The 57,671-nt window shown below is 61.8% G+C and carries 43 protein-coding genes and 2 riboswitches (2 of these 45 only partly in view); of the genes, 20 read left to right on the top strand and 23 right to left on the bottom strand.

Annotation, left to right across the window (positions count from 1 at the left end; all coding sequences use genetic code 11):
• From AB4Z20_RS05955 to AB4Z20_RS05990, 8 genes are all read left to right on the top strand, one after another.
• On the top strand, positions 1–957 hold the 3' portion of the coding sequence (locus tag AB4Z20_RS05955; RefSeq protein ID WP_253473468.1) for an extracellular solute-binding protein. It extends 912 nt beyond the left edge of the window; only the last 957 of its 1,869 coding nucleotides appear in the window; its start codon lies off the left edge, out of view; its stop codon occupies positions 955–957.
• On the top strand, positions 957–2,015 hold the full coding sequence (locus AB4Z20_RS05960; RefSeq protein ID WP_253473465.1) for a microcin C ABC transporter permease YejB: 1,059 nt from the start codon (positions 957–959) through the stop codon (positions 2,013–2,015). The genes AB4Z20_RS05955 and AB4Z20_RS05960 overlap by 1 nt, the downstream gene beginning before the upstream one ends.
• Complete coding sequence (locus tag AB4Z20_RS05965; protein ID WP_442089520.1) at positions 2,015–3,037, top strand: ABC transporter permease; 1,023 nt, start codon at positions 2,015–2,017, stop codon at positions 3,035–3,037. The genes AB4Z20_RS05960 and AB4Z20_RS05965 overlap by 1 nt, the downstream gene beginning before the upstream one ends.
• A 25-nt stretch (positions 3,038–3,062) precedes the next feature.
• Complete coding sequence (locus AB4Z20_RS05970) at positions 3,063–4,643, top strand: ABC transporter ATP-binding protein (RefSeq protein ID WP_442089579.1); 1,581 nt, start codon at positions 3,063–3,065, stop codon at positions 4,641–4,643.
• Positions 4,644–4,787: 144 nt separating this feature from the next.
• Complete coding sequence (locus tag AB4Z20_RS05975; protein WP_253473459.1) at positions 4,788–6,203, top strand: sigma-54 interaction domain-containing protein; 1,416 nt, start codon at positions 4,788–4,790, stop codon at positions 6,201–6,203.
• 301 nt (positions 6,204–6,504) lie between these two features.
• Entirely contained in the window at positions 6,505–7,896 is a 1,392-nt protein-coding gene (locus tag AB4Z20_RS05980) for a GntP family permease (protein WP_253473456.1), read from the top strand.
• A gap of 7 nt (positions 7,897–7,903) precedes the next feature.
• Positions 7,904–8,680 carry a 3-hydroxybutyrate dehydrogenase gene (gene hbdH, locus AB4Z20_RS05985; RefSeq protein ID WP_063321984.1) on the top strand — a complete coding sequence of 259 codons (777 nt, stop codon included), beginning with the start codon at positions 7,904–7,906 and terminating at the stop codon, positions 8,678–8,680.
• Positions 8,681–8,883: 203 nt separating this feature from the next.
• Positions 8,884–10,839 carry an acetoacetate--CoA ligase gene (locus AB4Z20_RS05990; RefSeq protein WP_442089521.1) on the top strand — a complete coding sequence of 652 codons (1,956 nt, stop codon included), beginning with the start codon at positions 8,884–8,886 and terminating at the stop codon, positions 10,837–10,839.
• Between the two features lie 178 nt (positions 10,840–11,017).
• Here the strand turns inward: AB4Z20_RS05990 and AB4Z20_RS05995 are convergent, their stop codons facing one another.
• Positions 11,018–12,133, bottom strand: a complete 1,116-nt coding sequence (locus tag AB4Z20_RS05995) for a PilT/PilU family type 4a pilus ATPase (RefSeq protein WP_442089522.1) — start codon at positions 12,131–12,133, stop codon at positions 11,018–11,020.
• A gap of 132 nt (positions 12,134–12,265) precedes the next feature.
• Here AB4Z20_RS05995 and AB4Z20_RS06000 point away from each other — a divergent pair, with 132 nt between their 5' ends.
• Complete coding sequence (locus tag AB4Z20_RS06000) at positions 12,266–14,803, top strand: hybrid sensor histidine kinase/response regulator (RefSeq protein WP_253473447.1); 2,538 nt, start codon at positions 12,266–12,268, stop codon at positions 14,801–14,803.
• Between the two features lie 48 nt (positions 14,804–14,851).
• Positions 14,852–15,127 carry a peptidylprolyl isomerase gene (locus AB4Z20_RS06005; RefSeq protein WP_003182808.1) on the top strand — a complete coding sequence of 92 codons (276 nt, stop codon included), beginning with the start codon at positions 14,852–14,854 and terminating at the stop codon, positions 15,125–15,127.
• A gap of 147 nt (positions 15,128–15,274) precedes the next feature.
• Here AB4Z20_RS06005 and AB4Z20_RS06010 read toward each other — a convergent pair whose 3' ends face one another.
• From AB4Z20_RS06010 to cobW, 16 genes are all read right to left on the bottom strand, one after another.
• Positions 15,275–16,192, bottom strand: a complete 918-nt coding sequence (locus tag AB4Z20_RS06010; protein WP_253473443.1) for a sugar kinase — start codon at positions 16,190–16,192, stop codon at positions 15,275–15,277.
• A gap of 152 nt (positions 16,193–16,344) precedes the next feature.
• Entirely contained in the window at positions 16,345–17,562 is a 1,218-nt protein-coding gene (locus AB4Z20_RS06015) for an amino acid deaminase (RefSeq protein ID WP_442089523.1), read from the bottom strand.
• 40 nt (positions 17,563–17,602) lie between these two features.
• Positions 17,603–18,367 carry an IclR family transcriptional regulator gene (locus AB4Z20_RS06020; RefSeq protein WP_253473437.1) on the bottom strand — a complete coding sequence of 255 codons (765 nt, stop codon included), beginning with the start codon at positions 18,365–18,367 and terminating at the stop codon, positions 17,603–17,605.
• Between the two features lie 165 nt (positions 18,368–18,532).
• Complete coding sequence (locus tag AB4Z20_RS06025; RefSeq protein WP_024616640.1) at positions 18,533–18,922, bottom strand: RidA family protein; 390 nt, start codon at positions 18,920–18,922, stop codon at positions 18,533–18,535.
• A gap of 40 nt (positions 18,923–18,962) precedes the next feature.
• Positions 18,963–19,769 (bottom strand): amino acid ABC transporter ATP-binding protein, encoded by an 807-nt coding sequence (locus AB4Z20_RS06030; RefSeq protein ID WP_077506311.1) that lies wholly within the window; start codon positions 19,767–19,769, stop codon positions 18,963–18,965.
• Complete coding sequence (locus tag AB4Z20_RS06035) at positions 19,766–20,428, bottom strand: amino acid ABC transporter permease (protein WP_014338686.1); 663 nt, start codon at positions 20,426–20,428, stop codon at positions 19,766–19,768. The genes AB4Z20_RS06030 and AB4Z20_RS06035 overlap by 4 nt, the downstream gene beginning before the upstream one ends.
• 8 nt (positions 20,429–20,436) lie before the next feature.
• Positions 20,437–21,099, bottom strand: coding sequence for an amino acid ABC transporter permease (locus AB4Z20_RS06040; RefSeq protein WP_014338685.1), 663 nt, complete (start codon positions 21,097–21,099; stop codon positions 20,437–20,439).
• 54 nt (positions 21,100–21,153) lie between these two features.
• Positions 21,154–22,002 carry a transporter substrate-binding domain-containing protein gene (locus tag AB4Z20_RS06045; RefSeq protein ID WP_442089524.1) on the bottom strand — a complete coding sequence of 283 codons (849 nt, stop codon included), beginning with the start codon at positions 22,000–22,002 and terminating at the stop codon, positions 21,154–21,156.
• A 389-nt stretch (positions 22,003–22,391) separates the two neighbouring features.
• Positions 22,392–22,733 (bottom strand): hypothetical protein, encoded by a 342-nt coding sequence (locus AB4Z20_RS06050; protein WP_442089525.1) that lies wholly within the window; start codon positions 22,731–22,733, stop codon positions 22,392–22,394.
• A gap of 114 nt (positions 22,734–22,847) precedes the next feature.
• Positions 22,848–23,129 (bottom strand): type II toxin-antitoxin system RelE family toxin, encoded by a 282-nt coding sequence (locus AB4Z20_RS06055; protein WP_186650661.1) that lies wholly within the window; start codon positions 23,127–23,129, stop codon positions 22,848–22,850.
• Positions 23,119–23,367, bottom strand: a complete 249-nt coding sequence (locus AB4Z20_RS06060; RefSeq protein ID WP_024616638.1) for a type II toxin-antitoxin system Phd/YefM family antitoxin — start codon at positions 23,365–23,367, stop codon at positions 23,119–23,121. The genes AB4Z20_RS06055 and AB4Z20_RS06060 overlap by 11 nt, the downstream gene beginning before the upstream one ends.
• A 66-nt stretch (positions 23,368–23,433) precedes the next feature.
• Entirely contained in the window at positions 23,434–25,080 is a 1,647-nt protein-coding gene (locus tag AB4Z20_RS06065) for a phospholipase D-like domain-containing protein (RefSeq protein ID WP_442089526.1), read from the bottom strand.
• A 201-nt stretch (positions 25,081–25,281) separates the two neighbouring features.
• Positions 25,282–25,839 (bottom strand): vWA domain-containing protein, encoded by a 558-nt coding sequence (locus tag AB4Z20_RS06070; protein ID WP_442089527.1) that lies wholly within the window; start codon positions 25,837–25,839, stop codon positions 25,282–25,284.
• Between the two features lie 101 nt (positions 25,840–25,940).
• The gene (locus AB4Z20_RS06075) at positions 25,941–26,945 is read right to left on the bottom strand and encodes an ATP-binding protein (RefSeq protein ID WP_442089528.1); all 1,005 of its coding nucleotides are present in this window, start codon (positions 26,943–26,945) and stop codon (positions 25,941–25,943) included.
• Positions 26,946–27,154: 209 nt separating this feature from the next.
• Entirely contained in the window at positions 27,155–30,928 is a 3,774-nt protein-coding gene (gene cobN / locus AB4Z20_RS06080; RefSeq protein WP_442089529.1) for a cobaltochelatase subunit CobN, read from the bottom strand.
• 3 nt (positions 30,929–30,931) lie between these two features.
• Entirely contained in the window at positions 30,932–31,996 is a 1,065-nt protein-coding gene (gene cobW, locus AB4Z20_RS06085) for a cobalamin biosynthesis protein CobW (protein WP_442089530.1), read from the bottom strand.
• A 98-nt stretch (positions 31,997–32,094) separates the two neighbouring features.
• A riboswitch (cobalamin riboswitch) is annotated at positions 32,095–32,309 on the bottom strand.
• Between the two features lie 205 nt (positions 32,310–32,514).
• Positions 32,515–32,752: riboswitch (cobalamin riboswitch) on the top strand.
• Between the two features lie 100 nt (positions 32,753–32,852).
• On the opposite strand from cobW, the gene AB4Z20_RS06090 reads away from it, so the two are divergent.
• From AB4Z20_RS06090 to cobM, 4 genes are all read left to right on the top strand, one after another.
• Positions 32,853–33,041 (top strand): CbtB domain-containing protein, encoded by a 189-nt coding sequence (locus AB4Z20_RS06090; RefSeq protein WP_014338677.1) that lies wholly within the window; start codon positions 32,853–32,855, stop codon positions 33,039–33,041.
• 11 nt (positions 33,042–33,052) lie between these two features.
• A complete protein-coding gene (locus tag AB4Z20_RS06095) occupies positions 33,053–33,748 on the top strand; it encodes a CbtA family protein (protein ID WP_024616632.1) in 696 nt (231 codons plus the stop codon).
• Positions 33,745–34,149 (top strand): cobalamin biosynthesis protein, encoded by a 405-nt coding sequence (locus AB4Z20_RS06100; protein WP_442089531.1) that lies wholly within the window; start codon positions 33,745–33,747, stop codon positions 34,147–34,149. Before AB4Z20_RS06095 ends, AB4Z20_RS06100 begins: the two co-directional genes overlap by 4 nt.
• A 77-nt stretch (positions 34,150–34,226) precedes the next feature.
• Positions 34,227–34,973 (top strand): precorrin-4 C(11)-methyltransferase, encoded by a 747-nt coding sequence (gene cobM / locus AB4Z20_RS06105; protein ID WP_253473413.1) that lies wholly within the window; start codon positions 34,227–34,229, stop codon positions 34,971–34,973.
• A 357-nt stretch (positions 34,974–35,330) separates the two neighbouring features.
• Here cobM and nfuA read toward each other — a convergent pair whose 3' ends face one another.
• Both nfuA and AB4Z20_RS06115 read right to left on the bottom strand, forming a co-directional pair.
• Positions 35,331–35,915 carry a Fe-S biogenesis protein NfuA gene (gene nfuA, locus AB4Z20_RS06110; RefSeq protein WP_003182850.1) on the bottom strand — a complete coding sequence of 195 codons (585 nt, stop codon included), beginning with the start codon at positions 35,913–35,915 and terminating at the stop codon, positions 35,331–35,333.
• A 115-nt stretch (positions 35,916–36,030) separates the two neighbouring features.
• A complete protein-coding gene (locus AB4Z20_RS06115) occupies positions 36,031–38,322 on the bottom strand; it encodes a fatty acid cis/trans isomerase (protein WP_253473410.1) in 2,292 nt (763 codons plus the stop codon).
• A 156-nt stretch (positions 38,323–38,478) separates the two neighbouring features.
• Here AB4Z20_RS06115 and metH point away from each other — a divergent pair, with 156 nt between their 5' ends.
• Complete coding sequence (metH, locus tag AB4Z20_RS06120; protein ID WP_258690821.1) at positions 38,479–42,189, top strand: methionine synthase; 3,711 nt, start codon at positions 38,479–38,481, stop codon at positions 42,187–42,189.
• Between the two features lie 90 nt (positions 42,190–42,279).
• On the opposite strand, the gene AB4Z20_RS06125 is transcribed toward metH, so the two are convergent.
• Positions 42,280–43,743 carry a hypothetical protein gene (locus AB4Z20_RS06125; protein ID WP_442089532.1) on the bottom strand — a complete coding sequence of 488 codons (1,464 nt, stop codon included), beginning with the start codon at positions 43,741–43,743 and terminating at the stop codon, positions 42,280–42,282.
• Between the two features lie 171 nt (positions 43,744–43,914).
• Positions 43,915–50,802, bottom strand: coding sequence for an NEL-type E3 ubiquitin ligase domain-containing protein (locus tag AB4Z20_RS06130; protein WP_442089533.1), 6,888 nt, complete (start codon positions 50,800–50,802; stop codon positions 43,915–43,917).
• Between the two features lie 155 nt (positions 50,803–50,957).
• Here AB4Z20_RS06130 and AB4Z20_RS06135 point away from each other — a divergent pair, with 155 nt between their 5' ends.
• The gene (locus AB4Z20_RS06135) at positions 50,958–51,176 is read left to right on the top strand and encodes a DUF2970 domain-containing protein (RefSeq protein ID WP_253473397.1); all 219 of its coding nucleotides are present in this window, start codon (positions 50,958–50,960) and stop codon (positions 51,174–51,176) included.
• 76 nt (positions 51,177–51,252) lie between these two features.
• On the opposite strand, the gene AB4Z20_RS06140 is transcribed toward AB4Z20_RS06135, so the two are convergent.
• The gene (locus AB4Z20_RS06140) at positions 51,253–52,389 is read right to left on the bottom strand and encodes an ABC transporter substrate-binding protein (RefSeq protein ID WP_253473394.1); all 1,137 of its coding nucleotides are present in this window, start codon (positions 52,387–52,389) and stop codon (positions 51,253–51,255) included.
• A 503-nt stretch (positions 52,390–52,892) separates the two neighbouring features.
• On the opposite strand from AB4Z20_RS06140, the gene AB4Z20_RS06145 reads away from it, so the two are divergent.
• Positions 52,893–54,551 carry a nitrite/sulfite reductase gene (locus AB4Z20_RS06145; protein ID WP_214509085.1) on the top strand — a complete coding sequence of 553 codons (1,659 nt, stop codon included), beginning with the start codon at positions 52,893–52,895 and terminating at the stop codon, positions 54,549–54,551.
• A complete protein-coding gene (locus tag AB4Z20_RS06150; protein ID WP_018604779.1) occupies positions 54,535–55,029 on the top strand; it encodes a DUF934 domain-containing protein in 495 nt (164 codons plus the stop codon). The genes AB4Z20_RS06145 and AB4Z20_RS06150 overlap by 17 nt, the downstream gene beginning before the upstream one ends.
• A 365-nt stretch (positions 55,030–55,394) precedes the next feature.
• On the opposite strand, the gene sohB is transcribed toward AB4Z20_RS06150, so the two are convergent.
• Positions 55,395–56,426, bottom strand: a complete 1,032-nt coding sequence (gene sohB, locus AB4Z20_RS06155) for a protease SohB (RefSeq protein ID WP_063322009.1) — start codon at positions 56,424–56,426, stop codon at positions 55,395–55,397.
• A 226-nt stretch (positions 56,427–56,652) separates the two neighbouring features.
• Between sohB and AB4Z20_RS06160 the strand changes: the two genes are divergently transcribed.
• A complete protein-coding gene (locus AB4Z20_RS06160; RefSeq protein WP_046062063.1) occupies positions 56,653–57,363 on the top strand; it encodes a histidine phosphatase family protein in 711 nt (236 codons plus the stop codon).
• Between the two features lie 51 nt (positions 57,364–57,414).
• Positions 57,415–57,671, top strand: the 5' portion of a protein-coding gene (locus AB4Z20_RS06165) for an SCP2 sterol-binding domain-containing protein (RefSeq protein WP_442089534.1). 58 nt of this gene lie beyond the right edge of the window; the window shows 257 of its 315 coding nt (coding positions 1–257); it begins with the start codon at positions 57,415–57,417; its stop codon lies off the right edge, out of view.

Raw genomic sequence — 57,671 nt, forward strand, 5'->3', positions numbered from 1 at the left:
AAGGCTCACCTGGCCACCGAGGCTCCCCAGACCGCCCAGGGTTTCGTCTTCAACCTGCAAAAACCGCAGTTCCAGGATCGTCGTGTGCGCCAGGCCCTGGCGATGCTCTGGGATTTCGAATGGAGCAATCGCCAGATGATGCGCAACGTCTATGTGCGTCAGCAGAGTTACTTTTCCAACACTGAACTCGCTGCTCGAGAACTGCCCGATGCCGGCGAACGGGCGATCCTCGAGCCGTTGCGCGGACAGATTCCCGACGAAGTCTTCACCCAAGTCTTCCAGGCCCCGAAAACCGACGGCAGCGGCGTGATCCGCGACAAACAATTGCAAGCCCTGGCGCTGCTCGAACAGGCCGGCTGGAAACCCGACGGCGATCGTTTGGTGAATGCCGAGGGCGAGCCGCTGAGCTTCACCTTCCTGAACAGCCAGAACGGCCTGGATCGTCTGTTGCTGCCCTACAAGCGCACCCTGGCGCAGATTGGCATCGACATGAGCATCCGGCGCATCGACGCGTCCCAATACGTCAATCGCCTGATGAGCCGTGACTACGACATGATCATCACCGGCTACCCGGTCAGCACCTCGCCGGGTCTGGAACTCTACAACTACTTTGGCTCGGCGGCGGCCAACGACCCGGGGGCCAACAACTACATGGCCCTGCAGAACCCGGCGGTGGATGCCCTGATCGACGGCCTGGTCAAGGCCACGACCAAAGCCGACATGCTCCACCACGCCCGTGCACTGGACCGGGTGCTGCAATGGAATTACTACTGGATTCCCAACTATTACCCGCCGGGCAGCTCGACCGTGTGGTGGAACCGCTTCGGCATCCCGAAAGTTCAGGCCAGTAATGACGAAGCCATCGAAAGCTGGTGGGAAGTGAGCACCACACCATTGACCAACGAGCAGATGCGCGCCGAACGCATCAAGCGCGGCACACCCGGAGGGCCGCATTGATGTGGGCTTATATCGCGCGGCGCCTGCTGCTGATCATCCCCACGCTGGTGATTATCCTGCTGGTGAACTTCGTTATCGTGCAGGCCGCACCCGGCGGCCCGGTGGAACAGGCCATCGCCCACCTGCAAGGCATCGGCGGCACCAGTGTCGGCGGTTCAGGCAACACCATGACCAACAGCTCCCGCGCCAGTCGCGGCCTGGATCCGCAACTGATCAAGGACATCGAGAAACAATACGGCTTCGATAAACCGGCTCACGAACGCCTGTGGCTGATGCTCAGCAGCTACGCTCGCCTGGACTTCGGCAAGAGTTTCTTCCGCGGCGCGACGGTCACCGACCTGATCCTGGAAAAGATGCCGGTGACCATTTCCCTCGGGCTCTGGGCGACGCTGATCACGTACCTGGTGTCGATCCCCCTGGGCATCCGCAAGGCGGTGCGTCACGGCTCGGCATTCGATGTGTGGAGCAGCACGGCGATCATCATTGGCTATGCGATGCCGGCGTTCCTCTTCGCGATGTTCCTGATCGTGGTGTTCGCCGGCGGCACCTCGCTGAACTGGTTTCCGGTACGCGGGCTGGTGTCGGATAACTTCGAGTCACTGTCGACGCTGGGCAAGATCGCCGATTACTTCTGGCACCTGGTGCTGCCGGTCACGTCGCTGGTGATCGGCGGCTTCGCCACCCTGACGATCCTGACCAAGAACTCGTTCCTCAATGAAATCACCCGTCAGTACGTGGTCACCGCGCGAGCCAAGGGCATGAGCGAACAGCGGGTGCTCTACGGTCACGTGTTCCGCAATGCGATGCTGCTGGTGGTATCCGGCATTCCCCAGGCGTTCATCAGCGTGTTCTTTGCCGGCTCCTTGCTGATCGAGGTGATCTTCTCCCTCGACGGCCTGGGCCGCATGAGCTACGAGGCCGCAGTGTCTCGCGACTACCCGGTGGTGTTCGGCTCGTTGTTCATCTTTACGCTGTTCGGCCTGCTGATCAAACTCGTCGGCGACCTCTGCTACACCCTGGTGGACCCGCGCATCGACTTCGCCGCGAGGAACGCCTGATGTTCAAGTTTTCCCCCTTGGGCCGTCGGCGCTTCGAACGTTTCAAGAAAAATCGTCGGGGCTGGTGGTCGCTGTGGTTGTTCATCGGCCTGTTCATCCTGAGCCTGGGCGGCGAATTGATCGCCAATGACAAGCCGCTGGTGGTCAGCTACCAGGGTTCGCTGTATTTCCCGGTGTTCAAGCGCCATACCGAACAGGAATTTGGTGGGCAGCTGCCGTTCCAGGCCGACTACCGCAGCAGCTATGTGCAGAACCTGATCCACAAGGACGGCGGCTGGCTGTGGTTCCCACCGATCCCGTTCAGCGACGACACACCCAATTACGACCTCAACCAGCCGGCCCCTAGCCCACCCTCGACCGTGAACTGGCTGGGCACCGATGACCAGTCCCGGGACGTGCTGGCCCGGGTGATCTTCGGTGCGCGAGTGTCGATCCTGTTCGCCCTGGCCCTGACCGCCATCAGCACGCTGATCGGTATCGCCACCGGTGCGTTGCAGGGGTATTACGGTGGCTGGGTGGATCTGCTCGGGCAACGCTTGCTGGAAGTCTGGTCCGGGCTGCCGGTGCTCTACTTGCTGATCATCTTGTCCGGCTTCGTGGAGCCGAACTTCTGGTGGCTGCTGGGGATCATGGCGCTGTTTTCCTGGCTGGCCCTGGTGGACGTGGTCCGCGCCGAGTTCCTGCGCGGGCGCAACCTGGAATACGTGAAAGCCGCCCGGGCCCTGGGCTTGTCGGACCGCAAGGTGATCGTGCGGCATATCCTGCCCAACGCGATGAACGCCACCCTGAGCTATCTGCCCTTCATCCTCACCGGGGCGATCTCCACCCTCACCGCCCTGGATTTCCTCGGCTTCGGCATGCCGGCCGGCAGCGCGTCGCTGGGGGAACTGATCGCCCAGGGCAAGCAAAACCTGCAAGCGCCGTGGCTGGGGCTGACGGCGTTTTTCACCCTGGCGCTGATTCTTTCTCTACTGGTGTTTATCGGCGAGGCGTTGCGAGACGCGTTCGACCCACGATCATGAAACGGCCATGAAGCAGAACCTTGAGATGAGCGACAACCTGATCGAAATCCGCGACCTGAGCGTGGCCTTCAACGACCAGACGGTGGTGCGCAACCTGTGCCTGGACATCCGCCCCGGCGAGTGCCTGGCCCTGGTCGGCGAGTCCGGCTCCGGCAAGTCGGTGACGGCCCACTCGATCCTGCAATTGCTGCCCGAGACAGAGGCCCGCACCACCGGCAGCATTCGCTATCGCGGCCAGGAACTGCTGGGCGCCGAGGCCAAGACCCTGCGGGAGTTGCGCGGCAACCGGATTGCGATGATCTTCCAGGAGCCGATGACCTCGCTGAACCCGCTGCACAGCGTCGAGAAGCAGATCGGTGAAACCCTGATGCTGCACCGGGGCCTGGGCGGCAAAGCGGCGCGCCAGCGCATCCTGGAACTGCTGGCCCTGGTGGGTATCCAGAAACCTGCCGAACGACTCAAGGCCTATCCCCACCAACTGTCCGGCGGCCAGCGACAACGGGTGATGATCGCCATGGCCCTGGCCTGCGAGCCGGAGCTGTTGATCGCCGACGAACCGACCACCGCGCTGGACGTGACCGTGCAGCGCAAGATCCTGCTGCTGCTCAAGTCGTTGCAGCAACGGCTCGGCATGTCCTTGCTGCTGATCAGCCACGACCTCAACCTGGTGCGCAGCATCGCCCAACGGGTGTGCGTGATGAAGGCGGGAGAAATCGTCGAACAGGCGCCTTGCGAAACCCTGTTCAGCGCACCGAAACATCCCTACAGCTGCGAACTGCTGCACGCCGAACCGGAAGGCGAAGCCCTGCCCCGGGACGAGCGCGAAAACGTGTTGCAGGTACAGGACCTGCGCGTGAGCTTTCCCTTGGGCGGCGGGCTGTTCCGGCGCAAGGAATACTTGCGCGCCGTGGACGGTATCAGCCTGAGCATCCAGCGCGGCAAGACCCTGGGTATCGTCGGCGAGTCCGGTTCCGGCAAGTCCACGCTCGGCCAGGCGATCCTGCGGCTGATCGACTCCGAAGGCAGCATCCACTTCCAGGGCCAGGCCCTCGATCAGCTGTCGCAAAAGGCGCTGCGGCCATGGCGCAAGCAGATGCAGGTGGTGTTCCAGGACCCGTTCGGCAGCCTCAGCCCGCGCATGTCGGTGCAGCAGATCATCAGCGAGGGCCTGGAGGTCCACCAGCCTTCCAGCCCCGAACAGTGTGAAGCCCGAGTGATCCAGGCCCTCAAGGAGGTCGGCCTCGACCCTTCGACCCGTCATCGCTACCCCCACGAGTTCTCCGGCGGCCAGCGCCAGCGCATCGCCATTGCCCGGGCCTTGGTGCTCAAGCCAGCGTTGATTCTGCTGGACGAACCCACCTCGGCACTGGACCGCACCGTGCAGAAACAAGTCGTCGCCCTGCTCCGTCAGCTCCAGGAGAAGTACGACTTGACCTACCTGTTCATCAGCCACGACCTGGCGGTGGTCCGTGCCTTGGCCCACGACATGATCGTGATCAAGGACGGCAAAGTGGTCGAACAAGGCGCCAGTCATGACGTGTTCGACTCGCCCCAGCATCCTTATACGAAGGAGCTGTTGGCGGCGGCGCATCCGGGGTGGGCATAATGCGGCGCATGGCATAGCTTCGTGTCGCACCCATCGCGAGCAAGCTCGCTCCCACAGTGGTCTGCGTCGCACTGAAGATCAACTGTGGGAGCGAGCTTGCTCGCGATGAGGACCTGACAAGCAACACACAATCCGGACCCGACCATGAACCCCACCGAAAGCCTCAAGGATTACAAGCGCGTCCGCACGCTGGCGATCCGTTCGTTGTTCGAAATCATCGAGCAGTCCAGCGAAGGCACGGTGATTGTCGATCGTGACGCGAATATCGTCTGGATGAACGAACGCTACGCCCGCCGCTTCGGCCTGAACTCGGCGCAGGAGGCGATTGGCCGGGCGTGCGAAAGCGTGATTCCCGGCAGCCTGTTGCGCGAGGTTGTGCGCACCGGGCGCCCGATCCTGCTGGACATGCAGGACACGCCCAAGGAACCCCTGGTGGTGATGCGCCTGCCGATCCACGACAGCGCGGGTGCGGTGATCGGCGCCATCGGCTTTGCCTTGTTCGATGAGTTGCGCAGCCTGTCCCCGATGCTCAAGCGCTACCTGAGCATGCAGGAAGAACTGGCCTCCACCCGCTCGCTGCTGCGGGCGCGGCAGACCAAGTACAACTTTGCCCATTTCATTGGCACCAGCAACGCCGGCCTTGAGGTCAAGCGCCGTGCCCGGCGCAGCGCCAGCGCCGATTCGCCGGTGCTGCTGCTCGGCGAAACCGGCACCGGCAAGGAACTGCTGGCCCAGGCCATCCACAGTGCTTCGCCGCGCGCCCACAAGGCGTTCGTCAGCATCAACAGCGCAGCGATTCCTGAATCGCTACTGGAAGCCGAATTCTTCGGCACCGCGCCAGGGGCGTTTACCGGGGCCGACCGCAAGGGCCGCGCCGGCAAACTGCAGATCGCCCAGGGCGGTACGCTGTTCCTCGACGAGATCGGTGACATGCCGCTGCCGCTGCAAAGCAAACTGCTGCGCGTGCTCCAGGAAAAGGAATACGAACCGGTGGGCTCCAACGAGGTGCTGCAAAGCGACGTGCGCATAATCGCCGCCACCTCCATGGACCTGGAAGCGGCGATCAAGCGCGGAGAGTTCCGCGCCGACCTGTATTACCGCCTCAACGTGCTGCCGATCCAGGTCCCGCCGTTGCGCGAACGCCTGGAGGACTTGCCGGCCCTGAGCGAAGCGATCCTTGAAGAACTGCGCAGCCAGCATGAACTGAACCACGCCGCCCTCGACCTGCTGCGGCAACATGCCTGGCCGGGCAACATCCGCGAACTGCGCAACGTGCTGGAACGGGCCGCGCTGCTCAGTGATGACCTGGTGCTCACGGCGCCAGACATCCGCGCTGCCATCGGCACGTTCATACCGGTAACCCACACGGCAAGCCCGAGCCTGGAACCGTTGCCGCAAGAAACTTTCAGCCAGGCCCGGGCGCGCTTCGACCGACAGTTGATCGAAACCACCCTTGCGCAATGCGGGGGCAAAGTGGTTGAAGCGGCCGAGCGGTTGGGGTTGGGACGGTCGACGTTGTACAAGAAGATGGTGGCGTTGGGGATTGCCGAGTCTCAATAGAGAGACTCAATTCTCAAAATATAGACTTGTGCTTTTGGAGCGCTTTGCGCTCATCGCGAGCAAGCTCGCTCCCACAAAGTATTGGGGTTCTTCTGAAGTACGCGGTCAACTGTGGGAGCGAGCTTGCTCGCGATGAGGCCTGCACACCCAAAAAAATCTCAAAACAGAGACAAACAGTCCCTCCTCATCCTAAAACAGCAAATAAAGTCTTTATATTTCAGCCAGTTACACACCTGGCACAAAACTCGCTAAAGCCCCCTCCACAGCTTCACCACAACAATAACAATCCAGGAGACACACCATGAGTGTGATCATTGCCTTGGCAGCCCTCACGCTGCTGATGGTCGCCGCCTACCGTGGCTACAGCGTTATCCTCTTTGCCCCCATCGCCGCTCTCGGCGCCGTCCTGCTCACCGACCCGTCCGCCGTAGCTCCCGCCTTCACCGGGGTGTTCATGGAAAAAATGGTCGGCTTCATCAAACTGTATTTCCCGGTGTTCCTGCTCGGCGCAGTGTTCGGCAAGTTGATCGAGCTGTCGGGCTTCTCCCGCTCCATCGTCGCCGCGGCGATTCGCTTGCTGGGGACGCGCCAGGCCATGCTGGTGATCGTGCTGGTCTGTGCCTTGCTGACCTATGGCGGCGTGTCGCTGTTCGTTGTAGTGTTCGCGGTGTACCCGTTCGCCGCCGAGATGTTCCGCCAGAGTAATATCCCCAAGCGCCTGATCCCGGCCACCATCGCCCTCGGCGCGTTCTCGTTCACCATGGACGCCCTGCCCGGCACGCCGCAGATCCAGAACATCATCCCCAGCACGTTCTTCAACACCACGGCCTGGGCCGCACCGTGGCTGGGTGTGATCGGCACGATCTTCGTGTTCAGCCTCGGCATGCTGTTCCTGCAACGCCAGCGCAACAAGGCCCAGCGCGTGGGCGAAGGCTATGGCACCGAGTTGCGCAACGAGCCGGAAACCGCTGAAGACATCAAGCTGCCGAACCCCTGGATCGCCGTTTCGCCACTGCTGGCGGTAGGGCTCATGAACCTGTTGTTCACCCAGTGGATTCCCCAGTGGTATGGCAAGACCCACAGCCTCGCGCTGCCGGGCATGGCGACGCCAGTGACCAGCGACATCGCCAAGCTCACCGCGATCTGGGCGGTGCAAGCGGCGTTGCTGGTGGGCATCATCATGGTCCTGCTGTTCGGTTTCCGGGCCATTCGCAGCAAGCTGGCCGAAGGCAGCAAGAGCGCCGTGGGCGGCGCGTTGCTGGCGGCGATGAACACTGCGTCGGAATATGGCTTCGGCGCGGTCATCGCATCCTTGCCGGGTTTCCTGGTGCTGGCCGACTGGCTCAAGAGCATTCCCAACCCACTGGTCAACGAAGCAGTGACCGTCACGCTGCTGGCGGGCATCACCGGCTCCGCCTCGGGAGGCATGAGCATCGCTTTGGCAGCGATGTCCGAAACCTTTATCAACGCTGCCCACGCCGCCAACATTCCCCTGGAGGTATTGCACCGGGTGGCGGCCATGGCCAGCGGCGGCATGGACACCCTGCCGCACAACGGCGCGGTGATTACCCTGCTGGCGGTGACCGGGCTGACCCACCGCGAAGCCTATAAAGACATTTTCTGCATTACGCTGATCAAGACCCTCGCGGTCTTCGTGGTGATCGGTGTGTTCTACGCCACTGGCATTGTGTGAGGTTCCCATGACAACCACTCTTTCGGGCAAGACCGCCCTGGTCACCGGCTCTACCAGCGGCATCGGCCTGGGCATCGCCCTGAGCCTGGCCAAGGCCGGGGCCAACCTGATCCTCAACGGCTTTGGCGATGCCTCGGCGGTGATCGCCGAGGTGAAACAGTTCGGTGGCAAGGTCGGTCATCATCCGGCCGATGTCAGCGACCCGGCGCAGATCGCCGACATGCTCGCCTACGCCGAGCGCGAGTTCGGCGGCGTGGACATCCTGGTGAACAACGCCGGAATCCAGCACGTGGCCGCCGTGGAGGATTTCCCGGTGGAGCGTTGGGACTCGATCATTGCCATCAACCTGTCCTCGGTGTTCCACGCCACCCGCCTGAGCCTGCCGGGCATGCGTGCCAAGGGCTGGGGGCGGATTATCAACGTCGCCTCGGTGCACGGCCAGGTCGGCTCGGTGGGCAAGGCGGCGTATGTCGCGGCCAAGCATGGGGTGATCGGCTTGACCAAGGTGGTCGGCCTGGAAACCGCCACCAGCAACGTGACCTGCAACGCCATTTGCCCGGGCTGGGTGCTGACGCCACTGGTGCAAAAACAGATCGACGATCGCATTGCCGCCGGCGTCGATCCGCAACAGGCACAGCACGATCTATTGGCCGAGAAACAGCCGTCCCTGGAATTCGTCACCCCGCCGCAACTGGGGGAACTGGTGCTGTTCCTGTGCAGCGAAGCCGGCAGCCAGGTGCGCGGCGCGGCGTGGAATATCGATGGTGGGTGGTTGGCTCAATAAATCCCTTGCGATCCCTTGTGGCGAGGGGATTTATCCCCGACTTGTGGGAGCAAGGCTTGCCCGCGATGGCCGCTCCGCGGTTTAACAGCAAAACCGCGTTTTCGTTCATCGCGGGCAAGCCTTGCTCCCACAGATAAATCCCCTCGCCACAAGATTGGGTCGCTCTATAGTTTGCGTGTACACAAAAAAACAAGAGGCACCCCATGTCCGACATCCTCTGGCAACCCAGCCCCGAACGCATCGCCCAGTCGCGCATGAACGCCTTTCGCCAGTTCGTCAACGCGCGACATCACCTGCAACTGCACGACTACCCGGCCCTGCACGCCTGGAGCATCGACCAGCGCGAAGCCTTCTGGCAGGCCATTGTCGATTTCTTCGAGATTCGCTTTCACCAAGCGCCCGACGCGGTGTTGGTGGAAGGTTCGCAAATGCCCAGCGCCCAGTGGTTCCCTGGCGCCACACTGAACTTCGCCGAGCACCTGCTGCGCCGCCGCGATGACGCCGTCGCGGTGGTGGCGCTCGACGAAAACGGCGGCCAGGAACAACTGGCCTGGGCCGAACTCGCCACCCATGTCGCTGGCCTGCAAACAAGCCTGAAGGCCGCCGGCGTCACCCAGGGTGATCGAGTCGCCGCTTGCCTGCCCAACACCTGGCAAACCCTGGTCGGCATGCTCGCCACCACCAGCCTGGGCGCGATCTGGTCGTGCTCGTCACCGGACTTCGGTACCCAAGGCGTCATCGACCGGTTCGGCCAGATCGAACCCAAGGTGCTGATCACCTGCGCCGGTTATCGCTACGCTGGCAAGGTCATCGACCAGCAGGCCAAGGTCAATGAAATCCTCGAACGGCTACCGTCGCTGCAGCAACTGATCGTGTTGCCTTATGCGCAGCCGGACGTGCGCGTCGAGGCATTCAAGACCTCGGCCGCTGTCGCGCTGTGGAACGACTTTTATCAACGCGGTGGCGAACCGGAATTCGTCAGCGTGCCCTTCGACCACCCGCTGTACATCCTGTACTCCAGCGGCACCACCGGCGTACCGAAGTGCATCGTCCATGGCACCGGTGGCGTGCTGCTGCAACACGTCAAGGAACATGGCCTGCACGTGGACCTCGGGCCCGAGGATCGGCTGTTCTACTACACGACCTGCGGTTGGATGATGTGGAACTGGCTGGTGTCGGCCCTCGCCGTGGGCAGCACGGTGGTGCTCTACGATGGTTCGCCGTTCCACCCCGGCCCCGAGCGCTTGCTGGACCTGATCGACCAGCAGCGCATCAGCGTATTCGGCACCAGCCCCAAGTTCCTCGCTGCCCTGGAAAGCGAGGGCCTCAAGCCCCGCCAGACGCACCGTTTGGACAGTCTGAAAACCCTGCTCTCCACCGGTTCGGCGCTGGCCCCCCATAGCTACGATTACGTGTACCGCGACCTCAAGGCCGATGTCTGCCTGGCCTCGATGTCTGGTGGCACCGACATTGTGTCCTGCTTCGTCAACGGCAACCCGCTGTCGCCGGTGCGCCGGGGCGAGATGCAGGGCAAGAGCCTGGGCATGGCCGTGCAGGTCTGGAACGAGGCCGGCAACCCGGTCATTGGTGAAAAAGGTGAGTTGGTGTGCACCCGGCATTTCCCGGCGATGCCCATTGGTTTGTGGAACGACCCTCGGCAGGAAAAGCTTCGCGCCTCCTACTTCGCCCAGTTTCCCGGCGTGTGGGCCCAAGGCGACTACGCCGAGGAACTGCCCCACGGCGGTTTCCTGATCCATGGCCGCTCCGATGCCGTGCTCAACCCTGGCGGCGTGCGCATCGGCACCGCGGAAATCTATCGGCAGGTGGAAAAAGTCGAGCAAGTGCTGGACTGCGTCGCCATCGGCCAGCAATGGCAGGGCGATGTCCGGGTGGTGCTGTTCGTGCGCCTGCGCGATGGCGTGACACTGGATGAAGCCTTGGCGCAACGGATCCGCCAGGTTATCCGGGCCAACACCACACCGCGTCATGTACCGGCGAAGATCCTCGCGGTCAGTGATATTCCGCGAACCATCAGCGGCAAGGTGGTGGAGCTGGCGGTGCGCAATGTGGTGCATGGCGAGGTGGTGAAGAACACCGATGCCTTGGCCAACCCTGGGGCTTTGGAGCAGTTCCGGGATCGGCCGGAGCTTGCTACTTGAACTGAGCAGGCCTCAGACCTGTGGGGAGCAAAAACACTTGTGGGAGCAAAGCTTGCTCGCGATACAAGCAACGCGGTTTTCCAGACCTACCGCGTCATCGTTCATCGCGAGCAAGCTTTGCTCCCACAGGTTTTGCTCTCACAGGCTTTGCTCCCACAATGGCTACTCCAATAGGTGTTCAGTCCATAAGCCCCCACTTACCCGCCGCCGGATCGGCCGGTGGCACCGCCCCCGACTCGCTATGCAACTTCAACCGCAACCGCAGGTTGTTCGCCGAGTCGGCATTCTTCAGCGCTTCTTCCTCATCGATGGCACCTTCGACCACCAGGTTGAACAACGCGTGATCAAAGGTTTGCATCCCCAGTTCCTCTGACTTCTCCATGATGCCCTTGAGCTCGCCGAGCTCGTTGCGCCGGATCAGGTCGGCCACCGTCGGCGAGCCCAGCATGACCTCCACCGCCGCTCGTCGCTGGCCGGTGCGGGTACGCACCAGGCGCTGGGAGACGAACGCCTTGAGGTTGTTGCCCAGGTCAATGAGCAACTGCGGCCGGCGTTCTTCCGGAAAGAAATTGATCACCCGGTCCAGGGCCTGGTTGGCGTTATGGGCATGCAAGGTGGAAATCACCAGGTGCCCGGTGTCGGCAAACGCCAAGGCATGCTCCATGGTTTCCCGGTCGCGGATTTCGCCGATCAGCACCACGTCCGGCGCCTGGCGCAGGGTGTTTTTCAGGGCTGCATGGAAACTGCGGGTGTCGACACCGACTTCCCGTTGATTGATGATGGATTTCTTGTGCCGATGGATATACTCCACCGGGTCCTCGATGGTGATGATGTGGCCGCTGCTGTTGCGATTGCGGTAATCGATCAGCGCCGCCAGGGAGGTCGACTTGCCCGAGCCTGTCGCACCGACGAACAGCATCAGCCCCTGTTTCTGCATGATGGTGTCTAAAAGCACTCGAGGCAGTTTCAGGTCTTCGAAGCGCGGGATGTCCAGCTTGACGTTGCGAATCACCATGGACACGTCATTGCGCTGCTTGAAGATATTGACCCGGAACCGCCCGACACCGGCCAGGGAGATCGCCAGGTTCATTTCCAACTCCCGATCGAACTCAAGGCGCTGTTCGGCGTCCATCAGAGACTCGGCGAGCCTGGCAATGTCGCCGACCTTGAACGCCTCGTTACCCAAGGGCTTGATCACCCCCTCGAAGCGCGCGCACGGTGGCGCACCCGTGGACATGTAAAGGTCGGAACCATTCTGGCTCGCCAGGATTCGCAACAACGGATCGATTTCCATGGACTGAAACTTCCGCGAGACATCAATGAAACAAGCTGAGCCGAACATGAACCCCTTCAGACCCACCCGCATGTACCCTCTTCTGAGGATAGTCGACGCCGTGGCACAGACACGACAGCCAGGGGTCGCCTGATGAACGCGACACCCGCCGGCAGCGATACACAGCGCCTGATCAGCCAGATGGACTGGGCCCTGACCCCGCTGGGCGCTGCCCAGAACTGGCCCCAGAGCCTGCGCACCGCCGTGGACATCATGCTCCATTCGCCCATGGCGATGGCCTTGCTGTGGGGACCGCAGCTGTCCCATCTCTACAACGACGCCTTCGGCCGACTGGCCGGTGACAAGCACCCCCGGGCATTCGGCCGACCGACCCATACAGCATGGCCCGAACTCAAGAGTACGACCGAAGGGATTTATCACCGTGTGTTGCAAGGCCAGACACACTCCTGCCGCGACCAGCAATGGCGCGTGCCCTTCGCCGGCCGTCTCTGTGATGTCTGGCTGGACCTGACCTACAGCCCGGTGCGTGACGAAAGCGGCAGCGTCGCCGGCATCCTGGTCACCGCCATCGAGACCAGCGAACGACGCCGCCTGGCCATGGAGTTCGAACGCCGCTCCGAGGCCAGCCTCAAGGCCCAACATGAAAGCGAAGAGCGCCTGCAACTGGCCCTGGCCGCCGCCGACGCGCTGGGCACCTGGGACTGGGACATCAGCGAAGACCGCTTTATTGCCGATGCGCACTTCGCCCTGTTGCATGGCGTCGACCCCAGCCTGTCCCGCCAGTTGCCCATCAGTGCCTACCTCGAAGGCGTGCACCCCGAGGACCGGGCGATGGTTGCCCGCAGCATCAAGCACTGCATCACCCACGGCACCGAATACGCCGAGGAGTACCGACTGCTGCAGCCCGACGATGAGTTGCGCTGGGTATACGTGCGCGGCCGTTGCTACAAGGATCGCCACGGCCGGCCCAAGCGTTTTCTTGGCGCGGCGCTGGACCTGACCGAACGCAAGCGCACCGAGCAAGCCCTGCGCCAGAGCCAGACCGAGCTGCAGCTGATCATCAATGCGATGCCGATCCTCATCAGCTACGTGGACCGCGAAGAGCGTTTCCGGCTGAACAATAGCGCTTACCTGGACTGGTACGGCCTGACCCCGCAGGAACTCTACGGCAAGACCATCCGCGAAGTGCTCGGTGAAGAGGCCTATGCCGCCCGCGCCCAACAGATCGCCGATGCCCTGGCCGGCAAGCCGTGCAGCTTCACCGTGCAGATGGACCATCGCGACGGGCGCCCGCGCCATTCGCTGATCAACTACCTGCCTCGCCATGGGGCGGACGGTGCGGTGAACGGTTTCTACATCTTCGTGATCGACGAAACCGAGAGCCGGAAAACCGAGGAGGCCCTGCGCAACCTCAACGAAACACTGGAAGAACGCGTCATCGCCCGTACCCAGCAACTGGCCGAAGCCAATCACCGGCTGCAAAGCGAGATGTTCGAACGCGAGCGCGCGGAGGAAGCCCTGCGCCATGCGCAGAAAATGGAAGCCGTGGGCCAGCTCACGGGCGGCATTGCCCATGACTTCAACAATATGCTCACCGGCATCCTCGGCAGCCTCGACCTGATGCAACGCTACATCGCCGCTGGCCGCACTGACGAGATCGGGCGCTTCACCGAAGCGGCGGTGTCCTCGGCCAACCGCGCCGCGGCCCTGACCCATCGGCTGCTGGCTTTTTCCCGACGCCAGTCCCTGGACCGCAAACCGCTGGACGCCAACGAGCTGGTGCACTCGCTCGAAGACCTGTTGAGCCGCACCACTGGCGATCACATCGTGCTGCGGCTGCAACTGGCCAGCGAGCTGTGGCCGGTCAACACCGACGCCAGCCAGTTGGAAAACGCCCTGCTCAACCTGGTGATCAACGCCCGCGATGCCATGCCCGAGGGCGGCGAACTGATCGTCGAAACCGCCAATGTCTATCTCGACGCTACGGACATCAACACCCTGGAGCCGGTCAAGGCCGGGGATTACGTGATGATCGCCGTCAGCGACAACGGCAGCGGCATGACCCCCGCCGTGCTGGCCAAGGCTTTCGATCCGTTCTTCACCACCAAGCCCATCGGCCAGGGCACCGGCCTGGGCTTGTCGATGATCTACGGCTTTGCCCAGCAGTCGGGTGGGCACCTCAACCTCGACAGTGTGCCGGGCCAAGGCACGCGGGTGCAGTTGTACCTGCCGCGCTTGCACGTTTCGCCGACCCAACCACCCGAGACGCCCGAGACGGTCGTCGTACCGCCGGCCATCGCCGGGGAGACCGTGTTGCTGGTGGAGGATGAACCCGCCGTGCGCATGCTGGTGCTCGACCTGTTGCAGGCCTTGGGCTACACCGCTCTCGAAGCCCGGGACGCCGTGACCGCGCTTCCCGTGCTGGAATCGGACCAGCGCATCGACCTGCTGGTGACCGATGTCGGGCTACCGGGCATGAATGGCCGGCAACTGGCGGAAATCGCCCGCCAGCACCGCCCGGGGTTGAAAGTGCTGTTCATGACCGGCTACGCGCAGAAAGCCGCCGAACGCCAGGGATTCCTCGACCAGGGCATGGACATGGTCGCCAAGCCCTTCACCCTCGATCTGCTGGCCCACAAGATTCGGACGATGATCAACCATGGCAACTGACTTGAGGCATAATCGCCGCCCCGTCGCACCGTTCAGGTCACCGCAGCAATGAAAGCCCAAGCCCGCCATATCCTGGTGAAAACCGCCGAAGAAGCCGAACAGCTCAAGCAACGCATCGCCAAGGGCGAAGCTTTCGACGTGCTGGCCAAGAAATACTCCACCTGCCCTTCGGGCAAACGCGGCGGCGATTTGGGTGAAGTCAGGCCGGGGCAGATGGTCGGCGTGATCGATGCGGTGATTTTCAAGAAACCGCTGCGGGTGGTGCATGGGCCGATCAAGAGCAAGTTCGGGTATCACTTGGTGCAGGTTTTTTATCGCGATTGAAGCGATTCCGGACTGCCAACCGGCCCTTGTGGCGAGGGAGCTTGCTCCCGCTCGGCTGCGCAGCAGTCGCAAAAATGGGCCTGCTGCGCAGGCCAGCGGGAGCAAGCTCCCTCGCCACAAGGGCATAGCCTGATTTCCAGGGAGATGTCAGTCCTTGGGCATCAACGCCCCCGGCACCTGGATCACCCGGCTCGCCAACCGATGCCCCGCCTCGGCCGCCTCCGCCGGGCTACCGCCCAGCAAACGACTCGCCAGGTACGCGGCGCTGAAGGAATCCCCCGCCGCCGTGGTGTCCACGACGCGCTCGACCCGCAAGGCAGGAACTTCATAAGACTGGCCGTCGCAACGAATCAGGCAGGCCTCGGCACCGCGCTTGAGCACCACCTCGGGCGTGCCGAGCTGCGCATAGGCGGCGAACACCGCCTCACTGTCGGCATGACCGAACAATGCCTGTTCATCCTCTACGGTCAGCAGCGCCAGTTCCACATAGGGCAAGACGCTGCGATACGCCACCCGCGCCGCTTCGATCGACGCCCAGAGCCGGGGCCGGAAGTTATTGTCGAACACCACCAGCGCCCCGCGCCGACGCGCTTCGACCAGGGTTTCGATGAGTTTGCCACGCCCCTGCTCGCCGAGCACCGCCAGGGTCACGCCGCTGAAATACAGCACATCGTAATCCAGTAACGCGGCCAGGATCGGCCCGGCGGCCGGGGTGGTAAAACAATCGCGCACCGCCGCCTCGTTGCGCCAATACAGGAATCGCCGCTCCCCCGCCGCGTCAGTCTGGATGCAATACAAACCCGGCAGGCGTCCAGGCAAGCGCTGGACCCGTTGCAGCCCGATGTTCTCGGCGGCCCAGTTTTCACACATGGCATCGCTGAAACTGTCGTCGCCCAAGGCGGTGACATAATCCACCGCGCCCCTGTCGCCCAAGGCGCGGGACAGGTACACCGCCGTGTTCAGGGTGTCGCCACCGAAGCTTTGCAGCAGGCTGCCGTCGGCGCGTTGTTGCAGTTCGATCATGCATTCGCCGATCAGGGCGATGCGGGGTTTGGGGTTGCTCATGGATGATCCTGGATTTGGTGGTGTCTGGCAGGCTGCTATCGCGAGCAAGCCTTGCTCCCACAGGGGATCTTGGGTAAACACCCATTTTGTGTTCACAGTCGATCAATGTGGGAGCAAGGCTTGCCCGCGATAGCCGCAACTCGGTTCAAAGGCTAGAAACAAGTCTCCATGCTCTCCACCACCCGCAACTGCTCATCCACCAGGCACCCCACCCGCCACTTGTCGAACGTCAGGCACGGATGTGAAGTACCGAACGAGATGATGTCCCCGACCCGCAACTCAACCCCCACCGCTACCGTCATGAACGCATGCTGGTCCATCACCGCCGTCACCTTGCAGCCACTCACATCATCACCCACCAGCGTGTCCGATCCGGGCTGGTAGCGCTTGAGCGGCACCGGCAAGCCAGCGTCGTAGGCCACGTCGCGCTTGCCCAGGGCGATCACCGCGAAGCCCGGCTCCGGCAGCGATTGCACGTGGGCCCAGACTTCCAGCGCCGGGCGCAGGCCTTCGTGCAAATCGCTGCGACGCTCCAGCACGCAGCACTGGGCCTCTTTGTAGATGCCATGGTCATGGGCCACGTAGCTGCCAGGGCGCAGCACGCTGAGGAACCGTCCGTGGGCATTCTGGGCTTCGAAGGATTCGGCGATCAGGTCGTACCAGGCCGACCCCGAGGCGGTGATGATCGGTTTGTCGATGGCAAACGCGCCGTTGTCCTGCAACTGCACCGCCAACCGCACCAGGGACGCCGCGAACGCACGAATGCCACTGATGGCGTGGTCACCGTGGATCACCCCTTCGTAGCCTTCGATGCCGGTCAACGCCAACGCCGGTTGCGCCTGGATCGCCTCGGCCAGGGCCAACACCTCGGCTTCGGTCCGGCAGCCACAACGCCCGCCGACCACGCCGTACTCGATCATCACATTGAGCCGTACGCCGCGAGAGGCGAAGTAAGCGCCCAGGTCAGCGACGTTGTCCGGATGATCGACCAGGCAGTGGAATTCGAACGCCGGGTCGGCGAGCAAATCGGCAATCAGCGCCATGTTCGGCGTGCCCACCAATTGGTTGGCCATCAACACCCGGCGCACGCCATGGGCGTAAGCGGCACGGGTCTGCACGGCGCTGGCGAGGGTCAGGCCCCAGGCGCCGGCCTCCAGTTGCCGGCGAAACAGCGCGGGGGTCATGCTGGTCTTGCCGTGGGGCGCCAGCTCGGCACCGCTGCGGGTGACGAAATCTTGCATCCAGCGGATGTTGTGCTCCAGCGCCGCGCGATGCAGTACCAGCGCCGGCAGGCTGACGTCCCGTAGCAGGTGGGCGCCGACGGTGGCGGCGCCCTTTTCGACGCCGGCATTAAGGATGGCGGAAGGCATGTTCGAACTCCTCGCACACGGCCGCTAGTGCCGTTGCTGTCTATTCATTGATACGACGGGCCAGGTGGTTGGCGCTTTCGATCAGCACCCGGCGGTAGTCGGCGTAATTGTTCTTCGCGTCGGCCCGTGGGGCGACGATGCACAGGGTGGCGATGGCCACGCCATTCGGGTCTTTGACCGGTGCGGCGAAGCAGTGGGTGAAGGTGTCGGCGACACTGTCGAAGGAGAAAAAACCATCGAGGCCGGCCTGGCGGATTTCCTTGAGGAATTGCTCCAGGGGCAGGCGCTCGCCGTCCGGCAAAATGAAGTCGTCAGGGTCGATCAGGTCGACGATCTGCTGGTCACTCAGATGCGCCAGCAGCAGGCGCCCGGACGCCGTCCACGGGATCGGCGCGTTTTCCCCGATGTCCGAGGAAATGCGAAAATGCCGCTCGCCTTCCTTCATCAGCGCGACGGTGTATTTGCGCCCGTTGAGCAGGCACATCTGCGCCGTTTCCCGGGTCTGGCGCACGATCTCCTGCAAGGCATGGTCAGCCTCGCGGCTCAGGTCGAAATGCCGCAGGTGCGCCTGCCCGAGAAAGTACAACTGGCGGCCCAGGTAGACATGGCCGTCCTTGCCCACCGGCTCGAGGATGCGCCGCTCCAGCAGCGACGCCACCAGTTCATAGACCGTGGACTTGGGGCTGCCGATGCCGCTGGCAATATCGTTCGGGCGCAGCGGCTGGCCGATTTCCTTGAGGAAGTCGAGGATATCGAACGCCCGATCCAATCCCCGGGCCCGGCGTTTGATGGTGTCTTCGGTCATGTCTTTGGTTCCTGAAGTTTCACTCATAGTCGCATGTATCTTTATTGTGGCGAGGGAGCTTGCTCCCGCTCGGCTGCGCAGCAGTCGCAAAAAGATGGGCCTGCTGCACAGGCCAGCGGGAGCAAGCTCCCTCGCCACAGAAGCGAATTCGCCAGAATATCTTGTTCAGCCTTTTTTCTTGTAGGCGACGCAGTCGATCTCGACCTTGCAATCGACCATCATGCTCGCCTGCACGCAGGCCCTGGCCGGGGCGTGTTCCGGGCTGAAGTACTCGCCGAAGACCTTGTTGAAACTCCAGAAATCCCGCGGGTCTTCCAGCCACACGCCGCAGCGCACCACATCTTCCAGGCCGTATCCGGCCTCTTCGAGAATGGCGACCAGGTTCTTCATGGTCTGGTGGGTCTGCTCGACGATCCCGCCGACAATGATCTCGCCGTTCACCGCCGGCACCTGGCCGGACACGTGCAGCCAGCCATCGGCTTCCACGGCGCGGGCGAATGGCCGAGGCTGACCGCCACCTGCGGTGCTGCCGGTGCCGTAGCGCGTAATGCTCATGGGTTATCTCCTTTCTTGAATCGATTGAAAGCTGAATGGATTAAAAACGCGTGTTCTTGAGAAATTCCGCCAGGCGTGGCGACTGTGGCCGTTCGAACAATTCCTTCGGCGGCCCCTGTTCTTCGATGCGGCCCTGGTTCATGAACACAATCTTGTCGGAGACCTCGAAGGCGAAGCGCATTTCGTGGGTCACCAGCAGCATGGTCATGCCGTCTTCGGCCAGGCCCTTGATCACGTTCAGCACTTCGCCGACCAGTTCCGGGTCCAGGGCCGAAGTCACTTCGTCGAACAACATCAGGCTGGGGTTCATGGCAATCGCCCGGGCAATCGCCACGCGCTGCTGCTGGCCGCCGGACAACTGGCCGGGAAAGTGATCGCGCCGCTCCAACAAGCCCACCCGCTCCAGCCATTTCTCGGCCAGGGCCACCGCCTCGTCCTTGGGCAGTTTTTTCACTTTGAGCAGGCCCAGGGTGACGTTCTGCAACGCGGTCAAATGCGGGAACAGGTTGAATTGCTGGAAGGCCATGCCGGTCATGGCCCGGTGCCGGGCGATGACTTTCTCGGCGTGGCGCACACGCTTGCCGTCGATGTCGTCGTAACCGATGGACTCGCCGTCAAGCATGATCTGCCCGCCCTGGAATTCTTCCAGCATGTTGACGCAGCGCAGCAGCGTGGTCTTGCCCGAACCGCTGGAGCCGATCAACGTGACCACGTTGCCGCGCTGCATACTCAGGTCCACGCCCTTGAGCACTTCCAACGGGCCGTATTGTTTGCGCAGGCCGCGAATGTCCAGCAGCGGCTGGGTGTTGGATAAGTTCGTATTGGAAAGAGTCGAGACGTCAGTCATGGCAAGGCCACCCGCTTTTCAATGTGTCGCCCGAGCAATTCGATGGCGTAATTGATGATGAAAAAGAGAAACCCGGCGAACAGGTAAAACTCCAGGGTCATGAAGGTCCGAGCGATGATCTGCTGGGTGCTGAGCAGCAGTTCGGCGACGCCGATCACCGACAGCAGGGTCGAGGCCTTGACGATCTCGGTGGAGGAATTGACCCAGGTCGGCAAGATCTGCCGCAAGGCCTGGGGCAACAGCACATAACCCAGCGCTTGGAAAAAGGTCAGGCCGATGGCCTGGCTCGCTTCCATCTGCCCGCGGGGCAATGCCTGCAAGGCCCCGCGCACGATCTCGGCGACGTGGGAACCACAAAACAGCGTCAGCCCCAGGACCCCGGCCTGGAACGCGCCGATCTGCCAGCCCAGGGCCGGGGCCATGTAGAAGCAGGCCAGCACCAGCACGAACACCGGCGTGCCGCGAATCAGGTCGACATAGAAGCGAAACGGCGCGCGCATCCAGGTCCGGCCATAGGTCAGCACCAGGCCGGCGACCAGGCCGATCAACGTGCCCAACACAATCGCCAGCAGCGAACACTGCACACTGGTCAGGAAGCCGGCCCACAGGGTGTCCCGGGCAACCCATAACTCATGCAACCAACTGGGTGATTCGTACATGGGAACTCCTAACGGCGGATCGCCAGGCGCTGCTCGAAATACCGCAGCAGCATGGCAATGAGGTAACAGGCCGCGACATACAGGGCCGTGGTCACCAGCCAGGTTTCGATCACCCGGTAGCTCTCCACGTTGATCTTGCGGGCGTAATAGGTCAGCTCCGGCACGGCAATCGCCGCCGCCAGGGAGGTGTCCTTGAACAGCGAAATGAAGTTGTTCGACAAGGCCGGCAACACGTTGCGCAGCATCACCGGCACGGTGACGTAGGCCTTCACCTGCCACTCGCCAAGGCCGATGGCCAGCCCGGCTTCACGCTGTCCCTTGTGAATGCTCAACAGTCCGCCGCGAAACACTTCGGTCAGGTAGGCCCCGGCGTACAGCGAGAGGGTGATGACGAACGACGGCAGCTTGTCCAGGCGGATGCCCAGGCTCGGCAAGGCGAAGTAGATCAGCAGGATCAACACCAGGATCGGCGTATTGCGGATCACCGTGACATACACCGACGCCAGCACCCGCAAGACCCGGTGTTTGCTCAGCAGCGCGAACGCCATCGCCAGGCCGATCACGCAACCGATGGCGATCGACACCAGCGCCAGGGAAAGCCCCAGGCCCAGCCCCGCCAGCAGGGTGTCGAAATCGCGCCAGACGGCGGCAAAGTTCAACTGATAATTCATGGTCGGCAGTACCTTCGACGGAGCGCCCGCAAGTGACGCCCCGGGCTCACAGGGTCATTTGAATTCAACGGGGAAACCGATCGCCGGCGACGGCAGCTCGACACCGAACCACTGCTTGAAGGACGCCGCATAGGTGGGGAATTCCACGCCGGTCATCGCTTCATGCAAGGTGGTGTTGACGAAGTTCAGCCAGTCCTGGTCGCCGCGCTTGACCGCACAGGCGTAGGTTTGCGGGCTCCAGGCGTAGGTCGGGCTGCGGTAGCGGCCAGGGTTCTGCACCATCAGGTATTTGACCGAGGACTGGTCGGTGGCGGCGGCATCGGCGCGGCCGGAGTTCACCGCCTGGTACATCAGGTCGACGCTGTCGTACTGGTCGACCTTGGCCTTGGGCAGCGCCTGGTGCACCAGCTCCTCGGCGTAGACATTCTGCAGCACCGCCACGGTGACGCCGTCGCCGGCGGCCTTGAGGTCTTCGATTTCCTTGTACTTGCTGTTGGCCGGCAGCAGCAGGCCCACGCCTTCGCGGTAGTACGGCAGGGTGAACGCCACTTGCTGGGCGCGGCTGGCGGTGACGGTGATGAACTGGCAGCTCATGTCGACCTTGTCGGTCAACAGGTTGGGAATGCGCGCATCGGAAGACTGCACCACGAACTCGACTTTCTCCGGGTCGTTGAACAGACCCTTGGCGACCATCCGCGCAATATCGATATCAAAGCCCTGCAACTTGCCATCCGCTCCCTGGAAGTGCCACGGGGCATTGGTACTGCCCGTGCCCACGATCAATTTCCCCCGCTGCAGCACGCTGTCGAGCTTGCTGTCGGCCGCCTGAGCGACCCCCATGGCAGCCGTCATGGCCGCGAAGAGAAAAACACACGCTTTGAACAAGGAAGGTCGGCGTTGCATGGCAAGCACTCCTGAGTGAGTTTATTCCGCTATACCGGAACACAGTATGTAACAACGGAATAGACAGCAGAAAGTGTGCCACAGGCTTGCAGCGCGTAGGTGAGGAAAATGGAAAGTGAATGAAATCAGGGATATGGGAAAAACAGGCGCCAGGACAGTGGCATCTGCGTGCGAACACTGTTGCTACCGTTGGCCACGACGCACGGGTAACAAGGCCCCAAGCCGGGTACTCGGCGCACCGAAACGGAGCCACTGTGGAATGTGTAAATGGATAGCCTGTGGGAGCGAGCTTGCTCGCGATGGCGGTACATCAGTCAATATCGATGGCGACTGACCTGACGCTATCGCGAGCAAGCTCGCTCCCACAAGGGTTCGGCGGCGTACCTGGGCTATTTGCGCTTGTAGCTCTTGCTGCCGCCAGGTGTGAGGCAATAGACCCCACCTCGAGGCCCGACGCAGTAATTGCCACTGCCGCACTGGCAACCGTCGGCGGACTTGAGCAACGACTGCGGCCGGGCCTCGTTCCGGAGGCCCAGCTCAGCGGAACAGGACTTCTTCGAAGCACTGATGGAGCCGTCGTTGCACAGGAAGGTATCGCCGTCACACCCGGCAATCCCGCCCTTGCGCCCGGAACACGGTTGGTTGGCGGCGAGGGCTGAAGTACACAGCACCAACAACAGGGTCGTGACGCAGATGCGAAGTAAAGCAGACGTTCCGTGACAGAGATTCATGACAGCTTCCAGGCTGATAGATGGCCCTATGCTAGCACCGGATAATCTACCGCACCTAACGCCCGCAAAACCTCACCCTGGATAACATCCCGCTGACGGGGAAACATGGCTATTTTACCGCTTGGCAGCCTCGTCATACACTTGGCCGCGCTCGCGTTTACCTACTGCGATCACCGTAACAACCAGCAAGTCATCTACTACCCGATAAACCAATCGATAGCCGGCGTTACGCAACTTGATTTTATAGGCATTGCCCAACCCGTGCAGTCGGTCTGCCTGGACATGCGGATTTACCAGTCGCTCCTCAAGCTTTTTCTTGAATTGCTCCTTGAGTGTTGCTCCCAGCTTTTGCCATTCCTTCCATGCTTTATCGGAAAACTCCAACTCATAGGTCATCAAGAGAAACCTTGATCGTTGGATCATTTTCACGCTCGCGGCAGAGAGCGACCAACTCCATGTCCTCAAGCCGATCCATCATGGCTTCATATTCCCGAGCGGGGACGCAATAAAAAGCCGGCTCGTTGCGGTTGAGGATCGCTACCGATAATCCTCCCCCGGCAGCGACAGTGCCCATCGGATTTTTCTTAAGCTCGGAAATGCTGGCTACAACCTGAGAAAGCACGATATGTGTCATGAGATGAGTCCTTAAGCACTCTTAATAGCGCTAAAAGTAGCACTCTAAAACATCTCTTACCACTGCTCAGCGCCCGCAAAACCTCACCCTGGACAACATCCGCAAATCCCCCTCGCGGTAATAGTCATCACTCCAGCTGTCATCCACCGCCAGTGGCTTGACCTGTTTGAGGGCGAGTTTTTTTGCGAAGTAGCGAAAGCGGTAATGTTCATAGAAACGCAGCAACTCCAGCCCGTAGCGGTCGGCCAGGTCGGTGTTGCCCTGGATGATCAGGTAATTCTCGTCGTTGCCGCAGCTGGCCGCGGCGCTCAGGTTGTGGCTGCCGCTGATGATGGTCGGCGTATCGCTGGTGAAGTCGGTGACGATGGCTTTGGTGTGCACCAGCAGGTTGCCCTTCTGGCCTTTCATGTTTTCCTTGAGCCAACCTTCCAGGCCAGTGTTGAGCAGCGCGGTGGCGGCGAATTCGGCGGTGCGGTCGGCGTGAAAGCCGGTGATGCGGCTCTTGGTGTTTTGCAGGCCGTAGCGCAACACGTCGTCATTGGGCTGGCCGAGCACGGCGTCGAGAATGCGCTCGGGCAAGACGAATGCGGTGACGAACAACAGGTCCTTTCGCGCGCCCTTGATGATGTCGACGAAGCGATCCAGATCGCCCTCCCCGGTGCGCGGCGAGAACCCGGCGAACAACGCTTCTTGTGGAGCCATGGCATTGTTGTCGGTCAGCCACTGGCGAGTGGCATCGACGTCCTGGGGCTCGGCCCAGATTTGCTCGAACACCTGGAAGTAGCTGCCGCTCACCCGAGGGTCGTCCAGTACATGAACGACGTTGGCCTGGCGGTAGACACCGTTGGCGGTGAAGTTGGTGCTGCCACACAGCACCGCCTCCGGTTGCAATGAACCGTTACCGTCCACCTTGCTCAGCACAATGAACTTGTCGTGGAAAATGTTATGGGTGACTCGTCCGCGCTTGTTGGCTGCTGGCATTTTCTCCAGGCTGGCTTCATTGCGCGCCGTGGTGTCGTCGCCTGGCTCGGCGTGATACAGCACGCGCACCTGGGCGCCGCGAGCATGAGCGGCGGTCACCGCGTCGACGATCACCGGCAGTTCGTATTCATAGATGGCGACATCCAGCGCCCAGTTGGCATCCAGCGCCCGATCGATAAAACCGGTCAGGCGTCCCAGCAGGCCATTCTCCAGCCAGCGACGCGGGGCGTCGGGCCAGTCATCGATGGACAGGTGCTTGTTGGCGCCGATCAGCGCGTCCACTTCAGGAAACTTGCGCTGGAACGCCTGGCTGGCGGCCACGGCACGGTTGAAAATCACCCGCTGGTTGGCCGGCTGCCCGTCGTCGCTGGTGACGGTGACGGCCAGGGATTCGCCCAACTGCGGTGCATCGGGGCTGCCGTAGGCCAGGTGCACGCGGTAGTGGATCGTCACGCCAGGGTTGACCGCGTAGTCGGCCCAGCGAAATTTCTGCAAGGGGGCCTTGTCGCTGGGGGTGGCGTGGAACTGGGGAAAGGTGTGGGCCTTGTCGGGGAAGGTCAGGCTGTTGAACAGGAACAGCCAGGGCTTCTCACCCTGCTGCTTCTCGATGGCAAAGCCCAGCAGCCCTTTGCGCCGGGATTCCGCCAGGTCCATGGCGAGCAGCACGCCGTTGGTGCCGGCATAGGCCTTGACCCGAAAATCGTCCTGGGCGTTGGTGACGAGTACGCGCATGGTTCACTCCTGTGAGGGGGCTGCCTGAGCATAGTGCAGTGATGCGGGTCAGGTGGTCAGATCAGGGGTCGAGGTGATGCTGATCGCGAGCAAGCTCGCTCCCACAGGGGGGCCGTGGTGTTCATCAGTTATGTGTGCACAACGAAAGCAAATGTGGGAGCGAGCTTGCTCGCGATGAGGCCTTCACAGCCAAAGAGCATTTCAAGTGGTTTCATCGATATGCCGATACTCCGCCTGCAACTGTCCCGCCAACTGCCGGGCCCGGCCCAGGCGGATCGGGCCTCTCTCGATGTCGATCAACAGGCATGGACAATCGAGGAGCGGCAGTGAAAGCCCCTCCTTGACTCGTCCGTCAGTCATCACCAAGACCCGTTGCTGCTCCGCCGGGTAGCGCTTGCGTCGCGCCACCAGCCAGCGCCCGGCCTCGTTCAGCGCCGCCAGCAACGGCGTTCCGCCACCGGCACCCAGCCCATCGAGCCAGTCGCGCAGGCCGGCCGAGGCCTTGAGACCTTGCACCTGCCAATGGGGAAGCGTGCCGCTGGCCGTCAACAGCGCCAGGCGGGCGCGTTGTCGGTAGGCGTCGTCGAACAGTTGCGCCAGCAGGCCCTTGCCGTCACTCAAGGCACGATGACGACGGGTCGAGGCTGACGCATCGACGATGACCAGCCACAACTCATGGGACGAACGCTGGCGACTGTGAAAGCGCAGGTCTTCGTACAGACGTGGCCGACCATTGAGCAAGGTCCCCGGCCAGTTCACCGCACCGCAGGCCGCCGCTTTGCTGCGGCCCTGGCGGCCCTGGTCGAGCCGTCCTGCACGGGGTCTGGCATTCGCCCCCGCTGGCGAACGAGGGCGAATGCCTAGGGCTTTTTTGGCCAGCTCGGCACGTCACGCCGGGCACCGGTCGGCAATGCCCGGGCCGGCAGATCGCCCCACTGGCCCTGGCCTTCGTTGGGTTCAGTGGTTTTTTCCGCGCCGGTCGGCGCCTGGGACGGTGCCGGTGCCGGTGCCGAATGCCCACGCCGCCGGTGCCGCAAGGCAAACTCGGCGACCGCATCGATGTCTTCATCGGCAATTGCAGCAGCCCCGCGCCAGGCGGCATGGGCCCGGGCCGCCCGCAGCCAGACCAGGTCGGCGCGCAAGCCATCGACCCCGGCGGCAAAACAGCGCTCGGTGATCTGCGCCAGCGCCGCGTCATCCAGGGCGATCCCGGCCAAGCGGTCGCGCGCCTGTTGGCAACGGTCACGCAACTGCTGCTGGGCCGTCTCCCACGCCACGCAGAACGCCAGCGGATCGCTGTCGAAATCCAGCCGCCGCCGGATGATCTGGCCGCGTTCAGTCGGTGCAGTGTGACCGTCGAGGGCGACGTTCAAGCCAAACCGGTCGAGCAACTGCGGGCGCAGCTCCCCCTCCTCCGGGTTCATGGTGCCGATCAGCACAAAGCGCGCCGGATGCCGATGGGAAATGCCGTCGCGCTCGATGAGGTTAGTGCCGCTGGCGGCCACATCGAGCAGCAAGTCCACCAGGTGATCGGGCAGCAGGTTCACTTCGTCGACGTACAGCACGCCACCGTCAGCCTTGGCCAACACGCCGGGAGAAAACTGCGCGCGCCCTTCCCCCAGCGCTGCGTCCAGGTCCAGGGTGCCCACCAGCCGCTCTTCGGTAGCACCGAGGGGCAAGGTGACGAACTGACCGCTGGCCAGCAGGTCCGCCAACCCCCGGGCCAACGTGGACTTGGCCATGCCCCGCGGCCCTTCGATCAGCACACCGCCGATTTTCGGATCGATCGCGGCCAGGCACAGGGCCAGTTTCAGAGCATCGGCACCGACCACGGCGCAGAGCGGGAAATGCGGGGTGTGGGTCATATCTAATTCTCAAGGGTGGTCGGTAACGTCAATGTCAAAAGGGGACTTGTGGGAGCAAGGCTTGCCCGCGATGAACGAAAACGCGGTTTAGCTGCTAAACCGCGGCGCGACCATCGCGGGCAAGCCTTGCTCCCACAGGGTGGAGATAAATCCCTTTGCCACAGGTCAACCCATCACAGGGATTGTGTCTCGCCTGCTCAGTAGGCATGTCAGCCATCTTCTTCGATGTCCAACAACAAATTTTCCAACGCCTCGCGATACTCGCCTGGATCCTGCCACATCCCCCGCTGCTGCGCTTCGAGCATGCGCTCGGTCATGTCCCGCAGGGCGTCGGGGTTGTGCTGGCGGACGAAATCCCGGGTATCCGGGTCGAGCAGGTAGGCATCGGCCAGCAAGGCGTACTGGTGATCGTCGATCAACCGGGTGGTGGCGTCGAAGGCAAACAGGTTGTCCACCGTCGCCGCCAGTTCGAACGCGCCTTTATAGCCGTGACGCTTCACGCCGTCGATCCACTTCGGATTCGCTGCGCGAGAACGGATGACGCGGTTGAGCTCTTCTTTCAGGGTGCGGATCCTGGGCAAGTCTGGCTGGCTGTGATCGCCATGGTAACTGGCCGCCGCATCACCACTGAGGGTCTCGACCGCCGCCAGCATGCCGCCCTGGAACTGGTAGTAATCGTTGGAATCGAGCAGGTCGTGCTCGCGGTTGTCCTGGTTCTGCAACACCGCCTGAACCTGGCTCAAGCGCCGGGAGAACGACTCCCGGGCGGCCGTGCCTTCATCGCTGGCGCCGTAGGCGTAACCGCCCCAATTCAGGTACACCTCGGCCAGATCCTCGCGGCTCTGCCACAAGCGCCCGTCAATCGCGCCCTGCACGCCCGCGCCATAGGCACCGGGCTTGGCGCCGAAGATCCGCCAGCCGGCCTGGCGCGCCGCGGCGTCCGGCTCAAGACCCGATGCCAGCAAGGCTTCGCGCTCACTGCGCACCTTGGCCGCCAAGGGATTCAGGTCGTCCGGCTCATCGAGGGCGGCGACGGCCTGCACGGCAGCATCGAACAAGCGGATCAGGTTGGCAAAGGCGTCACGGAAGAAGCCGGACACGCGCAGTGTGACATCGACCCGAGGCCGGTCCAGCAGGCTCAACGGCAGGATCTCGAAGTCATCGACCCGTTGGCTACCCGTGGCCCACACCGGACGTACGCCCATCAACGCCATGGCCTGGGCGATGTCGTCACCGCCGGTGCGCATGGTCGCGGTGCCCCACACCGACAGGCCGAGCTGACGCAGGTGGTCACCGTGGTCCTGCAAATGCCGCTCAAGGATCAGGTTCGCCGATTGGAAACCGATGCGCCACGCCGTGGTGGTGGGCAGGTTGCGCACGTCCACCGAGAAGAAGTTGCGCCCGGTGGGCAACACATCGAGGCGCCCGCGGCTCGGTGCGCCGCTGGGTCCGGCCGGCACGAAGCGCCCGCTCAAGGCATCGAGCAGGCCGCGCATTTCCGCCGGGCCGCAAGCGTCCAGGCGCGGGGCCACGACGGATCGCAGGTTTTCAATGATGCTGCCCACCAGCTCCCAGCCTGGCGCGTCGAGCTGCTCCACCGCACCGTCCAGCGCCTGCTCGATCAACTGCACAGCGAACAGCTCCAGGCGCTCGCGGGTATCGCCGGCGGTGCGCCAAGGCTCGGTGCTGACCCGTCGCAACGCCTCGGGACACTCACCAGTCCAGGGCTCGGCCAAGGCACAATCCAGTGGATCGAAACCCAGCCCGAACGCCTTGGCCAGCGCCCGCAACAGACTCGACTGCGCGCCCTTGCCGTCGCCCCGGGGAATGCGCAGCAACGCCAGCAAGGTGTCGATGCGCAGCCGTCCGCTGGGCGACTCGCCAAAAATATGCAGGCCGTCGCGGATCTGCGACTCCTTCAAGTCACACAGGTAAGTGTCCAGGCGTGGCAACCAGATCGCCGCGTCGGCGTCGCTGTCCAGACCGGTATCGAGTTGCAGCTCACGGTCGATGTGCGTCTCGCGCACCAGGTTGAGGATGTCCCGTTGCAGCTCCCGGGCACGGCGCGGATCGAGCAATTGCGCCTCGTAGTACTCGTCCGCCAGCAGCTCGAGGTTACGCAGCGGCCCATAGGTTTCGGCCCGGGTCAGGGGCGGCATCAAGTGGTCGATGATCACCGCCTGGGTGCGACGCTTGGCTTGGGCGCCCTCACCCGGGTCGTTGACGATGAACGGATAGATATTCGGCAGCGGCCCCAACAGCACGTCCGGCCAGCAGTTTTCCGACAGCCCGACGCCCTTGCCCGGCAGCCATTCAAGGTTGCCGTGCTTGCCGACGTGGATCACCCCATGGACGCCGTAGGTGTGGCGCAACCAGAAATAAAACGCCAGGTAACCGTGGGGCGGCACCAGGTCCGGGTCGTGGTACACCGCGCTCGGATCGACCTGGTAACCCCGCGCCGGCTGGATGCCGACGAACGTCAGGCCCAGGCGCAGGCCGGCGACCATCAGGCGCCCGTCGCGGAACATCGGGTCTTGCTCGGGCGAGCCCCAGCGCGCCAGCACCGCTTGGCGATTGGCTTCGGGCAGTGCGTCGAACAAGGCCTGGTACTCGGCAAGGGCCAGGCTCTGGTGGCAGGGACGCAAGTCGAGGCTGTCCAGGTCGTTACTGACCCCGCCGAGCAATTGCTGGATCAATGCAGTGCCGCTCGCCGGCAGTTCAGCCGGCAATGGATAACCTTCGACCTGCAGGGCCCGCAAGATATTCAGCGCCGCTGCTGGGGTGTCCAGGCCGACGCCATTGCCGATGCGACCGTCGCGGGTCGGGTAGTTGGCGAGGATCAGCGCCACACGCTTCTGGGCATTGGGTAAACGCGCCAGGGTGGTCCAGCGCCGGGCCAGTTCGGCGACAAAATCCATGCGCTCGGGCGCGGCCCGGTAGCAGACCACGTCGCTCTGGCTGCGCTCGCTGCGCCAGGCCAGGTCCTTGAAACTGATCGGGCGGCTGATGATCCGTCCATCCAGTTCCGGCAAGGCAATGTGCATCGCCAGGTCCCGCGGTCCCAGGCCCTGCTCGCTGGCACGCCAGCCGGGTTCGTTGTCCTGGGCGCAGATCGCCTGGATCACCGGGATGTTGCGGCGAAACGGTCGCAGATGCGGAGCTTCGGGGCTGGATTGAGCGAAGCCGGTGGTGTTGAGGATCACACCCGCCTGCACCTCGTCCAGCCAGTCCTCTACGAGTGCGAGACAACCAGGCTCCTTGAGACTTGCCACGGCAATCGGCAGCGGATTGAGCCCCGCCGCTTGCAGGCGCTGGCAGAACACGTCGATGAACGCGGTGTTCGCCGCTTGCAGGTGGGAGCGATAAAACAGCACCGCCGCCACCGGTTGCCCGGCGCTCCAGTCGGCTTGCCAATCGTCGAGGTTGGCGCTGGTTTTCGCCGGATGATAGATGGCCGTGCGTGGCAAGGCCTGCGGCTCGGCCCACGGATAATCGCGGCCGAACCATTGGCTGCCGAGGTTGTAAAACAGGTCCAGGGCATTGCCCAGCCCGCCCTGGCGCAAGAACTGCCAGAGCCGGTCGCGGTCTTCGCAGGGCACGTTGCTCAGGTCACTGAGTTCCGGGTCCGGACGATCATCCCCTGGCACCAGGATCAGCTTCACCCCGCGCCCGGCCAGTTCCATCAGGCGCTCGATGCCGTAGCGCCAATAGCCGATGCCGCCGTGCAGCGACAACAGGATGACCTTGGCGTGTTGCAGCACGTCTTCGACATACAGATCCACCGAGGCGTGGTTCTGCACCTGCATCGGGTTGGCGAGGCGAAACTGCGGATAATCGCCCGGCAACTGCTTCGCCGCTTCGGCCAACAGCGCCAGGCTGGAGTCGCCGCTGCACAGGATCACCAGTTCGGCGGGGGTTTGCCCCAGGTCGGCGATGTTGTCATCCGACACGAAACCGCCGGGCTGGGTCCTGAGCAGGTGCATGGCTTAGGCGCCGAGGGCGGCGCGCAACTGCGCTTCGAGCAGCGCGGCGTCAAGCGCCTGGCCGATCAGAACCAGACGGGTGACCCGCGCTTCCTCCGCGCCCCACTGGCGGTCGAAATGCTTGTCGAAACGCGTGCCGACGCCCTGGATCAACAGGCGCATCGGCTTGTTCGGGATCGCCGCAAAACCCTTGACTCGCAGTACGCCGTGCTGGACCACCAGTTGCGTCAGCGCGTCGAGCAGCAGGCTTTCGTCAGCCTGGGGCAGTTCGATGGAAATGGAATCGAAGGCGTCATGATCGTGGTCATCATCGTCGCCATCGTGGTGATGATCGTGATGGCTGTGGCGGCCGTCGATGTGTTCTTCGGAACCGGCGCCCAGGCCGATCAATACGTCCAGCGGCAGGCGACCGCTGCTGGCTTCGATGACCTTGACCGCCGGTGGCAGCTCTTCGGCGACTTCCAGGCGAACCTTGGCCAGGTCTTCAGGGCCGATCAGGTCAGCCTTGTTGAGGATCACCAGGTCGGCGCTCGCCAGTTGGTCGGCGAACAGTTCGTGCAGCGGCGATTCGTGGTCCAGGTTCGGGTCAAGTTTGCGCTGGGCATCGACCTGGTCGGGAAACGCGGCAAAGGTACCGGCGGCCACGGCCGGGCTGTCGACCACGGTGATCACCGCATCGACGGTGCAGGCGCTGCGGATTTCCGGCCATTGGAAGGCCTGGACCAGCGGCTTGGGCAGGGCCAGGCCGGAGGTTTCGATGAGGATGTGGTCGAGGTCGCCACGCCGGGCCACCAGTTCGCGCATCACCGGGAAGAACTCTTCCTGCACCGTGCAGCACAGGCAGCCGTTGGCCAGTTCATAGACGCGGCCGTTGGCTTCTTCTTCGGTGCAGCCGATGGAACACTGCTTGAGGATCTCGCCGTCGATGCCCAGCTCGCCGAATTCGTTGACGATCACGGCGATACGGCGGCCCTGGGCGTTGTCGAGCATGTGCCGCAGCAAGGTGGTTTTACCCGAGCCGAGGAAACCGGTGACGATGGTGACGGGGAGTTTGGCCAGTGTTTTCATCGGATGCCCTTTGGCAAGGTGGCGGGCAAACGGGACGACAACCGCTGGCACAGGCGTGCGCGGAAGATTTCGCCACCGGATCACCCCGCCCGGTTGTAGTGAGAATCTGTCTCGAGGCAGGTCTCCTGGCTGACGGCGGGCCAATCTTTCGACTGGCAATTGCTGCGCCTTCCCGTGCGCCCGTTTAATAAGGGCATGCACAGTGGCCTTGCAGAAACAGCGCCGTTCACAGTTGCGGGGGCAGCCGCGGCTTGGACCGCGTTCCCTTCTTAGCTTCGGCGCACGCCGAAGAACCTCGAAGGCGCAAGGCTACGCAGGGTGTGGGGGCGGGTCAATCGCCAGAGTGCTCTGTGGTGTATGGACGGGCCTCATCGCGAGCAAGCTCGCTCCCACAGTGGGTCTCCATTGGCCTTGAATTTTGGGCCCGGCGCAGATCCTGTGTGGGAGCGAGCTTGCTCGCGATTGGGCAGCGCAGCCGCCCTCCCTTCGCATTGACGCCCGCCCCCCGCCCATGCTCTCCTGTGCGCCTAGTTACGGGTGCCCTTCACAGGGTGAAACGGGAAACCGGTGAATCGTGTGCTTTACTTCAAGGCCACGTCAGTCCGGTGCTGCCCCCGCAACGGTAAGCGAGCGAAGCGTCTGAACCACTGTGCAGGCCCTGCTACAAAAAGGGCGCATGGGAAGGTGACGCTTGCAGGCCAGGCGCAAGCCCCGCCCCTCGCGAGCCCGGAGACCGGCCCATGACTCATGCATCAACAAACCCGCGGTGGGCGGGCGCTGTTCGAACCTTGGTGGGCTTTTGCCCGGGGTCTCATCGCGCTCGAATGCCCACTGAACAAGAACAGAGGGAAGCGCCATGTCGACCATCAGCAGCACCGCCCGCACCGCCAGCAGCACCACCACCCTGAGCCAACGCCTGAGCGCCGCGATCCTTGCTTCGATCCTGGGCGCAGGGCTGGTCTATTTCGCCGGTTTCTCCCACATCGAAGCGGTGCACAACGCCGCTCACGATACCCGTCACAGCGCCGCTTTCCCGTGCCACTGAGAACTGACGACATGATCAAGCGTATCGCGCAGACCGCTGGTTTCAGCGGCTTGCTGGCCGCCCTGCTGCTGACCCTGCTGCAAAGTTTCTGGGTATCGCCGCTGATTCTCCAGGCGGAAACCTTCGAGAAGGCTCCGGCGACCGAGGTCCATGAACACGCCGACGGGGCGGCTCATACCCATGATGCCGAGGCCTGGGAGCCGGAAGACGGTTGGCAGCGCGTGCTGTCCACCACAGGCGGCAACCTGGTAGTCGCCGTGGGTTTTGCCCTGATGCTGGCGGGCCTGTACACCTTGCGCGCACCGACTCGCACATCCCAAGGCCTGCTCTGGGGCCTGGCCGGCTATGCCACTTTCGTCCTGGCGCCGACACTTGGCCTGCCGCCGGAACTGCCTGGCACCGCCGCGGCCGACCTGGCCCAACGGCAGATGTGGTGGATCGGCACCGCGGCGTCCACAGCGGTGGGCATTGCCTTGATCGCCTTCGGCCGGCATTGGCTGCTCAAGGTACTGGGCGTAGCGACGTTGCTGGTGCCCCACGTCATCGGCGCACCGCAGCCCGAAGTCCACTCGATGCTGGCGCCCGAAGCGCTTGAGAGCCAGTTCAAGATCGCCTCGCAGCTGACCAACGTCGCGTTCTGGCTGGCCCTGGGCCTGATCAGCGCCTGGCTGTTTCGCCGTGACGGCCAAGCCCACCACGACGCATGAGCGCCGAGCCGATCCTGGTGATCGGCCTGGGCTGCCAGCGTGGTTGCCCGGCCAGCACGCTGCGGGCCTTGCTCGACGAGACGCTGCTGGCCCACGGCATCGAACTTCATCGGGTACGGGCCCTGGCCAGTATCGACCTCAAGTGTGACGAGCCCGGGCTGCTGGAGCTGGCCGGGCAACTGGCCCTGCCGCTGACCTGCTTCAGTGTCGAACAGTTGGCCGGCTATGAGCAGCGGCTCAGTCACCGCTCCGAGATCGCCTTCCAGCGCACCGGTTGCTACGGCATCGCCGAAAGCGCCGCCCTGGCCTTGGGCGAGCAGTTGGGCACAACGCCCGCGACGCTGCTGATTACTCGCCAAAAAGGCCCCAAGAGCACGTTGGCATTGGCGGTCGTGGCGTAAATCCCGATAATCGGCGCCCAGGATCATGAACGATCTTCATCTGGGCGACGCTCACCCACCTTTCACAGGAGCCGGTCATGACCGTTTACTTCATCGGCGCCGGCCCCGGCGACCCGGACCTCATCACGGTCAAAGGCCAGCGACTGATCCGCCACTGCGCGGTGATCATCTACGCCGGTTCCCTGGTACCAACCGCCGTCCTTGAAGGCCACTGTGCCGAACAGGTGATCAACAGCGCGGAGCTGCATCTGGAACAGATCATCGAATTGATCAAGAGCGCCCATCTCAAGGGCCAGGACGTGGCCCGGGTGCACTCCGGCGACCCAAGCCTGTACGGCGCCATTGGCGAGCAGATTCGCTGCCTGCGGGAACTGGGCATCCCTTTCGAAATCATCCCGGGTGTGACCGCCACCTCAGCCTGTGCCGCCCTGCTGGGCACCGAACTGACCTTGCCGGACATCTCCCAGAGCCTGATCCTCACCCGCTACGCCGACAAATCCCCAATGCCCGCCGGGGAGGAACTGGGTAGCCTGGCCCAGCACGGGGCGACCATGGCGATTCACCTGGGGGTCAATCACCTGGAAAAAATCGTCGACGAACTGCGGCCCCATTACGGCGCCGACTGCCCGATTGCGGTGATCCACCGGGCGACTTGGCCGGATCAGGATTGGGTGCTGGGGACGCTGGACGATATCGCAGCAAAGGTGCAAGCCAAGGGCTTTCGCCGTACGGCGCTGATTCTGGTGGGACATGTGCTGGGCAACGATGTGTTCAGCGAATCTTCGCTGTACCGCGCCGGGCATGCGCATCTCTACAGGCCCTGAGGCTCAGCAAGAACCAGCCTGCCCCCCCTGTGGGAGCGATAGGAAAAGTGACGGTCACCGCAGATCAAATGTGGGAGCGAGCTTGCTCGCGATAGCGGTGGGTCAGCTGACGATGATGCTGAATGTGCCGACGCCTTCGCGAGCAAGCTCGCTCCCAAAGGGGGCGGCGGGCTACCAAAGATTACGAGCTGATCGCTGAAGCTTTTGTGGCGAGGGAGCTTGCTCCCGCTGGACCGCGAAGCGGTCCCCAGGCAACCCATGCACCATCACGGAAATGCATCGATTACCTGGCGATTGCTTCGCAATCGAGCGGGAGCAAGCTCCCTCGCTACAGTTTTTGCTCGCAGCGCACGCCTATCAGTAGTAGGCGTTTTCTTTCTGCGTGTGGTCGGTCACGTCGCGTACGCCCTTGAGCTCCGGAATGCGCTCGAGCAAGGTGCGCTCGATGCCTTCCTTCAAGGTGACGTCAGCCTGGCCGCAGCCCTGGCAGCCGCCGCCGAACTGGAGCACGGCGATGCCGTCTTCCACCACGTCGATAAGCGAAACCTGGCCGCCGTGGCTGGCCAGCCCCGGGTTGATTTCGGTTTGCAGGTAGTAATTGATGCGCTCGTTGACCGGGCTGTCGGCATTGACCATCGGCACCTTGGCGTTTGGCGCCTTGATGGTCAGTTGGCCGCCCATGCGGTCGGTGGCGTAGTCGACCACCGCATCGTCCAGGAAGGCTTCGCTGAACGAGTCGATGTACGCGGTGAAGCTCTTGAGCCCCAGCGCGGTGTCTTCGGGTTTTTCTTCCCCCGGCTTGCAGTAGGCAATGCACGTCTCGGCGTACTGGGTGCCGGGCTGGGTGATGAAGATGCGGATCCCGATACCAGGCGTATTCTGCTTGGACAGCAGGTCGGCCAGGTAATCGTGGGCGGCATCGGTAATGGTAATGGCGGTCATGGAAACTCCTCGCAGGCTTGCCAGCAGTTTACGCCAATCATCGCGCCGGACAAAGTCCCAGTATTTTTGTCAGGAAAGCGCCCGGCGGCACGGAGTTTGCCGCCGGAGCTGTCGATCAGAGGTTCTGGTAGCGATTCATGTCCAACACACCGCTTTCCACGGGCTCCGTCTCCTGGATGTACTGGCTCAGGTCATGGAAGTAGTACCAGAACTGCGGGTGACTGCGACGAATGCCCCAGCGCTCGACAATTCGCTCGAACGCCGGCCCATCCTGGGCGCCTTGCATGGCTTCGACGAACGCCGGCACTTGCCCGGCCGGAATGTTGAACATGAAGTTCGGATAGCTGCTGAGCACGCCCGGGTAGACCGTCAGTGTGTCCAGCCCCGGCTGGTAGCGTGCCTCCTCGCCCAGCAGGAACGCCACGTTGCTGTGGGCTCGGTTGCGCAGCAGGCTGTAGACCTCACGCTGACCACTGGCGGTTTCGACGCGCAGCAGGGTCGCTTCCGGCAGTTGGTCGATCACCTTGAGCCCCGCCGCCGGGCGCGACACCAGCCGACTGAGGGCCTGTTCGGCGTTTTGCAGCGCCGGGTCGATGTTCGGGCGCGAGCAATAGGCCCCGTCGCAGCGATTGATCGGATCGGGGCGGGCATTCAGCTCGCCGTACCGGGCCAGCAGTTGCTGGGTGAAATCGCCCTTGGGGTCGCGTTCGTCAAGCTTGAGGGCGGTCGGCTTGTCATCGTCGATAGCCTCGTAATCGAGCCACATCTTGAATTTGCCGCCGGCCTGGTACCAGTCGTCAAGGTAGCCTTCCCGGGAGTCGGCCGGCATCAGGCGCAGGAAGTTCTGCTCCGCACCGTTGCGGATCAGGTCGAAATACAGCCGGGTCTGGGCCTGGTGGGACACGTTGCCGAATACATCGAAGTTCACCGCCAATTGGTAATAGGTGCGCTCCAGCAACGGGAAGTCGAACAGCCACATCGTCTGCGGCACTTCACCGATCAGGCCCTTGTTGACCGAGGCACTGTCGAAGTGCCGGAAAATGCTCAGCAACGCATTGTCATTCCCGGCCCACAGCGTCGACCAACTCGGCGCCGGCGCATCGGCATAGACGTCGCGGCGCAAGGCTTCGTACTCGTTGCGCTTGTCCCGGTAGTCGAGCCACAGGCTGACGACGCTGCCCACATCGTCGTTCTGCCCCGGCATCGCGAGCAGCGGCGTGGCCTGGCCGCGGTAGTTCGGGTCTGTGATGTACAGGTCATGTTCGGGGGCCTGGAACAGCGCCCAGAAATTGTCGCGGATCACGTCCGTGGCAATCTGGCCCCGGCACACCGGCCCGCGAATGAAGGTGCGCACGAAATACTCGGCGTTATCGAGCATGAACTGGTAGCGAGCCTGGGCCGGGATCGCTTCAAAGGTGGAAAACGGGTTGGCCCGGCGCTCCGGACCGTAGCCCGGCAACGCGGAAACCTGCCATTTGCCGCTGTAGAACAGGCTCTTGATGCGCCCCATCTTCGCCGCGCTCAAGCCGTAGGTGATGTGAGTCTTGTGCACGATCACCCCTTGCACCGGCCAGAGCCGGTAATAGACGCGGGTGCCGGGGTCATCATTCGGACGACGGGTATTGATCAGGTCGATCGGCTGGCCGCTGGGCGTGCGCGAACGGACCCACTGGAAGAAATGCCCCGGCTCGCCGTCCTTGAAATAGATGTGCGCCAGGAACCAATGCTCGAACAACCAGCGGCCCACCAGGCTTTCCCGGGCGCCAGGGGCATTGAGCAGGTTTTCCCATTGCACCACCTGCAAGGCTTCGGCGGCACTCGGCGCCAGGGCCTGCTGATCGATAGGGGCGCCTGCGGCCAGCCAGCGTTGCAGGGTCTGGTATTGCTGATCGGTCAGGCCGGTGACGGCCAGGGGCATGCCCTCCTTGGGATGGGCGCCTGCGTATTCGTTGAATTGATCCGGCATCGCGCAGCTGTTTTCACGATTGAGGCCCAGCACGATCTCTTCCGGCAGCTTGGCGTTGGGCTGCAACGGTGTGCGGTGGCCCAACTCCAGCATGCGCGCCATCAGGGCAGCCTGGCTGCCTTGGGCGTCGAGCACTGAATAAAAGCCCTTGCGCTGCCAGGCGCGCTGGCCGGAGGCGTCATAGAACAAGCGGGTCGGATCGGCCGCCTGGCGCCGCTCGCCGTCGTACACCGACAGTTTGCTCGCGCCCCGTGCCGCGCCTTCGCCGCTGCCCAGGTTCAACTGGCAGGCGGAGTCGTAGCAGGCGTGACAGGCCACGCATTTTTCCGTGAAGATCGGCTGGACATCGCGAGTGTAGGAGATCGTGGGAGCGGGACTCCCGGCGGCTGCGGTAAAACACAACAGCAGCAACAGACTGCCGAATAAGACGCGGTACGGCATGTCTCGGGTCCCTAAGAGATAGTCCGGCGATTCTACCGGGCCAGCATCGCCTTGCAAACATGAGCGATATTCATGCAAAAGCCCATCATGATCAAATCCTGCACAGGTTTGCTATCATCCCGGCCTTCGTAATGGTCTTTTTTTCCAGGTAGTCCTATGTCTGATCGCAGCGCTCGCCTTTATCTTCTCCAGCAAGCCCTCAAGGAACGCATCCTGATCCTCGACGGCGGCATGGGCACGATGATCCAGAGCTACAAGCTGGAAGAACAGGACTACCGCGGCAAGCGCTTCGCCGACTGGCCGAGCGACGTCAAGGGCAACAACGATTTGCTGGTGCTCAGCCGCCCCGACGTGATCGGTGCCATTGAAAAAGCCTACCTGGATGCCGGCGCCGACATCCTGGAGACCAACACCTTCAACGCCACCCAGGTGTCCCAGGCCGACTATGGCATGCAGAGCCTGGCCTACGAGCTGAACCTGGAAGGCGCGCGCCTGGCCCGTAAAGTGGCCGACGCCAAGACCCTGGAAACCCCGGACAAGCCGCGCTTCGTCGCCGGCGTGCTCGGCCCGACCAGCCGCACCTGCTCGCTGTCGCCGGATGTGAACAACCCCGGCTACCGCAACGTGACCTTCGACGAACTGGTGGAAAACTACACCGAGGCCACCAAGGGCCTGATCGAAGGCGGCGCCGACCTGATCCTGATCGAAACCATTTTCGACACGCTGAACGCCAAGGCGGCGATCTTTGCCGTGCAAGGCGTTTACGAAGAACTGGGCGTCGAACTGCCGATCATGATTTCCGGCACCATCACCGACGCCTCCGGCCGCACCCTCTCGGGCCAGACCACCGAAGCCTTCTGGAACTCGGTGGCCCACGCCAAGCCGATCTCCGTGGGCCTGAACTGCGCCCTCGGCGCCAGCGAATTGCGCCCGTACCTGGAAGAGCTGTCGAACAAGGCCAGCACCCACGTATCGGCCCACCCCAACGCCGGCCTGCCCAATGAGTTCGGTGAATACGACGAACTGCCGGCCGAAACGGCCAAGGTCATCGAAGAGTTCGCCCAGAGCGGTTTCCTGAACATTGTCGGCGGCTGCTGCGGCACCACCCCGGCGCACATCGAAGCCATCGCCAAGGCCGTGGCTGGCTACGCGCCGCGGCCAATCCCGGAGATCCCACGGGCCTGCCGCCTGTCAGGCCTGGAACCGTTCACCATCGATCGCAGTTCGCTGTTCGTCAACGTCGGCGAGCGGACCAACATCACCGGTTCCGCCAAGTTCGCCCGGCTGATCCGCGAGGACAACTACACCGAAGCCCTGGAAGTGGCCCTGCAACAGGTCGAGGCCGGCGCCCAGGTGATCGACATCAACATGGACGAGGGCATGCTCGATTCGAAGAAGGCCATGGTGACCTTCCTCAACCTGATTGCCGGCGAACCGGACATCTCCCGCGTGCCGATCATGATCGACTCCTCCAAGTGGGAAGTGATCGAAGCCGGCCTCAAGTGCATCCAGGGCAAGGGCATCGTCAACTCCATCAGCATGAAGGAAGGCGTCGAGCAGTTCATCCATCACGCCAAGCTGTGCAAGCGCTACGGCGCCGCCGTGGTGGTGATGGCCTTCGACGAAGCCGGCCAGGCCGACACTGAGGCGCGCAAGAAGGAAATCTGCAAACGCTCCTATGACATCCTGGTCAATGAAGTCGGCTTCCCACCGGAAGACATCATCTTCGACCCGAACATCTTCGCCGTCGCCACCGGTATCGAAGAGCACAACAACTATGCCGTGGATTTCATCAACGCTTGCGCCTACATCCGCGACGAACTGCCCTACGCGCTGACCTCGGGCGGGGTCTCCAACGTGTCCTTCTCGTTCCGCGGCAACAACCCGGTGCGCGAGGCGATCCACTCGGTGTTCCTGCTCTATGCGATCCGCGCGGGCCTGACCATGGGCATCGTCAACGCCGGCCAACTGGAGATCTACGATCAGATCCCGGTGGAACTGCGCGACGCCGTGGAAGACGTGATCCTCAACCGCACCCCCGAAGGCACCGACGCCCTGCTCGCCATCGCCGACAAGTACAAGGGCGACGGCAGTGTCAAGGAAGCGGAAACCGAGGAGTGGCGCGGCTGGGAAGTGAACAAGCGCCTGGAGCATGCGCTGGTCAAGGGCATCACCACCCACATCGTTGAAGACACCGAGGAGTCGCGACTGTCGTTCGCCCGGCCGATCGAGGTCATCGAAGGCCCGCTGATGGCCGGCATGAACATCGTCGGCGACCTGTTTGGCGCCGGCAAAATGTTCCTGCCCCAGGTGGTCAAGTCCGCCCGCGTGATGAAGCAGGCCGTGGCCCACCTGATCCCGTTCATCGAGGCGGAAAAAGGCGACAAGCCGGAGGCCAAGGGCAAGATCCTGATGGCCACGGTCAAGGGCGACGTGCATGACATCGGCAAGAACATCGTCGGCGTGGTGCTCGGTTGCAACGGCTATGACATCGTCGACCTGGGCGTGATGGTGCCGGCGGAGAAGATCCTGCAGGTGGCCAAGGAGCAGAAGTGCGACATCATCGGCCTGTCCGGCCTGATCACCCCGTCCCTGGATGAGATGGTGCATGTGGCGCGGGAGATGCAGCGCCAGGACTTCCACCTGCCGCTGATGATTGGCGGGGCCACCACCTCCAAGGCCCACACGGCGGTAAAAATCGAGCCCAAGTACAGCAACGACGCGGTGATCTACGTCACCGATGCCTCCCGTGCCGTGGGCGTGGCGACCCAGTTGCTGTCCAAGGAACTCAAGCCGGCGTTCGTCGAGAAAACCCGCTTGGACTACATCGAAGTGCGCGAGCGTACTTCCAACCGCAGCGCCCGCACCGAACGCCTGAGCTACCCCGCCGCCGTGGCCAAGAAGCCGCAGTTCGACTGGAGCAGCTACCAGCCGGTCAAACCGACTTTCACCGGCGCACGGGTGCTGGACGACATCGACTTGAACGTGCTGGCCGAGTACATCGACTGGACACCGTTCTTCATCTCCTGGGACCTGGCCGGCAAATACCCGCGCATTCTCACCGACGAAGTGGTTGGCGAAGCGGCCACCGCACTGTATGCCGATGCCCGGGCGATGCTGCGCAAGCTGATCGACGAGAAACTCATCAGCGCCCGCGCCGTGTTCGGCTTCTGGCCGGCCAACCAAGTGCATGACGACGACTTGGAAGTCTATGGCGACGATGGCAAGCCCCTGGCCCGCCTGCATCACCTGCGCCAGCAGATCATCAAGACCGACGGCAAGCCGAACTTCTCCCTGGCCGACTTCGTCGCGCCGAAGGACAGCGGCGTCACCGACTACGTCGGCGGCTTCATTACTACCGCCGGCATCGGCGCCGAAGAAGTCGCCAAGGCCTACCAGGAGGCCGGCGACGACTACAACTCGATCATGGTCAAGGCCCTGGCCGACCGCTTGGCCGAAGCCTGCGCCGAATGGCTGCACCAGCAGGTGCGCAAGGAACATTGGGGTTACGCCAAGGACGAGAGCCTGGACAACGAGGCGCTGATCAAGGAGCAGTACATCGGCATCCGCCCTGCCCCCGGCTACCCGGCCTGCCCGGATCACACCGAGAAAGCCACCCTGTTCCGCCTGCTCGATCCCGAGGCCAGTGAAATGAAAGCGGGACGCAGCGGCGTGTTCCTCACCGAACACTACGCCATGTTCCCGGCGGCAGCGGTCAGCGGCTGGTATTTCGCCCATCCCCAGGCGCAATACTTCGCCGTGGGCAAGATCGACAAGGACCAGGTCCAGAGCTACACCGCACGCAAGGGCCAGGACTTGAGTGTGACTGAGCGTTGGTTAGCGCCGAATTTGGGTTATGACAACTAAGTCAATGGCGGCTGTTTGTGCTCTTCATACAATCTGTGGTGGAGAGCATATCCAGGAGCGCCCTGAATACAGACTTGCCCTAAGCCGTATTCATTTTCGTGCCGAAATAACAATATTAATGGGCATACTCCAGTTTGAATCAGGGCTTTTAGCTTTAAGCTTCAGAAGCCCATTGTAATATCCGACCGGCAAAGCCGGATTATCACTAGCTTTGTACTCTATATTAAAATCCAATTTATCGTAGGGAGAACATGACACCGCCACGTTCATGGCCGTTGTGCAGTTCCCTCTTCGGCGTGATGCGCGAAGCTTTACAGGAACTTGGTTGTAGGCAGCGTTGTATAACGGCACAGTGAGCATTGTTTCCCGCGCTGCTGACTCGGTGATCAACTCAGTAGGGCCTATATCCCGACTCAGGGCAACCACACCTACGTGAATTCCCCCAGCTGGAATAACCAAAGTGGTAGATGCTTCGGATTGTGCACCAGATGGACTGACAAGCAGCACGCGCAGGCCCGGCAACTCTGGATTGTAACCCGTCAATCGCGCGGTATTTTCTCGCCATACACGAGCCATATTGGCGGTTTGAGCATTGCCTAGTGGCAAACCATGAGCATCGAGAACATCAGGTGTCGAATAATAAAAAGCCCGACTTCCGTAGCACAGATTGGTTTTGGTCTTGCCATTGTCGTGACCGAAATTAAAATTGACTCCATCTTGTTCAAAACAATGTCTGCCCCCTGCGTTGTGACCCATCTCATGGGCGAACGTCGTGGGTGACCACCAGGCATTGGCGCTGGTATACCCTGGCCTATTGCCCCTGCCAGCGTTATTTCCGCCGGTAATGGCCGCGTTGATATCAGTTTTGAACATGGATCTGTAAGGAACCAAGAGACTTTCCCAATTGTCGAGTCCTTCACTCGACGTATCGAGGACTTTATTGCTATCGCCGAAGACAGCAACCGCCGCCAGTCGCAACGACACATCGGATATCCGTGAGTTGCGCAAACTAAGATTGACGGTTTCAGTTTGCGCCAGCGCATAGCCTACCGCATCAGATTCCAGTTTCCCCAGCGTGTAGGCTGCATAAGCGAAAAGCGCGTCCACATACCGATGCTCCGCTGCTATGGTCGAATCGACGCCCATCGGCTCATTGGATTCAACCACATCATTTTCCTGGGCGTCGACAACTGGCTCCTCAGTAAACTTGCTTTTGCCTTGGGCATTGACCGTCAACAAACCACGCTTGTCAGGAGAATTGACTATTGCAGTCACGGAACCGTCAGGCGACCTGACCACCACCAATGAGCCAGTATCACCGTCGCGAGTATATAAATTACCGCTTTCTACCGTGTACCCCTGCTCAACCTTGATCGCTGAACGCTCAAAATGTGCGCTGCCGATCGCATCGGCATATACGCTGGCAGACGTCGCGTGGGGCGAATCTTCTGGGGTATCGGTTGCGGCGCTGACCAGTGCGGGCAGCGCAAGTACCAACGCCAGCGCTGTCAGGCGGGAGCGCCCAGCCGTAGAGAATGGATTTCCAGTATTCATGGCGTATTTCCTAGCAAAGACAGGAACCATAAGACTGATCCCATTAAAGCGGGACGACTACTGTCAGATATGACAGTAGCTAGAGCAGCGAACAAGCCTATTAACATCAGCAAACCGACCCATCGACGGCACCGGTATCGACAGATCGGCCTTCAGCTCCGCAACTGCGGATCAGTTGCGGCGTGACGGTCCAGGTTGGGGTGACCGGTTACCGGATTGCTCCGTTTCACCAACGGTGCTTCGCAAGTCGTTCAACTCGCTTCGCGTCAACTCGACCAGCTTCTCCGTGCGCAGGGCATCGACTGTTCTGCCCAACGCATTGAGTTCCAGGTTGTACTGCTGCGTATCGATTCCGCCATCAGCCCGGCGATCCTCCAGTGCGTCCAGGAGCTCATGACGCCTATTGGCGACAGCATCCGCGATGTTGCGCATTTGTTCTGGATGCCGCTCCTGCAGGTAGGTCGTCCAGTAGTCACGCGACGCCATGCTTACCAATAGCGCATCGCTGCGCTCTGCCTCAAGAATCGAGGTGCGGGTGCGCGCCGCCAGTTCTCCAGTGATCGGCGCGCCGAACGCCATGTGCGTAGGCTGCCCCGGCAAATCGATGCCGTCGCCCCATCCGCTCGTCAGGCCAATGCGATAACGCAAGCGCACTTCCGCCCTATCCCTGCCCTGGCCAGCCGCTTCAGCCAACGTTTCGACCCTCTCCAGCCGGAACAACTGCCGCGACAAGCGCAGCAACGCCTGGCCCCTGAGCAGGGGACGGTCCAGCGGAATGTCACGCAAGGCCTGAAAGACAAACACACGAACTTCCAACTCGCTAAAGGTCAAGATGCGGCCATCGATGCAAGTACCGTGGGTTTCGGCGTTTTGAAACAGCAACTGACGCAATACGCTGTTTTCGCTGGCAGCGTCCATGACATTCCATACCCGTCGCGTCAGTTCTGCCCGGTCAAACCTGAAATCGAACGTATCAGGCAACAGCGCAAGCAACTGGAAGAACCGCTCGTGATCGTTTTCTTCGGCCAACTGCGCCCAGATCCGGCTCCGGACCGTGACTTGTTCACTGTTTGAGCCCACCAGCCATGGACTCAGCGCCTCGGCCGATGCGTCGCCCGTCGGATCAAGAAGAGGTTCGACCGCAGCGACAGAGGCATGCGGATCGTGACGGCCATTAGCGCCTGCGCCACCATCGGAGTCGTCATTGAAATCCGAGATATCGCCTTGCGGCGCCTCTGACATAGCGATCAGGCTATCAATTTCTTCTCGGGAAAATCCTGAAACCTCTTCGCGATTGCCTGACTCAAGGTAATCCCTGAGTTCATAAAATGTGTTGAGCGACAGGTCTTCATTATCACTCAAATCCATTCCGCCCACGAGCCTCTGGTGGCTGCCATCCAGCAACCCCGCCGGAAGATCAGTAAACTCGTTGCCGCTCAAGTTCAGCACACCCAGCTCTTGCGCGTTCAATAGCTGGCTGGGCCAGTTTTCTATCTCGTTGTAGCTAAGATCCAGCACTTCGATCTGGCCAAAATCCGGAGGATCGAACGTGACCAGTCTATTAAGGGAAAGGTTAAGCGAACGCAGGCGACCATTAATCAATAACGGATAAACGCCCGTAGCCGGCAAGTTATTGTGACTAAGGTTCAAGTGCTCCAACTGTGCCATTTGCAAGACAACGCTCGGTACGGCGTCCAGATCATTGCCGGCCAAATCCAATCGGTTCAAATGAGGAAAAGCCCCCAGGAAATCGTTGGACCCTTGTTCAGTTAACAAGACACCCGAAAGTTCCAGCATCGTCACGCCAGGAAACTGTGCAACCCGCTCAGGCAAGTCCCCCACTTGCAGGCCATGCAGACTCAGTGTTTGCCCTGCGCCGTCATGGCGCATCAACCCTTCTTGCCACACCTCGCGAATTCTCGTTGCAGCAAGTGCGCGGCTTTGCGCAGACACGACGGTTCTGGCTGTACGTCGTTCTCGGATAAACAGCCAGTCGTTCAACCGACGAGTCAGCGAGACACACGCTTGATGCCACTGGCTGATTTGATCGTCGATTTGCTTGTCGGTCATCCCGTTTTCACGCCACTGCCCGAGCTGCCGGGCCGCCTGCTCCTGAGTCAGGGCCGGATCCAGCCGCTGCAGGCGTAGCTCAAGCCCGGCACTTCCCTCGGCCACCGCCGATTCCTCAGGAAGAGGTAAAAGAAGTCGATCTATTGTTTCGCTGGTTTCTGCCGGGGGGAACTGCGACGGTACGGGTTCTTTGGCAAGCCGAGCCAGTGTCCCCTGAAGGAGTCCTCTTGCATCCTCGATTCGCTGATGTGCCGCACTCAAGGCTGCCTCGCCTTCAGGGCTGAAGGGGTTACCGGTCAAGTTGGCTTTCAGTATGAGCGCATCATTGGACAGCACTGTTGGCGGGAACGACTGCAGTTGGTTATCCCGCAAGTCAAGCCAGGAAAGCTGCGTCAGGTTCTCGGCACCGGTTGGCCAAGCCCGCAACTGGGTGGCTTTGAGGCCCAGTGCCTTGAGCCGGGTCAAGGCACTGACATCAAGCGTCTCGAGCGGGTTGTTTTCCAGATTCAGTTGCTCAAGCATCGTCAACCCATTGAACTGCGCCTGAACAGTGGGCGTGACGAGCAGGTTGTTGTTGCGCATATCGAGTTGCGTCAGGGCCGGCAAGTCTTCGGCGTCGAAAGGCAGCTCGGTGAAGCCGTTGCCGCTTATTTCCAATGTTCGCGTACCGCTGAATGCCCTGAAAAAGTTGCGCGCCTGCCGGGGGGAAACATCCAACGATCCCAAGCGCAGCGTTTCTACGTGGGAGAAGCTTGCGGGCGGCAACGCTGGGAGCGCCGCAAACTGCTTACCGGGAAGAGCAGACCCGGAAACCGGCAGCTCAAACAAGGAGCCCCCTGCGGTCGGCAAACCCAGGCGTTGGCGTACAGCGCCGCGCCAGCTGTCTCGCAACGCTCGAAACAACAGACCTCCGCCCTCCCACCACACTGGCGAAAGCAAGGCATATGACAAATCTTCCGCCCCCGTCGGCTCGAAAAAAAACTGCGCAAAGATTCCATCGTGTTCAGCCCTGAGTGCTTCTACCGCAGCAAATCGTTCCTGAGGAGTATTGGAGGCACTGTCAAATTTCACGGGCAGGCGCCCGACAGACTCGGCCTCCCCGACCAGCAAGCGCAATTGCCCGCGACAGTAGCCGTCCACCATTTGATCCACGTCCACCAAATGGCCGAACGCTCCCGAGTATTCGCTGACGTACCGGTAGGCGCGCGCGAACGCTTGCGGAGTCAGCGCTGACCAATTCAGCGATAGCCCGGCCCACAACTTTTCGTGCCCTTCGAATATTGCATCCGGCAGCGTACGTATCGATGTGCGCGACAGCTCCAGGCGTTCGAGCCGGGGAAGACGCTGCACGTATTCAGGCCATTGCGATAACGCTTGAGGCGCCTCGATTTTCAACGTACGCAAACGGCTCAATGGTGTCAGGTCAAGGTTGTGCATGGCGGTCTGATCGAAACCTGAGCAATCGATGTGCAGCACCTCCAGTGAAGTCAGGGAAGAGAGCCTTTGTGGAAAACTCTCGGCCAGCGAGACAGCAGCGGTGGAAAACCGCAAGTCGGTGAGTCCTGGCATCTGGCTCACCGCGTGCGGCAAGGTGGTCAACGGTGGGTGCCCGAAGGACAGATCGAGGAATCCGGATTCCCTGAGGCCAATCTCCAATTTCGTGACCCCAGGGAAAAGTGCCAGGAAGGCATCCGCATTGGCGTCTGTCATGCCGCCGCCAATCACCGACAATTCCCGTACATGCGCAAAATGGGTGGCTATGGGGGGCAGCGACCCCTCACAGGAAAGCACCAGCCGCGCGCCTTCGGGGGATTCTTCCGCTAACGGGCGATTGCGCCAACCGTCCCTGAGCGCCTGCGCAAACCTATTTTTGTGAGCATCGGCCGGGCTCCCGAGCGTCTCGCCCAGCCATTGTTCAAGCGTGCCGTCGAGCGACTCCCACTCGCGCTGGCGCGTTTGCAGTTCCAAATAGATCTGCCGTTCTGTCTTTCCCCGTTGCTGCCTGATGAACGCTTCGGCTTGTGGCTCGCTGGGGTAAAGTGCCTCCACCCGCGCCTCAATGGAAGGATGCATTCCCCTACCCCGGCCGCTCGCGTAATACCCCTTGAGCGTCGCGCTCACGCGAACCGGTGGTTTGAAGCGCTTGGCGGGGGTTTCAAGGAGCTGGGTCATGTCCCCACGATGCAGGTAGGCGTAATCGATGATCATGCGTTGCAGCTCGGGGCCGTTCCCCTCCGGCAGCCCCAGGGCGGAACGCGCCTCAGCGGGCAGAACATGCAGGATCGAACGGTAGAAGTCGCCACCCCGCCGGGGCATGCCACCCGGTTCGTCACCCAGCTCATTGAAGGCCTGATAGCCAGGTCCGTTTTTAATAAGGTATTTTTTTTCAGGCGCATTCTTGTCGCCGATGCTTTCGAGCAACGCACCCGTGTCGCTTCCCTCGCGCACTTCCAGGCGCAGCGTAACGGGCCAGCCCGGCAGTCTTTCCAGGGCATGCAATGCCAAGCGCCGGCTGTCGGCCGAAACGATATTGTCGCTGTGCAATCCCCCATACGCCCGAACCTGACGTCCTTGTCGTGCATACCAGCGAGCCTCTTCGAGCATGCTCAACGGCGCGCGGCGCCTTGCGTCAAGACGGGTGAGATCCGCAGCGCTACCGTGGGCGATGACCTCCTGGGCGGCAGCCTCGCTAAGGCCTGGGCACTCACGCTGCAAAATCCTGATACGACCGTCCACAGGTTCCGTGCCCTTGTAGATCCTTTCAAAAACTTGCTGCCGGGTTAACCCTCCCAGATTTGCTGCAGCTTGCAACTGATCAATCACCTGCGCGGCCTCGGCATCCGCCTTGAACAGCCGCATCGCATCCCTCAGCTCGGGAGGGGGCATCGTTCGGTCCATGTGCATTTTGCGTAGCGCGTTATCGCTGACGCCGCTGACATCGGCGAGCCTGAGCAGCATCTCATCCGAAAACGCCGCGGTCTCATGGCCCATGCGCCTGAGCAGCGTCAGGCGATCCCACGTCATCGGGCGCTCCAGCGAATGCCGCCAGGCTCCGTTGCCGTTATGCAGGAGGATAGGTTGATACGCCGCCTCGTCCGTTGGATGCTTGATTCGCCATTTGTGGATCGATGCGTCGAAAAACTGCTCATGCACCTTTCCCCCTAGACGAATATGGGTTTTCCCATCGACTTCGTATTGCCCCAGCGCGTTCGGAGTGCTCGTATCGGTGAGTGTTACAGCGCTTTCATAGCTGCTCAGTTCCGGCTTCCACAAGCGTGTTTCGCCATTAGGCAACGTCACAGGCTCAAGGCACTCGATCACGGGTTCAGGCTTGATGGCGGCCAGCTTGCTGACCCCGGCCCCCACACCGGCCATCGCGCCCATCAACGCCAGGTTTTCTGCGACGTCGATCAAGTGAGCCTTGGCTGCCCGTTTGTCGCCCTCGCCCCACTCGACTGCACCTTCAAGGGTTTCATATAAAAGCTGTCCCGCCATGACGACCATCATGACCTCGCCCAACACCGGAACGAACATCGACAACATGTTCACCGCAGACAGCCCCATTTGTAGCAGGTTGGCCAGTTTTTCCTGCCTTGCCTTGGCGTCGACGTCACTCGTGGGCACAGCATGACTGCGCGCATCGGCCAGCACTTTTTCACGGTGTCGCTCATAGAGGTAGTGCCACGGATCCAAGTTATCGTCCCACAACGATCGGCCTTTCTGCGGCAACGTCGAAGGGGCGATGTAGGGATTTGGTTCGCGCTTTGCCTTTAAGGGATCGGGAGGGACTCCCGGGAGGTGCATCATCAGTGAAGAGGGCATGAAAGGTTCAAAAATGCCCAACCATGGCGCAGGCAATTGGATGCTTGGGAAGCCGGCTGCCTCCTGGACAAACTGGCTGAAGAAATAAGGTCGTTTATCGTAGGGCACGAACTGACTGAAAAAGCGCTGGTAGGGTGTAGGACCGGTGTATTCCAACGGCGTGGTTTCGGGGGTGGTAAGCAATTGCCTGAAGCGTGTTTCCAGTTGGTCGCCGTCGTAGCGCTTCATTGGATGTTCAGGATCATGGGGAACATAAAGAATCATTTCGTCGCTGTAGCGATGTAGCTCACAGATCGAGAACGCGACACAGCCCACCAATCTTTGCTTCATCAGGGACATGTCTTCGAACCAGACCGGCTTTTCGCCCATCCAGGGGTTATTTTCACCCTTGATGACCGAGAGAATCATCGCGTGATCCCTGGGTTCGATATCCCCTGTCAATAGCGCCTGCTCGGCTGCGGCCCTCATCGCGGCTTTCTGGCTGGCAATGAAGTGCTGGCGAAGCGTCGTTTCGGTCGCAGCGTCAGCCGGGTAGAAAAATGACTTGAGGTAGGCTTGGTACTTCGCACCGATGTCCAAGGTGCGGCACAGGGTGAGGAATTGACCGACCGACACATTCAACGCCACGGGCGCGTAAGTGCCGGGTGCGTCCTTCTCCACCATGAATTCTGATGTTTCATGGTAGGCGCCGTGCTCGCACTCCCAGCTTTCGAAGTTGTGCAGCGCAACCTGCAGCAAGGGTAACTTGAACAATTCGAACGAAGAAATTTCCACCTTGATCACGGTTGTTTCCCATGGCCGTGTAAGGCGTAGCAAGGTTTTGTCGACATCCACCTCTACCTGGAACCGATCCTTCAAGGCCTGGATCAAGAGCGGCCTGGCAAACGTGTCGATGTCCAGGAACGACGACAGGGTCTTATCCAGTTGATTCTGTGCCGCAAGACTTTCCTTAAAACAGGCATCCACGACCTTGCGCTGCTCTGGCGAAGCGTTCGCGTACCAGGCCGGCATCTGCGTTCCGACTTGCTTCATCGCCTGCCTGCGTTGCGTCGAAGCCTCGATGAGCCATGCCGGCATCGCGGCTTCCAGGAAGTCCGCGTGCAGACTCTCCGTGGCCGGTGGCTCTGGCTGTATTTTTTCCGGGGACTGTGTGGAATTGGGTGACATACATCGCTCCTTTGAATGAAGCGACAGCAGGCCCGTTTAGCGAACCGCATGGGCGGTACATAGTTATAGGTCGATGGGAAACTGTGTAATGAGGGATTTAAGCCGGCAGAGATTGACTATGCTCTCCACATACGACCTTGTGTATGGAGAGCATCATGGACGAACCAAGCGAAAATAAGGCGCCCACCCTCTGGCAAATGCTCCACAGCGTGGGAGCGGCGGCCTTCGGCGTGCAAAGCGGAAAAAACCGCGCCCGCGACTTCACCCATGGCAAGCCGAGCCACTTCATCATCCTCGGCATCCTGTTTACGGTGATTTTCGGGTTGACGTTGTATGGGATCGTCAATCTGGTGCTGTACTTTGCGGGCATATAGAGCGGAACTGCAAAATATGGAACCGGGCCTCTTCCAAAACGAAACAGCCATACCGCCCATCTCGATCTGAGTCGCTCTAGCGTCGCCCCAGGGCATCGAGCGAAAAGGCATAGCGCTCGCCATCCGGGTGAGACACCAGGCTGAAGCGCTTGAAGTCCAGGCGATAGTCCTTGGCGGGGTCCATGTTCAACCACACGCGGGCGCGGGCCGGATCGAGCGATTGCATCAGGTCGATCTGCTGGTTGTAACCGCCATGACGCGCGAGGTCGACGCCTCGGGCGTGATCATGGAGCAGCACCATGGCCCACCCTCCCAAGCTGAAGTGCCCGGTGAACAGCACGCTCAAGCGCCCGTCGATACGGGCCTGGAGCGCCGCCCTGGAGCTGTTCATGGCGCTGAACAACACATCCTTGCCTGGCTGGCGACCCGCCTCCTCGAACGCCTGCATGGCACCCAGGGCCATTTCATCGTTGGCCGACCAGACCAGCGCGGTCTGCGGATAGCGCTTGACCAACTGGCTCGCCTGCTCATGGGCCCGTTCGCGACTCCACTCGCCATAGACCAACTGGCGCAGATGCACTTGCGGGTGCTCGGCCAGCGCCCGGAGCAGGCCCTTCTCGCGCAATTGCGCCGAAGGGGTGAGTTTCTTCCCGGAAAAAGCCAGCAGATCGAGCGTCTGCCCAGGTGCCAGCGGTCCGTATTGGCGCAACAGTTCCTTGAGCATCAGGTAACCGCTGCGCTCATCATTGGGCACCAGGCTGCCGAGCAACTCGGGAGGTGGGGCGCCGTTCTCTGTCAGCAGGCGAGTCTGATCGCTGGTCAACGTGTTGTTCACCAGGAACAGCTTGACCCCACTGCCCTGCGCCAATTGCAGGATCCGCGGGGCGACATATTGATCGTTGACCAACACCAGGTAGTCCGGACGGTCCTTCGCCGTGACGGCCTCGCGCGCCAGGCGAATCATCAGTTGGGGATCGCGCCCGGCATACTCCACGCGCAGCCGCAGGCCCAGCTTGCTTGCCGCCGCTTGCATGAATTCGGTGTAGCTGACCCAGAAGGGTTCGGTGGAGTGGCCCGGGTTCAGGAACACGACCGAAGGAGCAGTCGAACTGCCAGGCAACGCCTCGGAAGAAGAAACCACCTGGGCGGCTTGGGCCTGCGTCCAGAATGACAGGCATAACAGCCCCACTAGCCTGCAGATAAACTTCGACATCCCGCCCGCCCCAAGTAATACGCCACCCAGTATAACGACCCGGGTGGCGAACAGGCACATGAACGCGAGACCTTCATGTGGCCGGCAACGGCTCGAACCTATTGATGACTGACCCAGAACACTGCGGTGCCCACCACCAGGATAATCAGGAACAAAATGGCCCAGGCATCAACAGAACTGTCGCTTTTCCTTGCTTTGGTCGGATTGCTCATTGCATCGCCTCTTGTCGGTTTTGTAGGTGATTGCATAGGGACTCGACCACAGTTAAGACGATGATTGCCCGCACGACAAATGTGGGTTAGGCAATAATCAATCTCATTAGTCGATTTGGTTCTTTACATATACTCAAACATCACTTTTGCGCATAACTCAAAACAGGTATCTTGCACCGGCTCCTCTAGGAGTGCGCGGCCGTGCGCGCAGAATTGCCGAGGCAGAACCCGATTCCAGCGAGCCAACATGCAGCTGTTTCTGATCGGCCCAAGCCTGAGACCGAGACTTATATGTACGTATATGACGAGTACGATCAGCGGATCATCGAGGACCGCGTCAAGCAGTTCCGTGATCAGACCCGACGCTATCTGGCAGGCGAGCTGAGCGAAGAAGAATTCCGCCCTCTGCGCTTGCAGAATGGCTTGTATGTCCAGCGCTTCGCCCCGATGCTGCGCGTGGCTGTGCCTTATGGCCAACTGACCTCGCGCCAGGTGCGCAAGCTGGCGAAAATTGCCCGCGACTACGACAAGGGCTACGCCCACATCAGTACCCGGCAGAACGTCCAGTACAACTGGCCAGCCCTGGAAGATGTGCCCGAGATTCTCGCCGAACTGGCCACCGTGCAGATGCACGCGATCCAGACCAGCGGCAACTGCCTGCGCAACGTCACCACCGACCAGTTCGCCGGTGTCGCGGCCGACGAGTTGATCGACCCGCGCCCGTGGTGCGAGATCGTCCGCCAGTGGACGACTTTCCACCCGGAATTCGCCTACCTGCCGCGCAAGTTCAAGATTGCCATCAACGGCTCGACCTCGGACCGTGCGGCCATCGAAGTCCACGACATCGGCCTGGAGACGGTCTACAACGCGGCCGGCGAGCTGGGCTTCCGTGTGCTGGTGGGCGGTGGCCTGGGGCGTACCCCGGTGGTCGGCGCGTTCATCAACGAGTTCCTGCCGTGGCAGGACCTGCTGAGCTACCTCGACGCCATCCTGCGGGTATACAACCGCTACGGCCGTCGCGACAACAAATACAAGGCGCGGATCAAGATCCTGGTCAAGGCCCTGACGCCTGAAGTGTTCGCCGAGAAGGTCGAAGCCGAGATGGCTCACCTGCGGGGCGGCCAGACCACCCTGACCGAAGCCGAAGTGCATCGCGTCGCCAAGCATTTCGTCGACCCGCAGTACAAAGCCCTGGGCAACCAGGACGCCGAACTGGCAGCCCTCGACAAAGAACACCCAGGCTTCGCCCGCTGGCGCACCCGCAATACCCTGGCCCACAAGAAGCCGGGTTATGTCGCGGTGACCCTGTCCCTGAAGCCGACCGGCGTCGCGCCCGGCGACATCACCGACAAGCAACTGGACGCCGTGGCCGACCTGGCCGAGCGCTACAGCTTCGGCCAGCTGCGCACCTCCCACGAGCAGAACATCATCCTGGCAGACGTTGAACAGAGCCAGTTGTTCACCCTGTGGGGCGAGCTGCGCGAGCAAGGCTTCGCCACCCCGAACATCGGCCTGCTGACCGACATGATCTGCTGCCCGGGCGGCGATTTCTGCTCGCTGGCCAACGCCAAGTCGATCCCTATCGCCGAATCGATCCAGCGTCGTTTCGACGACCTGGACTACCTGTTCGACATCGGCGAGCTGGACCTGAACATTTCCGGCTGCATGAACGCCTGTGGTCACCACCACGTCGGCCACATCGGCATCCTGGGCGTGGACAAGAAAGGCGAAGAGTTCTACCAGGTCTCCCTGGGCGGCAGCGGTAGCCGCGACGCCAGCCTGGGCAAGATCCTCGGCCCGTCGTTTGCCCAGGACGACATGCCTGACGTGATCGAGAAGCTGATCGACGTGTACATCGAACAACGTACCGAAGACGAGCGCTTCATCGACACTTACCAACGTATTGGCATCGACCTCTTCAAGGAACGCGTCTATGCAGCGAATCATTAAGAACAACGAGGTCATCGACGAAACCTGGCACCTGCTGCCCAAGGACGCGACCTTCGACGGCATCTCCAACTGTGACGACCTGATCGTGCCCCTGGCCCTGTGGCGCGATCATGCCCACGCCCTCAAGGCCCGCGACGGCGGCCTGGGTGTGTGGCTGGACGCTGACGAGGAAGCCGAGGAAATCGGCGAGGACGCCAACCAGTTGCAGGTCATCGCCTTGAACTTCCCGGCCTTCACCGACGGGCGCAGCTACTCCAACGCTCGCCTGCTGCGTGACCGCTATGGTTTCAAGGGTGAATTGCGGGCAATTGGCGACGTGCTGCGCGACCAGCTGTTCTACATGCGCCGCTGCGGCTTCGACGCCTTCGCCTTGCGTGCCGACAAAGACCCCTACGAAGCCCTCGAAAGCCTCAAGGACTTCTCGGTGACCTACCAGGCTGCCACTGACGAACCGCTGCCGCTGTTCCGTCGTCGCTGAGACAGCCCCATGAAAAAGCCCTGATCCGGGGATACCGGTTCAGGGCTTTTTTGTTGGGCATTATTTGCAAAAAATCTCGCAACCCCACCGAAACCTCTGTGGGAGCGAGCTTGCTCGCGATAGCGGAGGGACAGCTTGCATCAATGGGGGTGTGCAGCCGTCATCGCGAGCAAGCTCGCTCCCACAAGGGAATGGCGGTGAGTCCGAACTTCCAGCCCACCCCCGAACCACTGTGGGAGCGGGCTTGCTCGCGATAGCGGTGGATCAGCTTGCCTCGATATCGGATCTACCGCCGTCATCGCGAGCAAGCTCGCTCCCACAGGGGGATTGGCGGTTAGACGCAGTACCGAGGAGCCGCCCCCGAATTACCAGAATCGCTGCTGGGTCAGGCGGCTCCACCAACTGAGCAGCACGCGATCCACCGAACCACTGGCCGCCATGCCGATGCGTTCCTGCAGGCTTTTGCGTTCGGCGTAGTGCAGGTGGTACAGCTCGGCACCCTTGGCGCGTTCGGCCAGGTATTCATCGCTGGTTTTCAGCTCGTCCACCAAGCCCTTGCCCTGCGCCGCGACACCCAACCAGACCTCACCGGTCGCCACTTCATCGATGGCCAGTTGCGGGCGGTAGTTGGACACGAAGTTCTTGAAAAGCTCATGGGTAATGTCCAGGTCTTCCTGGAATTTTTCCCGGCCCTTCTCGGTATTTTCGCCGAACACCGTCAACGTGCGTTTGTATTCCCCGGCCGTCAACACTTCGAAATCGATGTCGTGTTTCTTCAGCAGCCGGTTGACGTTGGGCAATTGCGCGACGACGCCGATGGAACCCAGGATCGCGAAGGGAGCGCTGATGATCTTCTCACCGATGCACGCCATCATGTAGCCACCACTGGCCGCGACCTTGTCGATGCAGACCGTCAACGGCACGCCGGCCTGACGGATTCGCGCCAGTTGCGACGAGGCCAGGCCGTAGCTGTGGACCATGCCGCCGCCACTTTCCAGGCGCAGTACCACTTCATCCTTCGGCGTCGCCAGGGTCAGCAGCGCAGTGATTTCATGACGCAGGCTCTCGGTGGCCGAGGCCTTGATGTCACCGTCGAAATCCAGCACGAACACCCGGGGCTTGGCCGCCGGCTTGTCCTTGTTTTTCTTCCCGGCCTTTTCAGCCTTGCCTTCGGCCTTGCGCAGCGCCTTGAGCTGATCCTTGTCCAGCAGCGTCTGTTCCAGGCGCTCACGCAGCCCCTTGTAGAAATCGTTGAGTTTGCTCACCTGCAACTGACCGGTCGACTTGCGCCGCCCCTTGCTGCGCAACGCAGCAAAACTGACCAACACCACCAGGATGGCGATCACCAGCGTCACGGTCTTGGCCAGGAAACCGGCGTACTCGATGAAAAACTCCACAGCAACTCCTTAAATGCAATGCGCCACTGAACGCAGGCGCGTAACGGCCCCAGCATACCCATGCGCCTGCGTCGCGACCAGTCATGAAACCGGTGGTTACCTTAACGCGAGCGAGGCAGGACAAGGCTGCAACGGACATTTCAAACAAGCGTATGTTTTTTCATTGACAGCTCACCGCCATCCCCATAACCTCGCCAAACCTTCAACGTACCGGGATGACGCGGACGTGGGCAGTATCTATCTGATTCGACATGGCCAGGCCTCCTTTGGTGCGGACGACTACGATGTCCTTTCACCCAATGGCGTGCGCCAGGCGCAAGTGCTCGGCGGCCACCTGGCGGAGCTCGGTGTCGTATTCGATCGCTGCCTCTCGGGTGACCTGCGTCGCCAACAGGATACCGCCATCGGCGCGCTGGGCCAGATGTCCGCCGCCGGGTTGCCGGTTCCCGGGCTGGAAATCGACGCCGCGTTCAACGAGTTCGATGCCGACGCGGTCATTCGCGCCCTGCTGCCGGACATGCTTGCCCAGGAGCCCGAGGCGCTGCATATCCTGCGCAACGCTGCGCAGAACCGCGCCGAATTCCAGCGCATCTTCGCACTGATCGTCGAACGCTGGCTCAGCGGCCAGTATGACCCGCCGGGCCTGGAAAGCTGGCTGGGTTTTGTCGAGCGGGTCCAGGCGGGCCTGCACCGCATCCTGGAGCAAGCCGACAACACCCATAAAATCGCCGTGTTCACCTCCGGCGGCACCATCACCGCCCTGCTCCACCTGATCACCCAGATACCGGCCCGACAGGCCTTCGAACTGAACTGGCAAATCGTCAACACCTCGCTCAACCACCTGAAATTCAGGGGCCGCGAGGTGGCCCTGGCTTCCTTCAACAGCCATGCCCACCTGCAACTGCTGAAGGCCCCGGACCTCATCACCTTTCGCTGAGTCCGGATTACTGTAGACCCTTGCTGTACCACCCAAATAAGGATCGAAACCATGACCTCCGTAGCCGACGCCGTACAAGCCATGAAAGCCAAGTTCAACCCAACCGCCGCTGACGGCCTGAACCTGGTATTCGGTTTCCGCATCGACGATACCAAGAATTTCTCGCTGGTCGTCAAGGAAGGCACCTGCGAACTGCTGGAAGGTGAAAACCCGGAGGCCCAGGTGACCCTGGTGATGGACGGCGAAACCCTGCAAGGCATCGTCAGCGGTGAAACCGACGGCATGCAAGCGTTCATGGGCGGCAAGCT

Origin of the sequence: Pseudomonas sp. KB_12 (genome assembly GCF_052114545.1) — a bacterium.
In the GTDB taxonomy this organism is placed as follows: Bacteria; Pseudomonadota; Gammaproteobacteria; order Pseudomonadales; family Pseudomonadaceae; genus Aquipseudomonas; species Aquipseudomonas brassicacearum.

What these genes read in the sequence shown, in the direction of transcription:
- AB4Z20_RS05960 (WP_253473465.1), top strand. Translation starts at nt 957, where the DNA reads ATGTGGGCTTATATCGCGCGGCGCCTGCTGCTGATCATCCCCACGCTG.
- AB4Z20_RS05965 (WP_442089520.1), top strand. Translation starts at nt 2,015, where the DNA reads ATGTTCAAGTTTTCCCCCTTGGGCCGTCGGCGCTTCGAACGTTTCAAG.
- AB4Z20_RS05970 (WP_442089579.1), top strand. Translation starts at nt 3,063, where the DNA reads ATGAGCGACAACCTGATCGAAATCCGCGACCTGAGCGTGGCCTTCAAC.
- AB4Z20_RS05975 (WP_253473459.1), top strand. Translation starts at nt 4,788, where the DNA reads ATGAACCCCACCGAAAGCCTCAAGGATTACAAGCGCGTCCGCACGCTG.
- AB4Z20_RS05980 (WP_253473456.1), top strand. Translation starts at nt 6,505, where the DNA reads ATGAGTGTGATCATTGCCTTGGCAGCCCTCACGCTGCTGATGGTCGCC.
- hbdH (WP_063321984.1), top strand. Translation starts at nt 7,904, where the DNA reads ATGACAACCACTCTTTCGGGCAAGACCGCCCTGGTCACCGGCTCTACC.
- AB4Z20_RS05990 (WP_442089521.1), top strand. Translation starts at nt 8,884, where the DNA reads ATGTCCGACATCCTCTGGCAACCCAGCCCCGAACGCATCGCCCAGTCG.
- AB4Z20_RS05995 (WP_442089522.1), bottom strand. Translation starts at nt 12,133, where the DNA reads ATGGAAATCGATCCGTTGTTGCGAATCCTGGCGAGCCAGAATGGTTCC.
- AB4Z20_RS06000 (WP_253473447.1), top strand. Translation starts at nt 12,266, where the DNA reads ATGAACGCGACACCCGCCGGCAGCGATACACAGCGCCTGATCAGCCAG.
- AB4Z20_RS06005 (WP_003182808.1), top strand. Translation starts at nt 14,852, where the DNA reads ATGAAAGCCCAAGCCCGCCATATCCTGGTGAAAACCGCCGAAGAAGCC.
- AB4Z20_RS06010 (WP_253473443.1), bottom strand. Translation starts at nt 16,192, where the DNA reads ATGAGCAACCCCAAACCCCGCATCGCCCTGATCGGCGAATGCATGATC.
- AB4Z20_RS06015 (WP_442089523.1), bottom strand. Translation starts at nt 17,562, where the DNA reads ATGCCTTCCGCCATCCTTAATGCCGGCGTCGAAAAGGGCGCCGCCACC.
- AB4Z20_RS06020 (WP_253473437.1), bottom strand. Translation starts at nt 18,367, where the DNA reads ATGACCGAAGACACCATCAAACGCCGGGCCCGGGGATTGGATCGGGCG.
- AB4Z20_RS06025 (WP_024616640.1), bottom strand. Translation starts at nt 18,922, where the DNA reads ATGAGCATTACGCGCTACGGCACCGGCAGCACCGCAGGTGGCGGTCAG.
- AB4Z20_RS06030 (WP_077506311.1), bottom strand. Translation starts at nt 19,769, where the DNA reads ATGACTGACGTCTCGACTCTTTCCAATACGAACTTATCCAACACCCAG.
- AB4Z20_RS06035 (WP_014338686.1), bottom strand. Translation starts at nt 20,428, where the DNA reads ATGTACGAATCACCCAGTTGGTTGCATGAGTTATGGGTTGCCCGGGAC.
- AB4Z20_RS06040 (WP_014338685.1), bottom strand. Translation starts at nt 21,099, where the DNA reads ATGAATTATCAGTTGAACTTTGCCGCCGTCTGGCGCGATTTCGACACC.
- AB4Z20_RS06045 (WP_442089524.1), bottom strand. Translation starts at nt 22,002, where the DNA reads ATGCAACGCCGACCTTCCTTGTTCAAAGCGTGTGTTTTTCTCTTCGCG.
- AB4Z20_RS06050 (WP_442089525.1), bottom strand. Translation starts at nt 22,733, where the DNA reads ATGAATCTCTGTCACGGAACGTCTGCTTTACTTCGCATCTGCGTCACG.
- AB4Z20_RS06055 (WP_186650661.1), bottom strand. Translation starts at nt 23,129, where the DNA reads ATGACCTATGAGTTGGAGTTTTCCGATAAAGCATGGAAGGAATGGCAA.
- AB4Z20_RS06060 (WP_024616638.1), bottom strand. Translation starts at nt 23,367, where the DNA reads ATGACACATATCGTGCTTTCTCAGGTTGTAGCCAGCATTTCCGAGCTT.
- AB4Z20_RS06065 (WP_442089526.1), bottom strand. Translation starts at nt 25,080, where the DNA reads ATGCGCGTACTCGTCACCAACGCCCAGGACGATTTTCGGGTCAAGGCC.
- AB4Z20_RS06075 (WP_442089528.1), bottom strand. Translation starts at nt 26,945, where the DNA reads ATGACCCACACCCCGCATTTCCCGCTCTGCGCCGTGGTCGGTGCCGAT.
- cobN (WP_442089529.1), bottom strand. Translation starts at nt 30,928, where the DNA reads ATGCACCTGCTCAGGACCCAGCCCGGCGGTTTCGTGTCGGATGACAAC.
- cobW (WP_442089530.1), bottom strand. Translation starts at nt 31,996, where the DNA reads ATGAAAACACTGGCCAAACTCCCCGTCACCATCGTCACCGGTTTCCTC.
- AB4Z20_RS06090 (WP_014338677.1), top strand. Translation starts at nt 32,853, where the DNA reads ATGTCGACCATCAGCAGCACCGCCCGCACCGCCAGCAGCACCACCACC.
- AB4Z20_RS06095 (WP_024616632.1), top strand. Translation starts at nt 33,053, where the DNA reads ATGATCAAGCGTATCGCGCAGACCGCTGGTTTCAGCGGCTTGCTGGCC.
- AB4Z20_RS06100 (WP_442089531.1), top strand. Translation starts at nt 33,745, where the DNA reads ATGAGCGCCGAGCCGATCCTGGTGATCGGCCTGGGCTGCCAGCGTGGT.
- cobM (WP_253473413.1), top strand. Translation starts at nt 34,227, where the DNA reads ATGACCGTTTACTTCATCGGCGCCGGCCCCGGCGACCCGGACCTCATC.
- nfuA (WP_003182850.1), bottom strand. Translation starts at nt 35,915, where the DNA reads ATGACCGCCATTACCATTACCGATGCCGCCCACGATTACCTGGCCGAC.
- AB4Z20_RS06115 (WP_253473410.1), bottom strand. Translation starts at nt 38,322, where the DNA reads ATGCCGTACCGCGTCTTATTCGGCAGTCTGTTGCTGCTGTTGTGTTTT.
- metH (WP_258690821.1), top strand. Translation starts at nt 38,479, where the DNA reads ATGTCTGATCGCAGCGCTCGCCTTTATCTTCTCCAGCAAGCCCTCAAG.
- AB4Z20_RS06125 (WP_442089532.1), bottom strand. Translation starts at nt 43,743, where the DNA reads ATGAATACTGGAAATCCATTCTCTACGGCTGGGCGCTCCCGCCTGACA.
- AB4Z20_RS06130 (WP_442089533.1), bottom strand. Translation starts at nt 50,802, where the DNA reads ATGTCACCCAATTCCACACAGTCCCCGGAAAAAATACAGCCAGAGCCA.
- AB4Z20_RS06135 (WP_253473397.1), top strand. Translation starts at nt 50,958, where the DNA reads ATGGACGAACCAAGCGAAAATAAGGCGCCCACCCTCTGGCAAATGCTC.
- AB4Z20_RS06140 (WP_253473394.1), bottom strand. Translation starts at nt 52,389, where the DNA reads ATGTCGAAGTTTATCTGCAGGCTAGTGGGGCTGTTATGCCTGTCATTC.
- AB4Z20_RS06145 (WP_214509085.1), top strand. Translation starts at nt 52,893, where the DNA reads ATGTACGTATATGACGAGTACGATCAGCGGATCATCGAGGACCGCGTC.
- AB4Z20_RS06150 (WP_018604779.1), top strand. Translation starts at nt 54,535, where the DNA reads ATGCAGCGAATCATTAAGAACAACGAGGTCATCGACGAAACCTGGCAC.